At 63.3% G+C, this 55,037-nt stretch carries 59 protein-coding genes (2 of these 59 cut by a window edge); 32 read left to right on the forward strand and 27 right to left on the reverse strand.

Going from position 1 to position 55,037, the window contains the following annotated elements; genetic code table 11:
* The 3 genes in view from J3D46_RS03805 to J3D46_RS03815 are tightly spaced (at most 52 nt apart) and all read right to left on the reverse strand, a layout consistent with a single transcriptional unit that may run on beyond the window.
* Nucleotides 1–750, reverse strand: the 5' portion of a protein-coding gene (locus tag J3D46_RS03805) for a carbohydrate ABC transporter permease (RefSeq protein WP_231342208.1). Its footprint begins 162 nt before the window's first position; only the first 750 of its 912 coding nucleotides appear in the window; the start codon lies at nt 748–750; its stop codon lies off the left edge, out of view.
* Nucleotides 747–1,739, reverse strand: a complete 993-nt coding sequence (locus tag J3D46_RS03810) for a carbohydrate ABC transporter permease (protein ID WP_231342211.1) — start codon at nt 1,737–1,739, stop codon at nt 747–749. The genes J3D46_RS03805 and J3D46_RS03810 overlap by 4 nt, the downstream gene beginning before the upstream one ends.
* A gap of 52 nt (nt 1,740–1,791) precedes the next feature.
* A complete protein-coding gene (locus J3D46_RS03815; RefSeq protein WP_253465142.1) occupies nt 1,792–3,084 on the reverse strand; it encodes an extracellular solute-binding protein in 1,293 nt (430 codons plus the stop codon).
* A 293-nt stretch (nt 3,085–3,377) separates the two neighbouring features.
* Between J3D46_RS03815 and J3D46_RS03820 the strand changes: the two genes are divergently transcribed.
* The 4 genes from J3D46_RS03820 to J3D46_RS03835 all read left to right on the forward strand — a co-directional run bounded on the left by J3D46_RS03820 (nt 3,378) and on the right by J3D46_RS03835 (nt 8,332).
* The gene (locus J3D46_RS03820; RefSeq protein ID WP_253465145.1) at nt 3,378–5,288 is read left to right on the forward strand and encodes an FG-GAP-like repeat-containing protein; all 1,911 of its coding nucleotides are present in this window, start codon (nt 3,378–3,380) and stop codon (nt 5,286–5,288) included.
* 68 nt (nt 5,289–5,356) lie between these two features.
* The gene (locus J3D46_RS03825) at nt 5,357–5,722 is read left to right on the forward strand and encodes a metal-sensitive transcriptional regulator (RefSeq protein ID WP_231342224.1); all 366 of its coding nucleotides are present in this window, start codon (nt 5,357–5,359) and stop codon (nt 5,720–5,722) included.
* A gap of 49 nt (nt 5,723–5,771) precedes the next feature.
* Entirely contained in the window at nt 5,772–6,005 is a 234-nt protein-coding gene (locus J3D46_RS03830; protein WP_231342226.1) for a heavy-metal-associated domain-containing protein, read from the forward strand.
* A gap of 8 nt (nt 6,006–6,013) precedes the next feature.
* The gene (locus J3D46_RS03835) at nt 6,014–8,332 is read left to right on the forward strand and encodes a heavy metal translocating P-type ATPase (RefSeq protein WP_308292016.1); all 2,319 of its coding nucleotides are present in this window, start codon (nt 6,014–6,016) and stop codon (nt 8,330–8,332) included.
* A 26-nt stretch (nt 8,333–8,358) separates the two neighbouring features.
* Here the strand turns inward: J3D46_RS03835 and J3D46_RS03840 are convergent, their stop codons facing one another.
* Nucleotides 8,359–8,631, reverse strand: a complete 273-nt coding sequence (locus J3D46_RS03840) for a DUF2277 domain-containing protein (protein WP_231342225.1) — start codon at nt 8,629–8,631, stop codon at nt 8,359–8,361.
* A 158-nt stretch (nt 8,632–8,789) separates the two neighbouring features.
* On the opposite strand from J3D46_RS03840, the gene J3D46_RS03845 reads away from it, so the two are divergent.
* Nucleotides 8,790–9,053 carry a WXG100 family type VII secretion target gene (locus J3D46_RS03845; protein WP_011776688.1) on the forward strand — a complete coding sequence of 88 codons (264 nt, stop codon included), beginning with the start codon at nt 8,790–8,792 and terminating at the stop codon, nt 9,051–9,053.
* A gap of 60 nt (nt 9,054–9,113) precedes the next feature.
* On the opposite strand, the gene J3D46_RS03850 is transcribed toward J3D46_RS03845, so the two are convergent.
* The gene (locus J3D46_RS03850; RefSeq protein ID WP_231342549.1) at nt 9,114–10,133 is read right to left on the reverse strand and encodes a DMT family transporter; all 1,020 of its coding nucleotides are present in this window, start codon (nt 10,131–10,133) and stop codon (nt 9,114–9,116) included.
* A 71-nt stretch (nt 10,134–10,204) separates the two neighbouring features.
* Here J3D46_RS03850 and J3D46_RS03855 point away from each other — a divergent pair, with 71 nt between their 5' ends.
* The 5 genes from J3D46_RS03855 to J3D46_RS03875 all read left to right on the forward strand — a co-directional run bounded on the left by J3D46_RS03855 (nt 10,205) and on the right by J3D46_RS03875 (nt 16,781).
* Complete coding sequence (locus tag J3D46_RS03855; protein ID WP_253465148.1) at nt 10,205–10,753, forward strand: CGNR zinc finger domain-containing protein; 549 nt, start codon at nt 10,205–10,207, stop codon at nt 10,751–10,753.
* 20 nt (nt 10,754–10,773) lie between these two features.
* Nucleotides 10,774–11,235, forward strand: a complete 462-nt coding sequence (locus tag J3D46_RS03860) for a hypothetical protein (RefSeq protein ID WP_253465151.1) — start codon at nt 10,774–10,776, stop codon at nt 11,233–11,235.
* A gap of 171 nt (nt 11,236–11,406) precedes the next feature.
* Entirely contained in the window at nt 11,407–14,142 is a 2,736-nt protein-coding gene (locus J3D46_RS03865) for a SpaA isopeptide-forming pilin-related protein (RefSeq protein WP_253465154.1), read from the forward strand.
* A 93-nt stretch (nt 14,143–14,235) separates the two neighbouring features.
* Entirely contained in the window at nt 14,236–15,720 is a 1,485-nt protein-coding gene (locus J3D46_RS03870) for a SpaH/EbpB family LPXTG-anchored major pilin (RefSeq protein ID WP_231342563.1), read from the forward strand.
* A 107-nt stretch (nt 15,721–15,827) separates the two neighbouring features.
* Complete coding sequence (locus J3D46_RS03875; RefSeq protein ID WP_231342566.1) at nt 15,828–16,781, forward strand: class C sortase; 954 nt, start codon at nt 15,828–15,830, stop codon at nt 16,779–16,781.
* 100 nt (nt 16,782–16,881) lie between these two features.
* On the opposite strand, the gene J3D46_RS03880 is transcribed toward J3D46_RS03875, so the two are convergent.
* The 3 genes from J3D46_RS03880 to J3D46_RS03890 form a co-directional block, all read right to left on the reverse strand.
* On the reverse strand, nt 16,882–17,232 hold the full coding sequence (locus tag J3D46_RS03880; protein WP_231342567.1) for a hypothetical protein: 351 nt from the start codon (nt 17,230–17,232) through the stop codon (nt 16,882–16,884).
* A gap of 68 nt (nt 17,233–17,300) precedes the next feature.
* On the reverse strand, nt 17,301–17,885 hold the full coding sequence (locus J3D46_RS03885; protein WP_253465157.1) for a DUF308 domain-containing protein: 585 nt from the start codon (nt 17,883–17,885) through the stop codon (nt 17,301–17,303).
* Nucleotides 17,886–17,894: 9 nt separating this feature from the next.
* Nucleotides 17,895–19,235 carry an MATE family efflux transporter gene (locus J3D46_RS03890; RefSeq protein ID WP_253465161.1) on the reverse strand — a complete coding sequence of 447 codons (1,341 nt, stop codon included), beginning with the start codon at nt 19,233–19,235 and terminating at the stop codon, nt 17,895–17,897.
* A 41-nt stretch (nt 19,236–19,276) separates the two neighbouring features.
* Between J3D46_RS03890 and J3D46_RS03895 the strand changes: the two genes are divergently transcribed.
* The 4 genes from J3D46_RS03895 (at nt 19,277) to J3D46_RS03910 (ending at nt 22,245) form a co-directional block, all read left to right on the forward strand.
* Complete coding sequence (locus J3D46_RS03895; RefSeq protein WP_253465164.1) at nt 19,277–19,873, forward strand: antibiotic biosynthesis monooxygenase; 597 nt, start codon at nt 19,277–19,279, stop codon at nt 19,871–19,873.
* Entirely contained in the window at nt 19,870–20,280 is a 411-nt protein-coding gene (locus J3D46_RS03900) for a GNAT family N-acetyltransferase (RefSeq protein WP_253465167.1), read from the forward strand. Before J3D46_RS03895 ends, J3D46_RS03900 begins: the two co-directional genes overlap by 4 nt.
* Before the next feature lie 66 nt (nt 20,281–20,346).
* Entirely contained in the window at nt 20,347–20,781 is a 435-nt protein-coding gene (locus J3D46_RS03905) for a DoxX family protein (RefSeq protein ID WP_231342578.1), read from the forward strand.
* A gap of 264 nt (nt 20,782–21,045) precedes the next feature.
* Nucleotides 21,046–22,245, forward strand: coding sequence for an IS110 family transposase (locus J3D46_RS03910; protein WP_231339521.1), 1,200 nt, complete (start codon nt 21,046–21,048; stop codon nt 22,243–22,245).
* A 145-nt stretch (nt 22,246–22,390) separates the two neighbouring features.
* On the opposite strand, the gene aztD is transcribed toward J3D46_RS03910, so the two are convergent.
* Entirely contained in the window at nt 22,391–23,704 is a 1,314-nt protein-coding gene (gene aztD / locus J3D46_RS03915; protein WP_253465170.1) for a zinc metallochaperone AztD, read from the reverse strand.
* Between the two features lie 118 nt (nt 23,705–23,822).
* On the opposite strand from aztD, the gene J3D46_RS03920 reads away from it, so the two are divergent.
* The 3 genes from J3D46_RS03920 (at nt 23,823) to J3D46_RS03930 (ending at nt 25,764) form a co-directional block, all read left to right on the forward strand.
* Nucleotides 23,823–24,155: a PEP-utilizing enzyme gene (locus tag J3D46_RS03920; protein WP_253465173.1), complete on the forward strand. Its 333-nt coding sequence runs from the start codon at nt 23,823–23,825 to the stop codon at nt 24,153–24,155.
* Nucleotides 24,152–24,715: a hypothetical protein gene (locus J3D46_RS03925; RefSeq protein WP_253465176.1), complete on the forward strand. Its 564-nt coding sequence runs from the start codon at nt 24,152–24,154 to the stop codon at nt 24,713–24,715. Before J3D46_RS03920 ends, J3D46_RS03925 begins: the two co-directional genes overlap by 4 nt.
* A gap of 74 nt (nt 24,716–24,789) precedes the next feature.
* Nucleotides 24,790–25,764 carry an acyl-CoA thioesterase gene (locus tag J3D46_RS03930; RefSeq protein WP_231342589.1) on the forward strand — a complete coding sequence of 325 codons (975 nt, stop codon included), beginning with the start codon at nt 24,790–24,792 and terminating at the stop codon, nt 25,762–25,764.
* Here the strand turns inward: J3D46_RS03930 and J3D46_RS03935 are convergent.
* Nucleotides 25,761–26,789, reverse strand: a complete 1,029-nt coding sequence (locus J3D46_RS03935) for an endonuclease/exonuclease/phosphatase family protein (RefSeq protein ID WP_253465179.1) — start codon at nt 26,787–26,789, stop codon at nt 25,761–25,763. The two genes, J3D46_RS03930 and J3D46_RS03935, sit on opposite strands and share 4 nt — an antisense overlap.
* Before the next feature lie 62 nt (nt 26,790–26,851).
* Here J3D46_RS03935 and J3D46_RS03940 point away from each other — a divergent pair, with 62 nt between their 5' ends.
* A complete protein-coding gene (locus tag J3D46_RS03940; protein ID WP_253465182.1) occupies nt 26,852–27,535 on the forward strand; it encodes a response regulator transcription factor in 684 nt (227 codons plus the stop codon).
* A complete protein-coding gene (locus J3D46_RS03945) occupies nt 27,532–28,875 on the forward strand; it encodes a cell wall metabolism sensor histidine kinase WalK (RefSeq protein WP_253465184.1) in 1,344 nt (447 codons plus the stop codon). The genes J3D46_RS03940 and J3D46_RS03945 overlap by 4 nt, the downstream gene beginning before the upstream one ends.
* A gap of 13 nt (nt 28,876–28,888) precedes the next feature.
* On the opposite strand, the gene J3D46_RS03950 is transcribed toward J3D46_RS03945, so the two are convergent.
* The 4 genes from J3D46_RS03950 to J3D46_RS03965 all read right to left on the reverse strand — a co-directional run bounded on the left by J3D46_RS03950 (nt 28,889) and on the right by J3D46_RS03965 (nt 32,956).
* Nucleotides 28,889–29,545, reverse strand: coding sequence for a GntR family transcriptional regulator (locus J3D46_RS03950; RefSeq protein ID WP_231342601.1), 657 nt, complete (start codon nt 29,543–29,545; stop codon nt 28,889–28,891).
* Between the two features lie 121 nt (nt 29,546–29,666).
* Complete coding sequence (locus J3D46_RS03955) at nt 29,667–30,662, reverse strand: transketolase family protein (RefSeq protein ID WP_253465187.1); 996 nt, start codon at nt 30,660–30,662, stop codon at nt 29,667–29,669.
* Nucleotides 30,659–31,555 (reverse strand): transketolase, encoded by an 897-nt coding sequence (locus tag J3D46_RS03960; RefSeq protein ID WP_253465191.1) that lies wholly within the window; start codon nt 31,553–31,555, stop codon nt 30,659–30,661. The genes J3D46_RS03955 and J3D46_RS03960 overlap by 4 nt, the downstream gene beginning before the upstream one ends.
* A 63-nt stretch (nt 31,556–31,618) precedes the next feature.
* Entirely contained in the window at nt 31,619–32,956 is a 1,338-nt protein-coding gene (locus tag J3D46_RS03965) for an MFS transporter (RefSeq protein WP_231341481.1), read from the reverse strand.
* A 204-nt stretch (nt 32,957–33,160) separates the two neighbouring features.
* Between J3D46_RS03965 and J3D46_RS03970 the strand changes: the two genes are divergently transcribed.
* Genes J3D46_RS03970 through J3D46_RS03985 form a run of 4 tightly spaced genes read left to right on the forward strand, consistent with a single transcriptional unit; the run spans nt 33,161 to nt 37,044 of the window.
* On the forward strand, nt 33,161–34,003 hold the full coding sequence (locus J3D46_RS03970; RefSeq protein ID WP_253465194.1) for a sugar phosphate isomerase/epimerase: 843 nt from the start codon (nt 33,161–33,163) through the stop codon (nt 34,001–34,003).
* 29 nt (nt 34,004–34,032) lie between these two features.
* Nucleotides 34,033–34,806: an SDR family NAD(P)-dependent oxidoreductase gene (locus J3D46_RS03975; protein ID WP_253465197.1), complete on the forward strand. Its 774-nt coding sequence runs from the start codon at nt 34,033–34,035 to the stop codon at nt 34,804–34,806.
* A 33-nt stretch (nt 34,807–34,839) separates the two neighbouring features.
* On the forward strand, nt 34,840–36,576 hold the full coding sequence (locus J3D46_RS03980; RefSeq protein WP_253465200.1) for a dihydroxyacetone kinase family protein: 1,737 nt from the start codon (nt 34,840–34,842) through the stop codon (nt 36,574–36,576).
* Between the two features lie 9 nt (nt 36,577–36,585).
* Nucleotides 36,586–37,044 carry a ribose-5-phosphate isomerase gene (locus J3D46_RS03985; RefSeq protein WP_231341477.1) on the forward strand — a complete coding sequence of 153 codons (459 nt, stop codon included), beginning with the start codon at nt 36,586–36,588 and terminating at the stop codon, nt 37,042–37,044.
* A gap of 74 nt (nt 37,045–37,118) precedes the next feature.
* On the opposite strand, the gene J3D46_RS03990 is transcribed toward J3D46_RS03985, so the two are convergent.
* A complete protein-coding gene (locus J3D46_RS03990) occupies nt 37,119–37,847 on the reverse strand; it encodes a hypothetical protein (RefSeq protein WP_253465203.1) in 729 nt (242 codons plus the stop codon).
* A 95-nt stretch (nt 37,848–37,942) separates the two neighbouring features.
* Nucleotides 37,943–39,331, reverse strand: a complete 1,389-nt coding sequence (gene dnaB, locus J3D46_RS03995) for a replicative DNA helicase (RefSeq protein WP_026541078.1) — start codon at nt 39,329–39,331, stop codon at nt 37,943–37,945.
* 597 nt (nt 39,332–39,928) lie between these two features.
* Here dnaB and J3D46_RS04000 point away from each other — a divergent pair.
* Both J3D46_RS04000 and J3D46_RS04005 read left to right on the forward strand, forming a co-directional pair.
* Complete coding sequence (locus J3D46_RS04000) at nt 39,929–40,402, forward strand: hypothetical protein (RefSeq protein WP_159700659.1); 474 nt, start codon at nt 39,929–39,931, stop codon at nt 40,400–40,402.
* 7 nt (nt 40,403–40,409) lie between these two features.
* Nucleotides 40,410–40,985, forward strand: a complete 576-nt coding sequence (locus J3D46_RS04005; protein ID WP_231341475.1) for a hypothetical protein — start codon at nt 40,410–40,412, stop codon at nt 40,983–40,985.
* 5 nt (nt 40,986–40,990) lie between these two features.
* Here J3D46_RS04005 and J3D46_RS04010 read toward each other — a convergent pair whose 3' ends face one another.
* Nucleotides 40,991–41,347, reverse strand: a complete 357-nt coding sequence (locus J3D46_RS04010) for a zf-TFIIB domain-containing protein (protein ID WP_231341474.1) — start codon at nt 41,345–41,347, stop codon at nt 40,991–40,993.
* 88 nt (nt 41,348–41,435) lie between these two features.
* On the opposite strand from J3D46_RS04010, the gene J3D46_RS04015 reads away from it, so the two are divergent.
* Nucleotides 41,436–41,933 carry a MepB family protein gene (locus J3D46_RS04015; protein WP_253465205.1) on the forward strand — a complete coding sequence of 166 codons (498 nt, stop codon included), beginning with the start codon at nt 41,436–41,438 and terminating at the stop codon, nt 41,931–41,933.
* Here the strand turns inward: J3D46_RS04015 and J3D46_RS04020 are convergent.
* The 4 genes from J3D46_RS04020 to J3D46_RS04035 form a co-directional block, all read right to left on the reverse strand.
* Nucleotides 41,919–42,545, reverse strand: a complete 627-nt coding sequence (locus J3D46_RS04020; RefSeq protein ID WP_231341484.1) for an FMN reductase — start codon at nt 42,543–42,545, stop codon at nt 41,919–41,921. The genes J3D46_RS04015 and J3D46_RS04020 overlap by 15 nt on opposite strands.
* 91 nt (nt 42,546–42,636) lie before the next feature.
* Complete coding sequence (locus J3D46_RS04025; protein ID WP_253465207.1) at nt 42,637–43,593, reverse strand: alpha/beta hydrolase; 957 nt, start codon at nt 43,591–43,593, stop codon at nt 42,637–42,639.
* A 60-nt stretch (nt 43,594–43,653) separates the two neighbouring features.
* Nucleotides 43,654–44,736 carry an alpha/beta hydrolase gene (locus tag J3D46_RS04030; RefSeq protein ID WP_253465209.1) on the reverse strand — a complete coding sequence of 361 codons (1,083 nt, stop codon included), beginning with the start codon at nt 44,734–44,736 and terminating at the stop codon, nt 43,654–43,656.
* A 66-nt stretch (nt 44,737–44,802) separates the two neighbouring features.
* Nucleotides 44,803–45,315: a GNAT family N-acetyltransferase gene (locus J3D46_RS04035; RefSeq protein WP_253465211.1), complete on the reverse strand. Its 513-nt coding sequence runs from the start codon at nt 45,313–45,315 to the stop codon at nt 44,803–44,805.
* 202 nt (nt 45,316–45,517) lie between these two features.
* Here J3D46_RS04035 and J3D46_RS04040 point away from each other — a divergent pair, with 202 nt between their 5' ends.
* Together J3D46_RS04040 and J3D46_RS04045 are read left to right on the forward strand one after the other, a co-directional pair.
* Nucleotides 45,518–46,768, forward strand: a complete 1,251-nt coding sequence (locus J3D46_RS04040) for a CaiB/BaiF CoA-transferase family protein (RefSeq protein ID WP_253465213.1) — start codon at nt 45,518–45,520, stop codon at nt 46,766–46,768.
* Nucleotides 46,765–47,745 carry a hydroxymethylglutaryl-CoA lyase gene (locus tag J3D46_RS04045; protein ID WP_253465215.1) on the forward strand — a complete coding sequence of 327 codons (981 nt, stop codon included), beginning with the start codon at nt 46,765–46,767 and terminating at the stop codon, nt 47,743–47,745. The genes J3D46_RS04040 and J3D46_RS04045 overlap by 4 nt, the downstream gene beginning before the upstream one ends.
* Nucleotides 47,746–47,889: 144 nt before the next feature.
* Here J3D46_RS04045 and J3D46_RS04050 read toward each other — a convergent pair whose 3' ends face one another.
* Both J3D46_RS04050 and J3D46_RS04055 read right to left on the reverse strand, forming a co-directional pair.
* Entirely contained in the window at nt 47,890–48,336 is a 447-nt protein-coding gene (locus tag J3D46_RS04050) for an SRPBCC family protein (RefSeq protein WP_231341467.1), read from the reverse strand.
* A gap of 85 nt (nt 48,337–48,421) precedes the next feature.
* Nucleotides 48,422–48,715: a DUF4287 domain-containing protein gene (locus tag J3D46_RS04055; protein WP_231341466.1), complete on the reverse strand. Its 294-nt coding sequence runs from the start codon at nt 48,713–48,715 to the stop codon at nt 48,422–48,424.
* A 150-nt stretch (nt 48,716–48,865) separates the two neighbouring features.
* On the opposite strand from J3D46_RS04055, the gene J3D46_RS04060 reads away from it, so the two are divergent.
* Nucleotides 48,866–49,696 carry a hypothetical protein gene (locus J3D46_RS04060; RefSeq protein WP_253469138.1) on the forward strand — a complete coding sequence of 277 codons (831 nt, stop codon included), beginning with the start codon at nt 48,866–48,868 and terminating at the stop codon, nt 49,694–49,696.
* Between the two features lie 7 nt (nt 49,697–49,703).
* On the opposite strand, the gene J3D46_RS04065 is transcribed toward J3D46_RS04060, so the two are convergent.
* On the reverse strand, nt 49,704–50,603 hold the full coding sequence (locus J3D46_RS04065; protein WP_308292037.1) for a diacylglycerol kinase family protein: 900 nt from the start codon (nt 50,601–50,603) through the stop codon (nt 49,704–49,706).
* A gap of 194 nt (nt 50,604–50,797) precedes the next feature.
* Between J3D46_RS04065 and J3D46_RS04070 the strand changes: the two genes are divergently transcribed.
* A complete protein-coding gene (locus J3D46_RS04070; protein WP_231341463.1) occupies nt 50,798–51,007 on the forward strand; it encodes a hypothetical protein in 210 nt (69 codons plus the stop codon).
* 11 nt (nt 51,008–51,018) lie between these two features.
* Here the strand turns inward: J3D46_RS04070 and J3D46_RS04075 are convergent, their stop codons facing one another.
* The 3 genes from J3D46_RS04075 to J3D46_RS04085 are packed head-to-tail and all read right to left on the reverse strand — an operon-like array spanning nt 51,019 to nt 52,953.
* Nucleotides 51,019–51,768: a class I SAM-dependent methyltransferase gene (locus J3D46_RS04075; RefSeq protein WP_231341462.1), complete on the reverse strand. Its 750-nt coding sequence runs from the start codon at nt 51,766–51,768 to the stop codon at nt 51,019–51,021.
* Nucleotides 51,768–52,142 carry an iron chaperone gene (locus tag J3D46_RS04080; RefSeq protein WP_231341461.1) on the reverse strand — a complete coding sequence of 125 codons (375 nt, stop codon included), beginning with the start codon at nt 52,140–52,142 and terminating at the stop codon, nt 51,768–51,770. Before J3D46_RS04080 ends, J3D46_RS04075 begins: the two co-directional genes overlap by 1 nt.
* Before the next feature lie 19 nt (nt 52,143–52,161).
* Nucleotides 52,162–52,953, reverse strand: coding sequence for an IclR family transcriptional regulator (locus tag J3D46_RS04085; protein WP_231341460.1), 792 nt, complete (start codon nt 52,951–52,953; stop codon nt 52,162–52,164).
* A gap of 58 nt (nt 52,954–53,011) precedes the next feature.
* On the opposite strand from J3D46_RS04085, the gene J3D46_RS04090 reads away from it, so the two are divergent.
* Together J3D46_RS04090 and J3D46_RS04095 are read left to right on the forward strand one after the other, a co-directional pair.
* On the forward strand, nt 53,012–53,689 hold the full coding sequence (locus J3D46_RS04090) for an ABC transporter ATP-binding protein (protein ID WP_231341459.1): 678 nt from the start codon (nt 53,012–53,014) through the stop codon (nt 53,687–53,689).
* Nucleotides 53,676–55,037, forward strand: partial view of a DUF6297 family protein gene (locus J3D46_RS04095; protein ID WP_231341458.1) — the 5' portion only. The gene runs 186 nt beyond the window's last position; only the first 1,362 of its 1,548 coding nucleotides appear in the window; it begins with the start codon at nt 53,676–53,678; its stop codon lies beyond the right edge, outside the window. Before J3D46_RS04090 ends, J3D46_RS04095 begins: the two co-directional genes overlap by 14 nt.

The following is a 55,037-nucleotide window of genomic DNA, read 5'->3' on the forward strand; positions in this document are numbered from 1 at the left end:
GTTCTCCTGGGCGGAAATGATGAAGGTCTTAGCGAACAGGAAGTCGTTCCACGTGGAAATGAACGAGAACACCGAACATGCCACCACGCCCGGCGCCACCAGGGGGAACAGGATGGAGCGGACAAACCGGAAGCTGCTGGCACCGTCCAAACGGGCGGCCTCCTCAACTTCCAGAGGAACCGCCGCCACAAATCCACGAAGCATCCAGATGGCGAACGGAATGCTGAAACCAACATGCACCAGGACCAGCGATCCCAGTTGGTTCAGGCCCACCAACGGGATGGCCTCGCCGGCGTTCCGGAGGAGGAAGAACAGCGGAATGGTCAGGGCTTCAACTGGAACCATCTGCGAGACCAGGATGATGATCAGCAGCTTGGTACGCATTTTGAAGTTGTATCGGGTCAACGCGACGGCCGCGAGGAACGCGAGGATGGTGGACAGCACCACAACCACCAACGCCACGATCACGCTGTTCAGGAAGTACTGGCCGAAGTTGTTCACACCCAGGACGCGCCCGAACGAGTCCAGCGACGGTTCAAGCGTGTACGGCGCGGCGTCACCGGCGTCGAGCGCTGTTTTCGGTTTCAGCGCGGACAGCACCATCCAGAACAGCGGGAAGGCAACGATCAGCGCGATGACAATTGCCGCGGCATCGGCGCCAAAACGGCGCTTGCCCTGCTTGCGCAGCTTCTGCGGGGCCTCAGCCTTGGCGGTTCGGCGCGGGACTGATGAAACGTCGACGGCGGTCATAGGGCTTCGCCTGTTCTCTTGAGGATCCGGAGGTAGACCAGCGTGATGACCATGAGCAGCGCCGTCATGATCACGCCCAGCGCGGAACCGAGGCCATAAAGGCTCGCTGCGAAGGCCTGCTGGTAGCCATAGACGTTGAGCACCAGGTTCTGGCCGGCAATGCCACCGCCGTTGGTCATGATGTAGATCTGCGAGAAGATCTTGAAGTTCCAAATGATCGACTGGATGGTCACCACGATCACGATGGGCCGGAGCATTGGAAGCATGATGCTGCGGGCAATCCGGGGCATGGAGGCGCCATCAATCCTCGCGGCTTCAATGACCTCGGTGGGTATCGCCTGGATGCCTGCGTACACCGTGACCAGGACGAACGGGAACGAGCACCACACCACTTCACTGGCGACGAGCCCGAATGCCGACCACTTGTCGTAGGTCCAGGAGTATCCCTCGAACTGCGTCAGCCCGATGGCCACCAGTGTCTTGTTGACCAAGCCCAAGGTGGGCTCGAACAGGAACAGCCACACCGCACTGCCCGTGACTGCCGGGGTGGCCCACGCGCCGAGCGAGACCACGAACAGCATCGAGCGGACCCACGGGCGCAGCCTGGTTGCCAGCACCGCCAGCGAGCTGCCCACCAGCAAGGTGAACACCACGCAGGCGGTGGCGAAGACCACCGTGTTGCCAAGGACAGTCCAGAACTGCGGATCGGCGAACAGCTTCTGGTAGTTCTCCAAACCGACGAAGTTCAGGGGCGCCTTGCCGCTGACCTGCGCCTGGCGGTAGTCGTACAGCGAGACGTTGATCAGCTGGAAGATCGGGTAGCCGAGCAGGGCGATCAGGACGATGAAAGCCGGGGCAAGGTAGAGCCAGGGCTCCAGTCCGCGCTTCCCGTTGGAGAAGCGCCGGGACTTGCGCGCCGCCGTCGTCGGCCCCTTAACTGGTGTGCCGCCTTGGGGCGCCTCGGGCAGAACCGGGGTGAGCGCTGTCATGATGCGCCTTCAGTTGGTGAGGGGGTGCAGCTTGGTGAGGGGGTGCAGCGCATTACTTGGACCCGAATGCCGTGTTCATGGCCGTTGCGGCCTCGGTGGTAGCGGCGTCGACGTCGGCCTTGCCCGTAACCACCTTCTGGTACATGCCCGTGAAGACACCCTGGGCGTCAATGGTGGACCAGTTTTCCGTGACCGGGACAAACTTGGTTCCGGCACCGAGGGTGTTGATGAACGGTTCAACCTGTTTGTTGTTCTCTGCCACAGACTTCTGGACATCGCTGAACGTGGGGAGGTTGCCCATGGAGTCGAACATCTTCTGCTGGTACTTCTTGCTGGCCAGGAGCTTCACGAAGTCAGCAGCCAGGGTGCGACGTTCGCTGCTGTTGAAGACGCCAAGGTTGTTGCCGCCGGCGAAGGCGGGAGCGATGGAACCAGCGGTCTTGCCGGGAACCGGAACGACGGCGAACTTGTCCTTGATGGCGCTGGCGGCAACGGCCTTGTAGTTGAAGTCACCGCCGATGGTCATGGCCGACTTGCCGGCGATGAACTGCTGGACGCTGGCATTTCCGCCGAACTCCGCGCAGGTCTGGGCGGGGCAAATATCGTCCTTGAGCAGCCGCGTGTACGCCGCGACGCCTTCGCGTGACTCGGTGGAGTCCAAACCGGAAACGAACGTGTCACCTTCCTTCGTGGCGATCTCGCCGCCGTTGGCCCACAGGTACGGCATGGCGGAGAACTGCGCAGCGCCACCAACGGAGATACCCAGCAGGTCCGGGTTTGCGGCCCGGACGGCGCGGGCGACGGTTTCTACTTCGTCCAGTGTCTTGGGAACCTCAAGGCCCAGCTGCTGCAGGAGGTCCGTGCGGTAGTAGAGGGCACGAACGCCGACGAACCACGGAACTCCGTAGTTCTTGCCGTCGATTTCGGTGGTATCCAGGATCTTCCCGTCCAGGTCCTTTGCTTCGTCCCAGGACTTGATGTCCTCGGTGACGTCGGCCAGGCCACCGGATGCCACGTAGCTGGCCAGGTCGGTGTTGCCGAACTCAGCCACATCCGGTGCGCTGGAAGGATCGTTGAACGCGGCCTTGAATCGTTCGGCACGGCTGTCTACCGGAATGTACTGAACGTCGATCTTGGCACCACTGTGTGCCGCTTCGAATTCAGTAACGGCTTCCTTGACCACTGCGGACTTGGGATCCTGGTTGACCTCGGAGAAGAGCCAGACGCGGACCGTGCCGGTCTGCTCGTCCGAACTGGAGGCTGCGTTGTTCGAGGTGGGCGGAGCGCAGGCGGTCAATGCGAGCGCTGCGATGGCTATTGCCGCGGCGGAGCGTGCGAGTTTCAAGTGTCCTCCATGGAGAAAAGTTGGGTTCCGCGGGATTTCCCCCTCCGCGGCTATGAAACCAAACACTATGAACGGGCAGGTGTGGGCGGAAGCACATTTGCCAAAAGGTTTGCATTGCAAAACAAGAATCCAGTTTTTGGGCATTTTGGTCTATACCAAGACGCATTCTCCTGCGTGCGGACGGGCATGTTTGCGGATGATGACCGCGGCAAACTCTCGCCCTTTTCGAGGCCCGGCGGTAGAGTGCGGCCTATGGCGCGGGGGAGCGTCCTGGCATTCTTGGGGGGATTTCAGTGGGAACTGTTGTCAGTGATTCAGGGCTGCATGCGTTCAGCTCTATCGGCCGGGTGTGGTCCCGGCGGGGCACCATGGTTGCAGCCGCCGGAGTAGCGGCGCTCCTGCTTGCCGGGATCCCGGCTGTTCCTGCCGAGGCGGATGTCATCACGGACACCCTTGGGGTGGGGCCAAATGGTCATGACGTGGCAGTTAACGCCCTCACGAACACTGTGTACGTGGCCACGGAGGACGGGCTGACCATCGTGAACGGCACAACGCATGCCATCACCAAGGTAAATACAGGCGGAACAGCGGACGCCGTGGCAGTCAACGAAGCCACGAACAAGATCTACGTTGGCAACAGGGTAACCAGTCCGGGCGGAAGTGTGGCTGTGGTTGATGGCGCCACGCTTGCCGTGACCATGGTCCCGGCCGGGGCGCAAACCGAAGCCATCGTAGTCAATCAAAAGACGAACAAAATCTACGTTGGTACTCGCTCCGGGCTGTACGTGATCAACGGAACGAACAACCAAACCACACAAATCACTACGAGTCCGTCGAGTGACCTCTCCATCAATCAGGCAACCAACAAGATTTACGCGTTGAGCGGCGGGGTGATGGTCATCGACGGACCCACGAACGCCGTCAGCCGCCTCGATGCCGGCCACGACGTTGCCGCGCCTGTCCACCTGGCCATCAATGCGGCCACCAACCAGGTCTATGTAGCCCTCAAGGTAAGAAACTACATGGAGCTCAATGTCATTGACGGGGCTACCCACGATGTTGGAGGGCTGTTCTCCAGCTACGACACCAGCCCCACCGAACTCACCGTCGACGAAACGCGAAACAAGGTCTATCTGGGCCGTTCGCTCGGGGGCGGACTCGGACCCGCAACGGGAATAGTGTCCATCTTCAACGGCGGAAGTGGGGGACGCGTCGATATCAGGACGGGCCTGCTTCCTTCCGAAATCGCCGTCAACCGAACCACCAACAAGCTGTATGTTTCCACGGAAAACGGCGGCACCACCGTCATCGATGCTGCCAGTTTCGCCGCGACCACCTTGAACACCGGGGGCGCGGCGGATGTGGCCATCAACGAGTCGACGAACAAGATCTACATCACGGAACCACCCGGCTCACTGAACGTCATCGACGGCAACAGCCCGACGCCTCTGAAGAATGACTTCAGCGGCGACAGGAAGACTGACCTCCTCGCCCGCGACGGGTCAGGCGTGTTGTGGCTGTACCCCGGAAACGGCACTGGCGGCTGGCTCCCCCGCGCTCAGGTGGGATCCGCCTGGAACTCCATGACCGCCGTCGTCAGCCCGGGCGACTTCAACGGTGACAAGAAACCGGACATTCTTGCCCGGGATGGTGCGGGGCATTTGTGGATGTATCCGGGGAACGGTGCGGGGAATTGGCTGCCACGGGTACACGTGGGTTCAGGCTGGGGCATCATCTCCGCAATCGTCACTCCCGGCGATTTCAATGGCGACGGAACAGCCGACATCCTCGCCCGTGATACCTCAGGGACCCTTTGGCTGTACCCCGGCAACGGGCGCGGGGACTGGCTGCCACGAACCAACCTCGGGGCCGGCTGGAATTCGCTGACGGCAATAGTCGGTTCGGGCGATTTCAACAGTGACGGCACTCCCGATGTCCTCGCCCGTGACGGCTCCGGAGTCCTCTGGTTTTATGGCGGGAACGGCTCCGGAGGCTGGCGGTGGGACCGCCAGCAAGTCGGCGAGGGATGGAACAGCATGACGGCCATCCTCGCCCCGGGGGACTTCAATGGTGACGGGCGGCCGGACATAGTTGCCCGCGACAGCACCGGCGCCCTTTTCCTCTACCCGGGTGCGAGTGGAAGCGGCTGGCTGCCCACAGTCCGGATCGGAACAGGCTGGAACGCCATGTCCGCCATCCTCTGACGCCATCGCCTGAAGATACCCCTAGGGGGTACTTGTATTCATACCCCCTTGGGGTATATGTTGGGTTCATGAGCAAGGTAGACCTGAATCACCCGAGCGCGGACGTCCCCGTCATCGAAGTGGACCTGGATGATGCCCCACAGCATGGGTACACCAGCAATAAGGACGCGTACCTGAAGCGGTTGAAACGCATTGAGGGCCAAGTCCGCGGCATTGCGCGCATGGTGGACGAGGACAAATACTGCATCGACATCCTGACCCAGGTCGCCGCTGCCACCAAGGCCTTGCATGCGGTCAGCCTTGGGCTTGTTGAGGAGCACATCGGCCACTGCGTCGTGGGTGCAGCATCCGAGCCCGATCCGGAAGCCCGCGCCCAGCAGATCGATGCCAAAGTCAAGGAGGCCACCGATGCCATCGGGCGCCTGCTGCGGTAATCCCGCCACCAACCACCACACCATCCAACCCACCACCAGGGAGCACGCCATGAGCCAGACCATCCAGACCAATGTCAACGTTTCCGGCATGACCTGCGGCCACTGCGTCTCCAGCGTCAGCGAAGAACTCGAAGCGCTCAGCGGCGTCCAGGACGTCGCTGTGGACCTCAACCCCGGCGGCCTGTCCACCGTGACCATCACATCAACCAAAGAGCTCTCGCCCTCGGAAATTGGCGAAGCCGTGGCAGAAGCCGGCTACCTGGTGGTAGCCAACCAGGCGTAGGAGTCCCCGTGAGTAGCCAGGACACTTTCAACCAGCCCGCACACCGGGTTATCGAACTCGACATCGAGGGCATGACCTGCGCCTCGTGCGTCAATCGAGTGGAACGTAAACTGGGCAAGCTCGACGGCGTAGAGGCAAGCGTGAACCTGCCCCTTGAATCAGCCCACGTGACCGTCCCTGCCACAGTGACGGACCAGCAAATCGTGGACACCGTCAACGCGACGGGCTACAAAGCGACAGTCCGCCACGCCCCGGCGCCGCACGCCCGGGAACACACTGAGCACGCGCACCACGGCAACGAGGCTCCCGAAGCAGGGCACTCTGCCCACGTTAATCACATGGATCATGGCCCCTCCGCCTCGACGCTCAGGCCCCGGCTGATGACCGCAGCGCTGTTGACCGTGCCGGTGTTCGCGATCTCGATGATTCCCGCGCTCCAGTTTGCCAACTGGGGATGGGTCGTCGGCGCCTTGGCCCTTCCCGTGGTGAGCTGGGCAGCTTGGCCGTTCCACAGGGCCGCGGCCATCAACGCGAGGCACTTCGCCTCCACTATGGACACACTCGTCTCCATCGGCGTCATCGCCGCCTACCTCTACTCGGCCTGGCAGTTGTTCGCGGATCCCCGCATGACCGAACACCCCGGCATGGAAAGCATGTCCGGAGGGGGCCTGTACTTCGAGGTCGCGGCGGTGGTCACCACCTTCCTGCTCCTTGGGCGCTACCTCGAGGCGAATGCAAAGGCCAAGGCAGGCAATGCGCTCAAGGCGCTGCTGAACCTGGGAGCCAAGGACGCAACGATTTTGTTGGACGGCGCGGAGCAGAAGATCCCCGCGGATCAGCTCCTGGTGGACGACCTCATCGTGGTTCGCCCGGGCGAGAAAATCGCAACCGATGGCGTGGTCACCGACGGTGCATCCGCCGTCGATGCCTCGCTGGTTACGGGCGAGTCAGTGCCGGTCGAGGTCGGACCGGGCAGCTTGGTAACAGGCGCTACGATCAACACGTCCGGACGCCTGCTGGTGCGTGCAACACGCGTCGGGTCCGACACGACCCTCGCCCAGATGGGTCGCTTGGTCAGTCAAGCCCAGACCGGCAAGGCCCCGATCGCCCGGCTCGCGGACAGGATCAGTTCTGTCTTCGTACCGATCGTGCTGGTTATCGCTGTGGTCACCTTCGTTCTGTGGCTGTTCTTCTCGGGCGACCTCAACGCAGCCTTCACGGCAGCAGTCGCTGTCCTGGTGATCGCGTGCCCCTGCGCTTTGGGCCTGGCCACTCCTGTCGGGCTGCTGACCGGAACGGGCCGGGGAGCCCAGCTGGGCATTCTGATCAAGGGCCCCCAGGTTCTTGAGGACACCCGCCATGTGGACACCATCCTGCTGGACAAGACAGGCACCGTGACCAGCGGCAAGCTCGCCGTGGACCACACTGTGGCACTGAACGGCCATTCTTCCGCCACCGTCCTGACATTGGCGGGTGCGGTTGAGTCCGCCTCGGAGCACCCGATCGCCCACGCGATTGCCGCTGCCGCGAAGGACGCAATGCACGACGCCGGCAGCCTGCCTCACGTTGAAGGTTTCAGTTCCGCCCCGGGCGGCGGCGTGCTCGGAACAGTGACGATGGACGGCTCCCCTAGAAGTGTGGTGGTTGGCCGTTCCGGCTGGCTCGAAGAGAACGGAATTTCCCTCGGGTCCGACCACCGGGATGCCTTGGCGGCAGAGGAAAACGGCGGCGCCACAGCGATCTGGGTTGCAGTCGACGGCCAGCCTGCCGGCATTGTGAGCCTCAGCGACACCATCAAGCCCGGCTCGGCAGCCGCAATTCAGAAGCTGAAGGACCTGGGCATCCGCCCCATCCTCTTGACCGGCGACAACGCTGCCGTGGCCGCCCAGGTGGCTGCCGCCGTCGGGATCCCACCGGAAGACGTGTTCGCCGGAGTACTCCCGGAAGGCAAAGTTGAAGCCGTCCGGAAGCTGCAGGCGTCCGGCGCCACGGTGGCCATGGCCGGTGATGGCGTCAACGACGCCGCGGCCTTGGCGCAGTCGGATCTTGGTATCGCGATGGGTTCGGGCACGGATGTTGCCATCGAGGCATCCGACCTGACGGTGATGGGCAGCGACCTTGGTCAGCTGGTGCAGGCGATCGAGCTGTCCCGCAAGACCCTGTCCACCATCAAGACCAACCTGTTCTGGGCGTTCTTCTACAACGCGATCGGTATCCCGGTGGCAGCACTCGGATTCCTGAACCCGATGGTCGCCGGCGCAGCAATGGCAGCGAGCTCGGTGCTGGTAGTCGCGAACTCGTTGAGGCTTCGGTCCTTCGGAAAGTAGGCCCGGAAAGCGAACAGGGGCCCGGGCTAGGCCGTCCCGAAACGGACGGCCGACCGGGCCTTTGCCTTGGCCGCTTCCTCGTCACGGTTCTTCGCCGGAGCGTGGCTCACCAGGGAGTCCAGGAGATGCTGCGTAATGTGGGCGATCTCGTGGACTGCCTCGGCAAAGGCTTCCTCGTTGGCTTTGGAAGGCTTGGTGGAACCGCTGATTTTGCGCACGTATTGCAGTGCTGCGGCCTCCACTTCGGCGTTCGTGGCATGCGGTTCGAAGTTATGCAGGGTCCTGATATTGCGGCACATAAACCCATGCTAACCATGGGCAGTGCTGCATGGGGAGGGGTGCCCATCGACGGGTTTGCGATTCCCGGGATAGGTTTTAGCTATTGGATCTTCCGGATGAGCCGGAGGCCGCTGGGGATGCCGAAGAGCTCGGGTCCGAACAAATGAAGGAGAATCTCATGGCTATTTGGGGTGCAGATGTTGATCAGCTTCGTCAGCTCGGTAACAAGCTGAAGGCAGGTGCCGAGAACATCGAGCAGCAGCGTTCACAGCTCAAGGGCGCACTTGACGGCACCGACTGGAAGGGTCCGGACGCTGACAAGTTCCGCGGCGAGTGGGACAGCCAGCACGCTTCCAACCTGAAGAAGGTTGCCGACGCCCTTCGCGAAGCCGGCGATCGCGCTCAGAAGAACGCTGAGCAGCAGCAGCAGGCTTCCAACTAAGACAGTTGGGAAAGGCCCCGGACGCAACAGCGTCCGGGGCCTTTCGCTTTTAAGTTCCGCCTAGTTCCGTGACGCCTTGGTGACGGAGCCCGTGGGGACGGGTTCGACGTCGTTGACGTGATCCAACGCCCGGGCAGTCCGGCGGCCGCCGCGCAATTCGTCGATGCGCACCAGGACCACACCGCCAACAATCAGAAGGCCACCCAACAACTGGATCGGCCCAGGGAGTTCACCCAAGAGCAGCCACGCCCAGACGACGGCGAAGAGCACTTCAGTCAGGGAGACGAACGACGCCACCTTGGAACCCAGGCTGCGGGCGGCCATGATTCCGGAGACGTAAGCCAGGACGGTGGCCAGGACGATGAGCCCCACGGCGGACACCCACCAAGGAGTGGTCCATGGCCCGAGGGTCGTGTCCGCGGTGCTGAACGTCATGGGCAGCAAGCCCAGCAGGCCGACCAGCCACATCACCAGCGCGCCCACCAGGAGTCCGCCCGATGCGAGCACCAGCGGCGGAAGAGTGTCATTCTCCTTGGCGGTGATGAAGAAGTAGATCACCAGGCAGACGGCGGCGGCCATGCCCCAGAGGACTCCGATGAAGTCCACTTTCACGGCGCCGGTCAGGTCGAGAACCAGCACCAGGCCGCCCAATGAAAGCAGGGCGCCCGCAGAGGTAAGGGCTCGCGGCCTGCGTCGACTGGCAATCCACAGCCACAGCACGATCATCACCGGAGCCAGGTACTCCAGCAACAGCGCGACGCCCACGGACAAACGCGCAACGGCATTGAAGTAGAAGAGCTGGCACCCTGCGACGCCAATAAGGCCGAACAGCAGGATGGTCAGCCAGTTGTCCTTGAGCTGGTGCCAACGGCCGCGGAGAACCACGACGGCGGGAATCACCAGGATCAGCGCGGCACCTGTGAGGCGCACGGCGACTGCGGCCCCGGGTGACCAGCCGGTTTCCAGCATTGACTTGGCGAACGAGCCGGACGTGCCAAAGACAGCAGAAGAAAAGAGTGCGATGCCGAGTCCTGATGCCAGGAAACCTTTTGCATCAGCCTTCGTCGTTGGAGCTGACACAGCAGCCTCCTGTCAGGAGTAAAGTGGGCTTATGGTCATGACAGTACTCCCGAATCATGTAAGGAGTCAAAGTGCTTTTTGCGCCTGACACCGAGGTTGCACTCCGCAGCGTCGTCAATTTGATCAACACGGCTGCCAACGGGGAGGAATCACTCGCCACAGCGAAGGACCTCGACGCCTTCCTGGACGCTGAAGAGTTCACGGGCTCGCGGGTCAACTCCCCTGCCGAACTGAGCAGCATCAAGCGTCTTCGCAGCGAACTGGCAGCACTCTGGAGCGCCGACGAGGACACGGCGGCCAAGTCCGTCAACACGTTGCTCGCCGACGCCAAAGCCCTTCCCCAACTCGTGAAGCATGACCATTGGGACTGGCACCTCCACGCCACCACCCCGGAAGCGCCCCTGGCTGACCGGATGGGCACCGAAGCTGCAATGGCCATCATCGACGTCATCCGCAGCAAGGAAATGGAGCGCATGCGCGTGTGCGCGGCAGATGACTGCGACGCCGTCGTGCTGGACCTCAGCCGCAACCGATCCAAGCTCTACTGCGACACCGGAAACTGCGCCAACCGAGCCCACGTCGCCGCATACCGCGCAAGGAAGGCCGCAGAAGGCGAGTAAGGCCGGGCATAATGGCGGCCATGGGGGAAACCAACCCGGCGGCACACGTCGGCCATGCCACAGCGAAGCTTGGCGTCGCATCGATGGCACAACTGGCCATCACCTATCCTTTTGTGGGCGCGGCGTGGATTGCGGCCATGCTGGCATCACCCATGATTGGCACAGCCTCAGGCGTCCTGCTCGCCATGATCCATCTTCCAATCTTTGCCATCGCCCTGGGTGTACTACTGGGCTTACCCCTGCGGCTCCATGCCCGGACCGCCCAATGGTGGATGGGAAACGGCCGCCTCTATGTCATGATCGCAGCCGCCGCGGCCGGCCTCATGATTTCCGGCTACACCCGGCGGGTCCGCCTGACAGGGGTGATTGAAGGGGTGCCCTACGACGAACTCACCCCTGACATAGGGCTGGTCCTCTGCGGCTGCTTCGTCCTCACCTTCCTGCTCGTCAACGCTTCGCTCCCGCTCCGCTGGTCTAAATAAGCAGACGGCGTCACCCTCCACCACTCTTGACATCTCGAATTGTTGGTGATGCAGATCACTTTCGTTTTGCGTCACGATCCCTGAAATGCCCCTACCTACACCTCAGGAAAGAAAAAAGCGGCAGCCCTCAGGAAGGTCTGATCCGCCCGGGTATCAGGGAAAAGGAACTTCATGCGGAAGCAGTTGGGGCACATGCGTGCTCATGTTCGAGGCAGGTTGGGTGAGAGGGCAGGGCATTCGGTGTTCGCCCTCATGGCCTCCGTGCTTCTGGTCCTGGTCGGAATGACGGCCTACGGAGTAGTCGGATCGCCAGCTACCGTATCCGCAGCCCCGGGTTCACCCGGCGTCACGCAACCGGGCATCCAAATCTACAGCGAAGACTTCTCGAACCAGAGCGCTGCCACGGCCCCGGTCCCTCTTGGCATCTACACGGGCGGTGCTGCGGCGCAGACTGAGCGCTACACCGCTGGCGCTGCCTGGTCTCCAGGTTCAGGGGCCTGCAACGGCTGGATCCTCAGGCAAGGGACTCCGGTGCCCGCTAACGGCGGTGGCATCTCCAACAACGATCAATGCCTGCGAAACGGGGCGTTTACCCATCTCGGCAACATGGCCTTCGCCATGGGCAAATACCAGGGCATGACCGACGCGCAGGCCCGGCAAAACCAGATCCTTAGCGAATACACCAACGACCCCAGCTCAAACCAAGCCGCCGGCCTGCAGCTCCAGACCACCAAGAACAGCATCCCGACCATCGCCGGCCATTACTACGCCGTCTCGGGCATCTTCGGTGAGGCGAACTGCTTCTCCAACCATGCGAGCCAGGAATTCGCCATCCTGGTCAACGGAGTAGCCAACGTTGTTGGCACCAGCCTGGACCCTTGCGCGGACGCCAGCCGCCAAGTCATCGTGGTTGACAACACCAACTTCAGCGTGGCCAAGCTCCAGTCCGCAGCCATCCAGGTCCCACTGACCGGAACGACGCCCACGCTCGGCATCCGCGTCCGTAACCTGACTGCGACCGGCACCGGCAACGACGTCGGTTTCGACCTTCCCCAGCTGGTGGACGTCACGCCCCAGTTGGACAAAGCGTTCTCCCCCGCTTCGATCTTCCAGGGCCAGAACACAACGCTCACCTACACGGTCACCAACACTTCTGACCTGATGGCCAAAAACGGGTGGCACTTTGTCGACAATCTCCCCGCCGGCCTGACCGCCAGTGGCCCCCTCGGTGGAACCTGCGTTCGCACAGCGGGTACCGTATCGGCCGGGACCGTTGATGTCACCGGAAACCTCGCTCAAGGCAGCGCTTCCTGCACCATCACAGTGACGGTCACCAGCAACACCCCCGGCGTCTACAACAACTCCGGATGTGTGGCCAATACCGGCGCAGCAATCCCGGATTGCGTCAACAACTTCCCCACCATCACCGGCTTGTACTCTCCCGGCACGGCACCGTTGACCGTTCGCCCGCTTGTGGACCTGTCCATCACCAAGGACGACAACCTGGACTCGTACACCCCGGGCCAATCCATCACCTACACGGTGGTTGTCCACAACGACGGACCAAGCGATGCCGTCAACGCGACGTTCACTGACCCCCTGCCCGCTTCCATCCAGGGCGCTACGTGGACGTGTGCCGTCACGGCACCGGGAACAGCAACGCTGTCCCCTACCGGCCCCACAGCCTGCAACGCGCCCAGCGGCTCAGGCAGCGTCTCCGGCACAGTCCGGATCAACACCGGTGGAACGCTGACTTACACCATCACTGGAACCGTCGCTCCGAATACCTCCGGAACGATCTCCAACACAGCCACCATCGTGCCTGCAGCTGAGACCGCCGTGCCCAACATGCCTGGCGGCGGACCGATCCCGATTCCAGGATCAACCACCATGGTTCCCACCGTGGACCCTGCCTGCCCGCCGGCCCCCGGCATCGGTTGTTCCGCAACTGTCACCACACCCGATGTTCCAGGGTGGACCATCACCAAGACCGCCACAGTGGATGGGGTTGCCTCCAACGGCCAGACCGTCAAGCCGGGCGACACCATCACCTACACCGTGACGGCCTCCAGCAACCGCGGCCAGATCGACGGCATCGTCCTGACTGATGACCTGTCCGACGTCTTGGATCAGGCAGCGTTCGTCCCCGGCTCCGCCGTCCTGACAATCGGTACCGCTACCCCCATCCCGGTGGCCGGGCCTGTGGCACCGTCAACCACGCTGACAACCCCTGCCTTTAGCCTCAGCACCGGCCAGACGGCCACGCTCAGCTACGAGGTCACCGTCAATGAGGGTGCCTGGAGTGCCCAGCTGGTCAACGTCGTCACCGGCGAAGGCAGCGTCGCACCCCTGCGCTGCGCAGCCAACACCACCCCACTGGCGCCAGAGTGCGCAACCACGCACCTGACACCAGCCAAGATCCTCATCGAAAAGGTTGGCGAATCGTCCGACTCCACGTGGGTTCCCATGGCTGGCTCCACCTGGGCCATCCACAACGATGCCAGCGGCGCACCGGGGGCTGTTATCAGCAGCTACACGGTCTCCCCCATCACGTCGCAAACCGGCCAGTTCCAGCTCGAAGGCATCGATCCGGGCGTTTACTGGCTCGAAGAAACCACTGCTCCGGAAGGCTTCAACCTGCTGGCTGAGGCCGTGCAGTTCACCATCGCACCCAATGGCGCTGTGACACTCGGCCAAGGAAGCGGCGCAGGCGTCGTCACCGCCAGCGACGACGATGCCAACGGAATCTTCCTGGTAACGGTTCGCGACGTCCCGGCACTGAAACTTCCGGAATCCGGCGGCGTCGGCTGGTGGCCGTTCACCGCGGGCGGAGCAGCACTGCTTCTGACCGCGCTGATCCTGGCCCGTAGCACCATGCGCAGCACACGAAGCCACCTGCCTGCCTAACCCATTAGCCCCGGTCCCGCCGACCCCGGCAGGACCGTATCTCCAAAGTGTTCGTTCCCGAGCATCGCAACACCACCAAGAAAGAGGAAAATAGTGAGTAATCACAGCTCCCGGCGTGTTTGGAAGACCGCCGCCGCCACCATTGCCGGGGCGGTGCTGGCAATGTCCTTCTCCGTAGCTCCGGCGTCGGCCGCACCATTGGTTGATGGCGACCAAACCGGCTCCATCACCGTTCACAAGTTCGAGCGCCCGGCTACTCCGACCGGCCTGCCCAACAACGGCACCGCCGTCGACACCACGGGCCTTACGCCCCTGGCGGGCATCGAGTTCACCGTCCAGCAGGTCAACGATCTCGACTTGTCCACCAACGCAGGGTGGGACGCCGCGCACAACCTGAGCAGCGTCTTCTCCCCCGCCGATCCCAGTGGCTCCATCACGGGCGCCGGGTTCACCCTCGGTGCCGGACAGGCACAGACCACCGACGCCGCGGGCACCGCAACGTTCGGCAGCCTTCCCGTCGGCCTGTACCTGGTAACGGAAACCAACTACCCCTCCGGCGTGACTCCGGCGGCTCCGTTCCTGGTATCCGTACCGTTGACGGACCCGGACAACAAGGACAACTGGATCTACGACGTCCACGTCTACCCCAAGAACTCCATCACGGGTGCAGAAAAGACCGTCACGGATGCTCCTGACGTCAAGCTCGGCGACCAGATCGACTTCACCATCACCGGCGACATCCCGAACGAAGAAGTCATTGATGGCTACAAGATCGTGGACGCCCTGGATGACAAGCTGACCTACGTTGGCGCCTCGGCTACCCTGACCAACGGCACCGCAATCGCCGAAGGTACGGACTACACCGTGGAATTCGATGCCGCCAACAACACGGCTTCCATCGTCTTCACCCCCGCTGGCCTCCTGCTGCTGGCCGCTAACAACGACGCCCGCGTTCAGGTTGTTGTGAACACCACCGTCAACACGATCGGTGAGATCGAGAACGAAGCACTGGTATACCCGAACCTGGGTAGCTTCACCGCCGTTCCGGGCGAGCCCGGCGGCCCCATCGTTACTCCCCCGGTTGTTACCAAGTGGGGCGAAATGACCCTTGAAAAGGTCAACGAGAACGGCGAAGCCCTTGCAGGCGCTTCCTTCTCCGTCTACGCCACCCAGGCCGACGCACAGGCCGGAACCAACCCGATCGTCCTCAACGGCCAGAGCACCTTCACGGTTGCTGCAGACGGAACCCTGACCATCTCCGGTCTGCGTTACTCGGATTGGGCCAACGGCGCTGCAGTTGCACCCGGTTCCGCCGACTACCGCACGTACTACCTGGTTGAAACCACCGCACCGGCGGGCTACGAGCTGCTTGCCGAGCCGATCTCCTTCCTGATCAACTCAGCATCCACTGCGGTTGGAATCGACCTTGAGGTCAAGAACATCCCGTCCAACAGCGGCTTCGAACTGCCGCTGACCGGTGGCGCGGGAACCGGCGTTCTCTACGCAGCCGGCGCACTGCTGGTTGCCGGTGCCGGACTCCTGCTGGTCCGTTCACGCCGGAGCACCACCAACAGCTAGTACCTGAGGACCCACCAGGGTTCCCAGCATGAACACCGGAGTGGGGAAGAACGCCAACACGCGCTCTTCCCCACTTTGCTTCCCAAAAGCACACCCCCAGGATTCTGATGACACAGCCCCAAACGCCCTTGCGGCAAGCCCACCGAAAATTCCGCGACGCGTGGAGCCTCCAACGTATCTTCATCGTTGTGGCCGCAATCCTTGGCGTCGGAGTGTTGCTCTACCCCACCGCGGCAGCCTGGTTCTCGGACCGCATCCACGCGACCGAGATCAGCGGCTACGTCAATACTGTTGAGAGCCTCTCCCCCTCCGCGCAGAAGGCGCTACTGGACGAGGCCCGGCAGTTCAACCAGGAACTGCCCTCCGGCCCGCTGCGGGACCCCTATTCGCTGAACGAAAAGGGCGAGCAAACAGTGGTCGGCGCCGGCTCTGAGACCTACAAAAAGATGCTCGACGTCGGCCCGGGCGGCATGATGGGACGCATCAGCATCCCCTCCATCAAGTCGGATCTGCCCATCTTCCACGGCACGGACGAGGAGACGCTGTCCAAAGGAGCAGGGCATCTCTTCGGCTCCGGTCTTCCGGTAGGCGGCGTAGGAACCCATAGCGTCATCACGGCACACTCAGGCTTCGTCAACGCAAAACTCTTCGACGATCTGGACCAAGTGGCTGAAGGTGACGTCTTCTCAGTCACGGTGCTCGGTGAAACCATCTACTACAAGGTGGACCAGATCAAAACTGTTCTTCCTGAAGAAACCGATGATCTCCGCAAAGTCCAGGACAAGGACTACCTCACACTCGTGACATGCACTCCCACCGGCGTCAACTCCCACCGGTTGCTGGTCCGCGGCGAACGCACGGATCCCCCCTCCGGCGATGCCGCACAGACACTCCCCAGCCAAGCACTGGATCCCGGGTTCCCCTGGTGGGCCGTGGGCTTCATTGGCACCGCCGTCATCATTGTGGTGGTCACCCGTCCGCGCAAGTCCGCGCCGGCGGAGACCCCGGATGAACCTGACGAAGAGCCAGCCGACGACCTCGCCGACACTTTGTTGAGCTAGGACTTGGTGGGCTGGGCCGAACCTCATGGCTCAGCCACGCACCAACCAAGCCCGCCCATAAAAAAGCGCTCCCCCACCGACGTGAGGGAGCGCTGGTGGGTTAACGGCCGGCGTCGGGGGTTTCAGTCTCTTCGTCGGCATCCGGTGCGGCAGAACCGCCGTGGCCGGGACGCTTGGAGCTGAGGTTGATGCCGGAGCCCTGGCCGAGGTGGTCGGCGTTTTCCTTGTGGCTCATGGAAAGCATGGCGGCCACCACGAGGCTGACGATGAACGCGATGCCGGCGCCCGTGAAGGCGAGGTCGAACCGCGGGGCGCGTGCGCTGCCGCCGGAGGCAAAGATGAGCACGGCAACGAAAGCCAGCACTGCAAAGAACGCGGAGAACATGAGGGGTCCCTTGACCGAGGTCCGCATCTTGCGCGGTTCTCCTGGGGTCTGGTCTGCCACGGTCATTCCTCCAATGATGGCGGTTCTTGTCCGCCGGTCAGCAAAAGTTCTACAACGAGTAGAACGTCCAGCTACTAGTTTACGGCCTCGGGCGAAGCGCCGGGCGCAGCGGTCTGGGCGGCTCCCTCGGAACCTGCGCGGGCATCGTGCCGCAGCGTCAGCCCGGACAGGATCCACAGCACGCCGGAAATGATGGCGCCACCACCGGCAACACCCAACAGCGCGTGGGCTCCGAGGGAAGTGAAGAACGGCAGCATGACGGCCGCGCCCACGGAGACGATGCCGGAAACAAGCCAGTCTCGGGCCAGGGAGTCCCGCTTTCGGAGGCCATGGACGAGCTCCAGGAGGCCCAGCACCAGCAAGGCCAACATCGCGGAGAGAGCCACGCCCGCGTCAGATTGGGTGATAAGAGCGCCGATGCCTCCGAGCGCAACAACCACGGGCACTGCAACCGGTAAAGCTCGGGACATCCACACCGCCCCGGCAGTGGCGAGCATATACAGGCCAACAGCCCAGGCCAGAACATGGACCGACGGCGAAGCCCAGAAGATGGTGATCGCACCGAACAGCAATGCGACCGTCGCGCGGATCAGCACGGGTTTCCAGAGTCCGGCGGCTGAAGCAGTAGGAGTCTGGGCAGGAATCGCTGGAAGAGTCACCCGTCCAGTTTAGTGGGAACCCAGCACCATCCACCGATCGGTCCGTGCGCGTAGCCCCAAAGTCACGCCACGGGCCAGCATGTAGCCCAGCGCGAACGCGGCCCACAACCAGAAGAGCCCGGCCTCGCCGTCGGGCCTGATCTGGTGGATAGCCACCAACAGCGGCAAATAGACCACCAGGTTTACGACGCCGGCGATCGCCAGATACCGTGCGTCACCGGCGCCAATGAGGACTCCGTCGAGGACGAAGACATAGCCGGCCAGGGGTTGTCCCACGGCGAGGACCCAGAGGGCGATGGTAAGGGCTGATCGGACGCCCTCGTCGGAGGTGAACAGGTACCCGGCCCACGGTGCCGCCACGGCCAGGAGCACGCCGGTGATCACGCCGAATCCGAGGCCCCAGCGGACCATGGTGCGGGTCAGCTCGCGGACACGCTGGGCATTTCCGGCGCCGAGTTCCTTGCCGACCAGTGCTTGCGCCGCGATCGCCAGGGCATCCAGCGCAAACGCGAGGAACGAGAAGATGGTCATGGCCAACTGGTGCGCCGCCAGGTTCACGGCGCCCTGGGCAGTGACCACCAGGACGGTCGCGAGGATGGCCAAGCGCAGGCTCAGCGTGCGCAGCATGAGCCACGAACCCACCTTGGTCATCGCGCGGATGCCATGCCAGTCGGGCCTCAGGGACACTCCGTGCTGCCTCGCGTTCCGGCTGACCATCACCAGGTAAACGGCGGCCATGGCCCACTGCGCGAGGCTGGTACCAATCGCCGAGCCAGCCACCGAAAGATCCAGCCCGTAGACCAGGAACCAGTTGATCGCGATGTTCAACGCAAACCCGGCCGTTGCCACGAGCAAAGGCGTCCGAGTGTCCTGGAGCCCGCGGAGAACGCCGGTGCCCGCGAAAATGAGGAGCATTGCGGCCAGGCCGGGCATGGACCACCGCAGGTAATCGACGGCAAATTCGCGGACGTCCCCGGTTGCGCCCATGAAGTCAACCAACGGCTCGGCCGCCACGAAACCGACCACAGCGAGCACCAGCCCCAGCAGCAGCGCCAGCCACACGCCGTCGCGCCCTGCCGCCAAAGCCTTCCCCAACTTACCGTCGCCGATTGCACGGGCCACTGCCGGCGTCGTCGAATATGCCAGGAAGACCATGAGCCCCACGGCGGTGTGCAGAATGGTGGAAGCGAGCCCGACACCGGCGAGCTGGTCAACGCCCAGATGCCCCACAATGGCGGAGTCCGCCAGGAGGAACAGCGGTTCTGCGATCAGCGCGCCGAAGGCGGGAACGGCCAGGCGCAGGATCTCGCGGGCGTTTGAGCGGGGTGTGGTGGTTGTGGTTTGAGGCACTAAACAAGCCTAGTCCGGCGCGGGCCGGGTACATTTGGCCCGTGTCACATGAGCATCCCGTCACCGTTTCCGTCGCCCGCACCATCCTGCCCGGCTATACCCGCCAGGCCAACGCCTGGGCCCATGCCGGCCAGGAGCTCGCCCGCGAATGGCCTGGTTACCTTGGATCGGGATGGGTGCGCAATGGGGCCGATTCAGCTGAATGGCACATGTTGTACCGATTCGCTGACGCCGACTCGCTGCAGGAGTGGGAAGACTCCGAGGAGCGGCGCTGGTGGATCGACAGCGCCAGGGACATGATGGAAACCACCCGCGTGGAGCGCCACACCGGTATTGAGGGATGGTTCTCCCGGCCTGGCGACGTCTCAGTGGTCGTCCCCGAAACCGTGGTGCCGCCCCGCTGGAAGCAGGCCATCAGCATCTTCCTCCCGTTCTTCCCGCTCAGCCTGCTGGCCAACTTCCTGCTGCATCCCCTGACTCAGGACTGGCCATTGGTGTTCTCGGTACTCCTCAACATCGTCATCCTGACGCCGTTGATGACGTACATCTTCCTGCCGATCACCACCAGGCTCCTGCAGCCGTGGCTTCAGAAGCCGGCCAGGAAGCGCCGGATGCAGGCGAAAGGGGCCAAACCATGACTTACATCCTCTCCACGGACAAGAACCGCGTGGACCGCGATTGGCTCTGGACCGAGCTCTCCACCAACGTTTACTGGGCAAAATGGCGCACGCGGGCCGACGTCGAAGCGCAGTTGGAGAACGCTTGGCGGATTGTTGGCGCTTACGACGCCCGGACCGGCGCCATGGTGGGTTACGCGCGGGCGTTTTCCGACGGCGTTGCCCTCGCCTACCTGGCCGATGTGTACGTGCACGAATCCACGCGGGGCCAGTCGCTGGGCAAGGCGATAGTGCGCGAAATGATCGACGCCGGGCCAGGAGCCGGGTTCCGGTGGATGCTTCACACCGGTGATGCCCATGGGCTGTATAGGCAGTTCGGCTTCACTGAGCCTGACGCGCGCTACTTGGAGCGAGCCGAAGTCCGCTAGCCGTGTTTTGGTCATAAAAGGCCATCATTAGTTGACACTTCAACTTATCTTCGGGAGGGTTGATTTATGAACAAGTCCAGCTTGACCACCACAGCCCTGACCATCCTGCGCGTTATCGCAGGATTTCTCTTCGCCGCGCACGGTTGGCAGAAGTTCAACGAATTCACCATCGCCGGCACGCAGGCGTCCTTCACGCAGATGGGCGTCCCCGGCGCTTCCGCAGTCGCCCCGATCGTCGCAACGCTTGAGCTCGTAGGCGGCATCGCGCTGATCATCGGATTCCTGACCCGTGTATTCGCAGCCCTCCTGGCCGTCAACATGCTCGGCGCACTGTTCCTGGTGCACGCCCCGGCAGGCATCTTCGTTGGCAATGGCGGGTACGAACTGGTGCTGCTGTTTGCTGGCGCCGCTTTGGCCCTGGCATTGGCTGGCGCCGGCAAGATCTCCGCGGACGCCGCCCTGTTCGGCCGCTCCGGCTCGAAGCTCCGCGTCCTCGCGTAAGCGGCCACCACCCCGGACGCTCGTTACCTTTTTCGTAGCCTGTTTCCTGGTGCAGGATATGGGTGTGCTGGCCTGCTGATCCCGGCATGATTGTGACGCTCTGTCAGTCGATGATCTTGAGAGTGTTGTCACCGGGGTTGGTAGGTGCCGGGAGACCGCTGATAGGGGCAGGACAGTTCGGGAACGTCGTGCGTAACGTGGGTGCCGGGTCCTGACACCGATGGTGGGCCAGTGGAGGTAGTTGACTACGACTGGAGGTGCCAGATGATCACGAACCACGACGGTGTCGAGGTGTTTATTGGGCTGGATGTTGGCAAGGGCGTCCATCATGCCGTTGCCGTGGATCGGGCCGGCAGGAAATTACTGGACCGGGCGCTGCCCAACGATGAAGCCAAAATCCGGGAAATCATCGCCGAACTTGTGGACGCCGGACGTGTGTTGCTGGTCGTTGACCAGCCAGCGACTATCGGCGCGTTGCCGGTAGCGGTTGCCCAGGCCGCCGGGGTGCTGGTCGGCTACCTGCCGGGGCTGGCGATGCGCCGGATCGCGGATCTTCACCCCGGAGAGGCGAAGACCGATGCCCGGGACGCGTTCATCATCGCCGAGGCCGCCAGGACCATGCCGCATGCCCTGCGCTCGGTTCAGTTGGTCGATGAGCAGCTCGCTGAGCTGAGCATGCTTTGCGGGTTCGACGAGGATCTGGCCAAGCAGGCCACGGCGACTTCGAACCGGATCCGTGGGCTGCTCACCCAGATCCACCCAGCTCTGGAAAGGGTGCTGGGACCCTACATGGACCACCCGGCGGTGCATGACCTGCTGCGGACCTGGCCTACCCCTGAAGCGCTCCGTCACGCGGGCCGGCGCCGGATCGGGACCCGGCTGAGCAAACTCGCGCCGCGGATGGGTGAACGTCTTGCCGATGACATCATCGAGGCCTTGGGCCGGCAAACAGTCACTGTCGTAGGAACGAACGCCGCGACCATCGTGCTGCCCCAGCTCGCGGCCATGCTCGCCGGGCTCCACGAAAGCCGCGCCACGGTCCTCACCCAGGTCGAAGCTCTCGTGGAGGCCCACCCTCTTCACCCGGTCCTGATGTCTCTGCCGGCCGTGGGCATCAGGACCGCCGCACGAATCCTCACCGAAGTCGCCGGGAAAGAGTTCCCCACCGCCGGGCACCTGGCCTCTTACGCCGGGCTGGCCCCCGTCACCTGGCGATCCGGGTCCTCCATCCGCGGCGACCATTCCTCAAGAAAAGGCAACAAAGTCCTCAAACGAACCCTGTTCCTCTCCGCATTCGCTGCGCTCCACGACCCACCGTCCCGGGCATACTACGAACGCAAACGAGCCGAAGGAAAACGCCACAACCAAGCACTCATCGCCCTCGCACGACGACGCTGCGACACCCTCTACGCCATGCTCCGCGACGGCACCCTCTACCAACCCCCAACACCCAAAACCGCTTGACGAAAAACATAGGGACACTCTCACCTAACGGCCCCTAACTGCCGGCGCTCTCTCACTTCCTTCAGAAGAGTGAGAGAGCGCCGGCGTTTAAATGGCCGGAGGTGAGAGAGCGCCGGTGTTTAAGCGGCGTGTCGTGAGAGAGCGTCTAGCCCGTCACGCCGGTGAGTTCGTTCGGGACGTGCTCAAGCTGCGCCGACTTCGCTACCTTGCCGGTCACCAAGTCCACCGCATGGATGGTGCGCGTCGCAGGTTCGGTGACGAACGCCGTCGAGCCTTGGACAAAGAGCGTGGGGCGCGGATCCTGCCACGTGGCGGACTCTTCCCACCCAGCAACTACCGGGATCGTGGATGTAACAGCGCCGGTGAGTGGGTCGATCACACGCAGGCCCCCGTCAGTCCCAAGCACCAGTGCTTCACCTGCAGGCCCGCGGCCCAATGAACGGAATGAGTAGCTGGTGCCGATGTCCACGAGTTGCATGGTGGCGGTCTGGGTGTTGACGAGCGAGATCCGCGTGGGTCGCTCCGGCTTGGCCGCTTTGTCCACCTTGTAGTCGCCGAGGATGACAGGCGATTTTTCCGAACCTGCCTGGTTGCCCAGCCGGCCGTACGCATCGGGGCTGGCCACCTTGGTGATGGCACCGTCCTTGTAGACCAGCATGCCGTTCTCGCATCCAACCACCACGGCTTCACCTGCGGCAACGGCCTCGCCATGCACCCCTGGGCAGTCCTCATTGCGCAGGATTTCCTTGCGGTCCTGCCCCTTTCCCGCCGAGAGCACGGCAATTCCGGTTCGGCTTTCCTCGTTGCCGAGGGTCACCAGCAACTTGCCGTCTTCCAGCTCGACGGCCACTCCGTGATGGGCTTCAGGCGTCGTATACACGTCAGTGGCGGGCAGCTTTCCATCCTCCACAGCAGCGGCCAGGGCAGACGTTTCGAAGCTCTGCACCTTGCCCGATCCGTCGTTGAACAGCACCGTCTTGTCCGCGTGAAGCACCACATGGCCAGCCTTGTCTGCCTCAAACGCCAATTCAGTCAGCTTGGGGTCGGCTACGTAGTGGTGGCTGTGGTCACCGTGCGGCTCGGTCCAGGCGCCTGCGTCGAACAGGCGGAAGGCATCCCCGGTGGACACGAATACATGCCGCCCGTCGCCGGCTGGATTCAGGCGGTTGAATCCGGACATTTCCGCAGTTCCCACCTGCTCAAGCGACGCAGCATCCAAAACCGACATGCCGGCGTCGTGAGTGTAGACAAGCCGCGGCGTGGCCGCCCCGGCCTCCTTGGCAGTGGGTGCCGATGTAGCCGAAGGTGACGAATCAACTGTGCTTCCCGCGGAACCGCCGGGGTCGGCGCAAGCGGTCAGCAGCAGGGCAGAGAGCCCGACGGCGGCAATCGGCAGGGCGTGAAGGCGTCGTCTGAGCGTGGTCGGGGCAGGGGTCATGGGGGTGAGGTGATGAGACATGGGTTAAATGATATTGATTCTCATTTAGACTGCAAATCGACCTGCTCAGGCACCCCTCCACTGCTACTCTCAACAAGATGCCCACAAATACTTTTTCGCTGCGAACCGGAAGCTTGCGATGACCACCATCCTCACCGGCGTCGGCGCCAGTACCGGGATTGTCCAGGGACCGGCCCGGCTCATTCACGGACCCGACGAATTCGGCCTCTTCCAGTCCGGAGATGTGCTGGTTTGCCGCACCACCGATCCCGCGTGGACGCCCCTCTTCGGAATGGCATCAGCTGTGGTCACGCAAACCGGCGGCATGCTGTCCCACGCCGCGATTGTGGCCCGGGAGTACGGGATTCCCGCCGTGCTCGGAGTCCGTGACGCACTGGAAATGCTCGTCGACGGAAGCCGGCTCACGGTAGATGGTGCGCAGGGAACCGTCACGGCGGCGGACAACAAATGACGCTTCTCACCCTGCACGCCGTACGCCTTCTCGGGTTCGCGGACACAGGGGCTGTAGCGGCGCGCTTCGCCCGGTCCCGCACGGTGGTGGAGTCCGAACTCATCGACGCCGGCGTGGATGGCTTCGTTTCGTACAGCACCTTCGCCGGGACCAGTGGTTGGTCGCTGTCGAGTCTCGGGCGGGCCGAAAATGAACGATTGCTTGCCCTGGAACTCGACCATGCGGAGGCGCGTGGGACAGTTGTGGCCGTGCACGAGGAATTCGCGGAATTCAACACCGGCGTTGTCGGCGCCTGCAGCGCTATCCAGTTGCAGTCTCCCGCTACGGAAGATGCCATGGATGTCTTGATCGGCGCCTTGGCAGCGTGGCGTCCCATGGAAGGGCAGCTGACCGGTTTACTGCCCCGGTTCGACGGCTACGCCGAGCGCCTGCTGGGGGCACTGAGGCATGCTCCGGAGGGCACGGCCTGGCTCACGGCCACGGACCGCGATTCCTTTCATCGGATCTGGTTCGAGCTGCACGAGGATCTCATCGCGACCCTCGGGATACCACGCGCCTGACGCATCTGGTCGCTGCGACGGCCAGCACTGACTTAGTCACGTAACAGAAACCTGCCGACAGTAAACTTCGAAACATGAGCGATGATGCCGCCAATTCAGTGACCCTCCGCTTCCTTGCGGCCCCCATGGACATCGGACACAGCGGGTCAGTCGACGCCGGCACTGTCCTTGAGTGGGTGGACAAGGCGGCGTATGCGGCAGCGGTGGGGTGGGCCAAGTCGTATTGCGTCACTGCCTATGTGGGCAACATCCACTTCACGGATCCCGTGAACAGCGGCGACATGGTGGAGGTAACGTCCACCATCGTCTATACCGGCCGCTCCTCCATGCACATCCACACAGTGGTCAGCTCCCGCGATCCCAAGGGTGGTCCGGAGACGATGCACAGCCAGTGCATGGTGATCTTCGTAGCGGTGGGGCCGGACGGTAAACCTATCCCCGTCCCCCAGTTTGAGCCGTCCACGCCTGAAGAGATCGAGCAGCGCGACCACGCGCTGGCACGCATTGAGGTCCGCGAACAGATCGTCAACGCGATGAACGCGCAGGAATATACCGACGCCGGGACCGCCGAGCGCGTCGTCCTGCGGTTCATGGCGTCCCCCACTGATGTGAACTGGGGCGGCAAGGTCCACGGCGGCATCGTGATGAAGTGGATTGATGAGGCCGCGTACGTTTGCGCTTCCCGGTACTGCGGCAAGGACACCGTGGCAGTGTTCTCGGGCGGCGTGCGCTTCTACCGGCCGCTGCTTATCGGCCACGTCGTAGAAGTGGAAGCACGCCTCGTCTACACCGGCGCCAAGGGCATGCACATCGCTGTCCACGTCCGCTCCGGCGATCCGAAGACCCGCGAAATGAACCTGACCACGTACTGCCTCACGGTCATGGTGGCGCGCGACGAAACGGGAACCTCGGTGCCCATTCCTGCTTGGGAACCGGTGTCCGACGAGGACAAGAAGCTGCACGCCCACGCCCGCGAATTGTTGGAAATCCGTGGCCGGGCACCGGGAAACCGCCTGCCGGATCATCTGCTGAACGCGGCTGGCCACTAAAGGGAACTGGCGTTAAGACTCACCGTCGGTCGGACTGCCCCCGGCTGCAGCCATGCCATCGCTGCGAGATGGTCGGTGCCCGGCGTTGTGATGACTGACGCTCCAGACAGTGTGAACCCGCGGAACAGAATGTGGTCCGGCCGGGTGGCGGGCAGGCTGGCCGGCCAGGTGAAGCCGAAGCCGGTCCGGGCGTCGTCGAGCGTTGCCAGGAGTGGGGCGAAGGCGCGGTCGGTATTGGCCGCATTAAAGTCTCCCACCACCAATATCCGTTGCGATGGATCCGCCTCCAGAATCCTGCTGAGCTTGGCAAGCCCTCTGTTCCTGTTGCCTACTTCGCCGGGCCGGACCGAGGGCAGATGTACGGCGTAGAGCTGGACGGGCCCCTCGGGCGCTTCCACCTCCATGCTCATGGCGCGGGACCAGCCGAGGCCCAAAGCAAGGGGCCTGCCTTGGCTCAGCGGAAACCGGCTCCAGACCCCCACCGTCCCCGCAACCTGCCGGTACGCGAACGTCCCATCCATCAGCGGAGCTATTCGTTCCAGTGTCGGGCCGGTGAGCTCCTGCAGGACCACGACGTCGGCGCCGGACGTGATCAGCTTCTCCACGGCCTCGGAGGCATGCGGATTTCCTGCGCGGAGGTTCTGCGTGACGATGCTCCATCCGCTGGGTTCGCCGGACGTCGCTGCGGCGGAAGACGGGGCGGCGCCCGTCGCCATGACTGGCAAAAAGACCACACACCAGGAAATCAGGGCGGCCGCCGCTGGAATGGAGCCCGCCCAGGCTCTTGAGAGCAACGCCACGATCAAAAGGGCAGCAATGACCATCCCGAACCACGGCAGGAAGCTCTCGATGGCGAGAGCCATCCCGCGAGCCTCCGGAACCAGTCCGTGGCCGAAGAGCAGTGCCATCAGTACTCCCGCGAAGAGGCCCACAACCCAGTCCCTGACCCGCGGACGATGCCGCCGGGCCTCAAACAGCCCGCGCTGCGTGGCAGTTGCGTAGGTGGTTCCGGTGTCCTTATCCATAGCCCCATGGTTCAGAAAGGAACTTAAAGGATTCTGAAGCCCCGCAAACTATGCTGGTGGCCATGACGGAGCCCATAACAGTCCTGGTCGTCGACGACGATCCGGACATCAGGAGCTCCCTGCAGTCCCTGCTCGAAGCGGCCGGATACCAGGTTGAATCGGCAGCTGACGGCCGGGAAGCTCTCGAAAGGGTGGCCGCAACATCCCCGGACCTGGTGGTGGCGGACGTTTTGATGCCGCTGATGGACGGACTCGGGCTCTGCCGAATGCTCCGAACCGCCGGCAACACCGTTCCCATCCTCCTGCTCACGGCCCGCAGCGATGTGGCTGACTGCGTTGCGGGGTTGGACGCCGGAGCGGATGACTACCTTTCCAAGCCGTTTGAACCCGATGAGTTGCTGGCACGATTGCGGGCCATGGCACGCCGGACAAGCCAGCTTCCGGCCAGCCCCATGGGGTACCACAATGTGGAACTGGTCCCCGAGGCCCACGCCGTGAGGCAAAACGGACGCTGGATTGACCTGAGCAGCACCGAATACGCCATCCTTTGCGTGCTCGCGGAAAACCCGGAGCAAGCACTCAGTCGAGGCCAGATCAGCGACGCCGTGTGGGGATACGCAATGACTCCAGCCTCCAATTCACTGGAGGTCTACATCAGCTACCTGCGTCGAAAACTCGAAGCCGGGGGTGAGGCGCGGATCATCCAGACGGTTCGGGGCGTCGGATACAGGCTGGCCGCATCGTGACGCTGCGCCTGCGGATGACACTGGTCATCGCAGCGGCCATCACCCTCACCGTTTCACTGTTTGCAGTACTGGTGTACGTCTTCGTGGGTCATGAACTACGTAAGAACGAGGATCTTTCCCTGAGGCGCGAGTCGGATCGCATCATCCAGCTGATCCAGACCGATCCCAACTGGCAAGGGTTTTCACAGTGCACCTGGGTCCGTTCGCCGGCCTGTGCACAACTGGTCTCGCCAACTCCCAGCGAAGACCCGGACTCCGGCGCCGGGCCGGCCTTGCCCATCACCGCCCAGATGCGGGAGGTGGCATCCGGCAAGAGCGCGGCTTTCTTTACGGAAGCGGCCATCGGCGACGATCCCATCCGCGTGTACGTCAGGCCCCTGCCGAACCAACGGGCTTTGGTGGTGGGGGTCAGGGATGACAGGGTGTTGGCCACCTTTGAGCGTCTCGGCTGGCTGCTCGCGGCGACGGTGCTGGGCGCCCTGGTGGTGGCTGCCGGCACTGCCTACGTAGCCGCAAGGCGCGGACTTCGCCCGGTGGATCGGCTCACAGCGGTAGCCGAGAGTATTGCCCAAACCCGCAATACCGACATCAGGATTCCCCGAAGCAAAACCACCGAAATCAACAGGCTCGGCAGCGCGTTCAATACGATGCTGAGTGAATTGGAAGAATCCCGCCGCCAGCAGGAACAGCTGATTGCCGACGCCTCCCACGAACTGCGCACTCCCCTGACGTCGCTGCGAACCAACGCAGCCATGCTCAGGAATCCCGAACTGTCGCAGGGCAGCAAAGAACGCATCACCGGGGCCTTGGAGCATGAGCTGATAGCGATGCAGTCCCTCATCGAGGACCTGATCGACCTGGCTCGACACGATGAGGCCCCTTCCTTCATCGAGGAAATGGACCTCAACGAACTTGTTCTCTTCTGCATGGACAATGCCGAACGCCGGTACCCCGGGGTCGCGTGGTCCTTGGAAGGACCCGGCGGGCCTCTCCTGGTGACAGGGGAACGTGTCAGGCTGGCCCGCGCCATCGCGAACTTGCTGGACAATGCCGGCAAATTCACGCCGTCGCCGGGCCATGTCCGGGTAGCCCTGGGCGCTTCTCAGGGCGCGGTCACCCTCGATGTGCGGGACACGGGACCGGGCATTCCGTCGGAGGATCTGGACCATGTCTTTGACCGGTTCTACCGTTCCACCAGCGCGCGGAGCGTCGCCGGATCCGGTGTGGGACTCGCCGTGGTTCAGCACGTAGCCACCGCCCATCACGGCACGGCAAAAGCGCATCCGAGCCCAAGCGGGGCACACTTCAGCCTGACGCTGCCGCTGGCCGAGGGCAACTAACACCCCGGGCCAGCTAGCCGACCAAGTTCTCCGCCGCGCCATCCATGTGCGCGATGATCGTCTCGCGCGCCTTGGCCGCATTCCCGGTCTCAATGGCAGCGACAATGTCGTGATGCCTCCCGACACTCATGTTCCGCGTGGCGCGTTCCAACCCGGCGAACATGATGGACATCCGGATGGAGCCCTCCAGGGATTCCCACGAATGCAGCAGGGTTTCGTTTCCGGACAGGCGGCAGAGCGTGCGGTGGAACTCAAGGTCGGATTCGATCCGTTCCTCCAGGGATGACTTCGAGGCCTTCTCCATAGCGTCGACGGCGGCACGCAGCTCTGCGAGCGCGGCTTCCTTGTCCGGCATGTCACTGAGTGTCCGGGCCGCCAACGATTCCAGGACACCGCGGACGGAGAAGATGTCGCGGATTTCCTTGACGTCCAGGTGCCGCACGGACATCCTGCCCCGTGCTCCAGCGGAGATCAGGCCTTCCTGTTCCAGCTGGCGCAGGGCTTCGCGGAGCGTGCCGCGACTGATCTGCAGCATCTCGGAAAGCTCGGTTTCAACGAGGTGCCGCCCAGGCTCAAGCTCACCGCTGGTGATGGCGGTCCGCAGTGCTGCGAGCGCCTGTTCGCGCAAGCTCTTCTTCTCAAGTCCCAGGAGGGATGCGGTGGCGGCCATGGTGTGTCCTCGGTTCTATGGGCGACTGCTGACAGTCCGTTGTTAACTGTCGATACTACGGGCAGGAGTGCGGGACGGGCAGTCATGTCCGTCCCGCACTCCTGCCGGAAAGCAAAAAAGTTCAGCCGAGTTCCGCCAGCACCTTCGCCACAATTCGGTCCACGGACAGCCCGTACCGTTCGTGCAGCGTCGGCAGCGCTCCGGCGTCGAGGAATTGGTCCGGAAGTGCAATGGGAACCACGCGCTTGCCGAGACCGGCGGTGACGACGGCGGACGCAACAGTTTCGAACAGGCCGCCAACTACGGTGTGGTTCTCCAGCGTCACGGCCAGTCGGTCGGTGTTCAGCTCCGCGAGTACGGTGGCCGAGTCGAACGGCTTGATGGTGGGAGTGTGCACGACGGCGACATCCACGTTGTGGGCGGCCAGTGCCTCCGCGGCCTGCAAAGCACGCATGGTCATCAGGCCGGAGGACACGAACACCACATCGTTGCCGCCGCGCAGGACCTTGGCCTTGCCGAGTTCGAACTTATAGTCGTATTCGTCCAGGACCGTGGGCACATTGCCTCGGAGCAGGCGCAGATAAGTGGGACCTTCCGAGGCAGCAAGCTGGGGAACGGCCTGTTCGATGTCCACGGAGTCACAAGGGTCCACGATGGTCAGGTTGGGCATGCCGCGGAAGATCGCCATATCCTCGGTGGCCTGGTGGCTTGGTCCGTAACCGGTGGTCAGGCCTGGGAGGCCGCCGATGATGTTGACGTTCAGGTTCGGCTCGGCGATGTCCAGGCACAGGAAGTCGTACGCACGTCGGGCCGCGAACACTGAGTACGTTGACGCGAAGGGAATCAGCCCGGTTTCGGCCATGCCTGCTGCGGCGCCGAAGAGGAGCTGCTCGGCCATGCCCATCTGGAAGAACCGGTCCGGGAACGCCTTGGCGAAGATGTGCATGTCCGTGTATTTGCCCAGATCCGCGGTCAGGCCAACAATGCGGGAATCGGCTTCAGCAGCCTTGACCAGCGCATGGCCGAACGGGGCAGGGGTGGTCTTCTGTCCGGGGTCGGCGAAGGACGCGATCATGGCGGACGTCTTGAGCTTCGGCTTGGTGGTCACGGTGCTCATGCTGAAGCCGTCCCTTCGTATCCTGCGGTCAGCTGTTCGCGGCAGATCTGCCACTCGTTTTCTTCGATGCGCATGAAGTGCGCCTTTTCGCGGGTTTCAAGCAGCGGCACGCCGCGCCCCACCTTGGTGTCGCAGAGGATGACCGACGGCCGCCCGACGGGCGCCGCAACTGCGGCGATGTTGTCGAACGCTGCCAGCAACGCACCGACGTCGTTCCCGTCCACGCGCTGGGTGTACCAACCGAACGATTCCCACTTCTCGGTGACGGGCTCGGTGCGGAGTACGGTGTCGGTGGCGCCGTCAGCCTGGAGGGCGTTGATGTCCACCATGGCCGTCAGGTTTCCGAGCTGGTGGTGGTGCGCTCCCATGGCGGCCTCCCAGGTGGAGCCTTCATCCAGTTCGCCGTCGGAGAGGAAGTTGATCACGCGGGATGCGGCGCCCTGCAAGCGCAGCCCCAAAGCCATGCCGACGGCGATCGTCAGGCCGTGCCCCAGCGAACCGCCGGAAATTTCCATGCCGGGGGTGTACGTGGACATTCCGGACATGGGCAGGCGGGAATCGTCGGAACCGTACGTTTCAAGCTCGGCCACCGGAACGATCCCGGCTTCGGCCAGCGCTGCGTAGTGGCCGATTGCGTAGTGGCCGGTGGAGAGCAGGAACCGGTCGCGGCCTTCCCAGTGCGGGTCTTCGGCACGGTATGTGAGCTGGTCGGCGTAGACGGCGGACAGCATGTCGGCGGCGCCCAGCGCTTGGCCAACGTAGCCCTGGCCTTGGACCTCGCCCATGGTCAGGGCGTGGTGGCGGATGCGGTAGGCGGCGGCGCGGATGCGGTCCACGCGCTCGGGTTTGGGGGCTGCCACGACCGGAGCCGTTTCAACTGATGAGAGAGTCACTGGTTTCCTTCCGGAGTCGGGCGCGCACCGATGGGGAGAACGCGTCCGACGTCGAGGGGTGCTTTAGGCGTTTACCGTCTGGGGAGTTTTACTGGCGGCTTCTTCGGCGAGTTCACGCTCACGCTTGCCCCAGGTTTCTTTGGTGATCAGTGCTGCCCACAGGCCGATGGCTGCGTAGATGCTGAACAACAGGGCCGGTCCAATCCAGCCCATGCTGACGAACAGCAGGGTGGTGATGAAAGGCGTGAACCCGGAGACCATGGCGGAGATCTGGTAGGACAACGATGCACCGGAGGAGCGGGTCTTGGCTTGGAAGAGTTCCGGGAACCAGGCGCCCTGGGCGCCGGCCAGGGAGTTCTGGCAGACAGCGTAGGCGATGACGATCGTAGCGATGATCAGCAGGAAGAAGCCGGTGTTGACCAGCATGAACATCGGGATTCCGAAGACCACCGCGAAGGCAGTGGACCAGATGTAGACAGGACGGCGGCCAACCTTATCCGTCAGCTTTCCCCAGTAGTAGGTGGCGAAGATACCGATGCCGGCCGCGATGCAGAGAGCCACCAGGGTTTCCGTCTTGTCCGCCAGGTTATTGGTGTGCAGGTAGGAAATCATGTAAGTCACGGACACGGCGTAACCGGCAGTTTCAGCGATGCGGAGGCCGATGCCCCGGACAATGTTGCGCCAGTCGGTCTTGATGACCTCCACGATGGGGGACTTCACGATGTCGCCCTTGGCCTTGACGTCCTCAAACACCGGGGACTCGGGAACCTTGGAACGGATGATCAAGCCAACAGCCACCAGGACGATGCTGGCGAGGAACGGCACACGCCAGGCCCATTCGCTGCCGAGGCCAACACTGCTGAGGAAGACGAGGTTGGCGAGCAGGAGTCCAACGGGGAAGCCGGCCTGCACGATGCCCGTGAACTGACCCTTCTTCCGCCATGGTGCATGCTCGTAGCTCATCAGGATGGCACCGCCCCATTCAGCACCGAAGGCCAGGCCCTGGATGATGCGGACCAGAACCAGGAGCGCAGGCGCAAGAAGCCCCACCTGCGAGTACGTGGGCAGGAGGCCGATGGCGAAGGTTGCCAGGCCCATGAGGATGAGCGAGGCAACGAGCACCGGCTTACGGCCGAGCTTGTCGCCGAGGTGGCCGCCGATGATGCCACCCAGCGGACGGGCAGCGAAGCCGACGCCGAGGGTCGCGAAGGAGGCCAGGGTGCCAGTCACCGGGTCGGCGCCCGGGAAGAACGCTGTACCGAAGTACAGTGCAGCGGCGGTGCCGAAACCGATGAAATCGTAGGTTTCGATGACTGCGCCGACGCCGGAACCGACGGCGACGCGCTTTGCTTCCTTGGTTCCATGAACCGGACCACGCATGGTCAGAGCTTCATTGCTCATGTGTGTCTTTCCCTTTCAAAAGTGCGGCGCTTGTTCGGCAGCCCCACTGTCGACAGTCAACATAATACGTCAACTGTGACCGACGACACCAGCAATGTCAACAGTCAACCGCAAAGGTTGACTGTTGACAGTTAACGCAGCTAACGTGGTGTCCATCACTAAGGTCCCTCTCCGGCGAGGGCCCCAACTTGAGGATCAACGACGATGTTTCATCAACGACTGGGCTGCTCGTCCATCAGCTTCCGCCACCAGGATCTGGCCACCGCCCTGCACACCATGCGCGGCCTCGGCTTCGAGGAAATCGACCTCGGTGCGCTCCCGGGCGTCTGCGATCATGTGCCCTACGTCCTGGACGCCGAGGCAGTGGAGGCGGTTGCCGCCGTCGTCACTAGCTCGGGACTGCGCGTCCGATCGGTCAACGGCGACATCGGAGACCTGAACGCAACGCTCGACGCCGGTGCTCAAGTGGCGCGCGAACGGCACCTGGAAATGCTGCTCACCCTTGCGGCCAAGACCGGCGCGAAAGCCCTGGTCCTCCCGTGTGGGGCGATCGACCACGAACCAGTGAGCACGCTTGAATGCGACATGGACGCCGTGGCAGCGCAACTCATCCATGCCTCTGTTCGCGCGGCGGAGTTCGGGGTGGAGCTGTGGACGGAATCCCTGCACTTCTACCGCTTGTGCTGGAACACCGAACGCGCGCAGCTGCTCGCTGACCACCTGGCCGGGTCCGACGTCGGAATCGTCATGGACTTCAGCCACATCGTCGCCTCCGGCGGCGACCCCGTGGACTTTGTGGACCGCTTCGCTGACCGGATCAAGCACGTCCACCTTCGCGACGCCATGCCGGCCACGGAAACCGAACCGGGAAACATCAACCTCAGCATCGGCAACGGCAAGGCCAACTTCGCTGCTGGTCTCGCAGCACTGAGGGACGTTGGCTACACCGGTCACTTCTCCCTCGAACTCGAAACCCGGGATGTCACGCACGACGAACGCCCGGCCGCCGCCGCCAAAGCGGCCAGCTACATCACAGACCTCATCTAAACCGCGTTACCTCATATTCAAGGAGCACCATGACCACCATCCAGCGCACCGCCGTCCTCACCGGAGCTACCTCCGATCGCGGCATCGGCCTGACCACTGCCCGTCGCTACGCCAGCCAGGGCTGGGGCATCGTCATTTTGGACCTCGACGGCGAGAAGTCCGCCAAGGTTGCCGCCGAGATCGCCAACGAGTTCAACGTTCCGGCCTTCGGCTACGAAATCGACGTCGCCGATGAAGCGTCCGTGACCACCGCCCAGGCCGCCGTCGCCGCAGAAGTTGCCGCAGGGAACCTCCCGCCCGTCGGCGCTTTGGCCAACATCGCCGGCATCACTTCCCCCGTTCCGTTCCTGGAAACCACGCTTGAGCTGTGGCACAAGGTCATGGACGTCAACGCCACCGGCACCTACCTCGTCACCAAGGCGTTCCTGCCGGACATGATCGCCAACGGCTGGGGCCGCATCGTGAACATGTCCTCGGTCTCCGCCCAGCGCGGCGGCGGCGTGTTCGGCAAGGTTCCCTACTCCGCAGCCAAGGCAGCCATCCTCGGCTTCACCAAGGCACTCGCCCGCGAAATCGGCGAGACCGGCGTGACCGTCAACGCCATTACCCCCGGCGCCGTGGACACCAACATCCGCGTGGGCAGCACCGACGAGCAGGAAGCCGCCATCAACGCCGGCATCCCCCTGGGTCGCAACGCCACCACCGAAGAAGTGGCCGCCGTCATCACGTTCCTCTCCTCCGAGGACTCCGCCTACCTCACCGGCACCACCATCGATATCAACGGCGGCAGCCACATCCACTAATTCGAGCTGCTCGAAAGAATCCCAGGACCCACCATGACCAGAATCTTCAACGATCCCGCCGACTTTGCCGACGAAGCCCTTGCCGGTTTCTGTGACGCCCACTCGGACCTTGTCCGCCACGTGGAAGGTGGCGCAGTCCGCCGCGGCCGCCCGGCAATGCCCAAGGTCGCCGTCATCACCGGCGGCGGCTCAGGACACTACCCGGCCTTCGCCGGCATCATCGGGCCGGGCTTCGCTGACGGTGCCGTGGTGGGCAACATCTTCACCTCGCCGTCAGCGCAACAGGCCTTCTCGGTGGCCAAGGCTGCCAATTCGGGAGCCGGCGTCGTCTTCACCTACGGCAACTACGCCGGGGATGTCATGAACTTCGGCATGGCCAGCGAGCTCTTGAACGCCGAGGGCATCCCGACGGAAAACGTGCTGGTCACCGACGATATCGCCAGCGCCTCCCCCGATGAAATCGACAAGCGCCGTGGTATTGCCGGTGACTTCGCGGTCTTCAAGGTCATGGGAGCTGCCGCCGAGGCCGGGCTCGACCTGGATTCCGTGGTTCGTTTGGGGCGCAAGGCCAACAGCCTCACCAAGACCATCGGCACGGCGTTCAGCGGCTGTACCTTCCCCGGCGCCGACCAGCCGTTGTTCCGCCTTCCCGAGGGACAGATGGGTCTGGGCCTGGGCATTCACGGCGAGCCTGGACTGTTCGATACCGAGCTGCCATCCGCCGTCGAACTTGGCCAGGAACTGGTGCAGCGCGTGTTGGCCGAAACGCCCGCGGACAGCTCTACCCGCCTCGCCGTGATCCTCAACGGTCTGGGTTCCACCAAGCACGAGGAATTGTTCGTCCTCTGGCGCACTGTGGCTCCACTGCTCCGCGAGGCCGGCTACACCCTGGTCATGCCCGAGGTGGGCGAGCTGGTGACCAGCCTGGACATGGCCGGCGCTTCACTGACGCTGACCTGGCTGGACGAAGAGCTGGAGCAGTACTGGACCGCGCCGGCTCTGACACCGGCGTACCGTCGGGGTGCTGTGGGCTTTGATGTTGCTTCCGCTGGCGCGGAAGAAGCGGAGCTGGATACCGCCGCTGCGGCCGACTACTCCTCCACAGACGAGTCCCGCGCCTACGCCGCACAGTGCCTCAAGGCGCTGGACACCACCTCGGCCTTGCTGCGCGTCTCTGAGGCCATGCTGGGCGACATGGATGCAATCGCCGGCGACGGTGATCACGGCCGTGGAATGGTTCGTGGGTCCGCCGCGGCCGACCAGGCCGCAGCCGTCGCCTTTGAACGCGGCGCAGGAGCGGGCTCACTGCTGATCGCCGCTGGCGACGCGTGGGCAGACAAGGCCGGCGGAACCTCCGGCGTCCTGTGGGGTGCCGGGCTACGCGCCTTTGGCGAACGGTTGGGAGACGCAGAGACCCCGACGCCGGACGTCCTCGCCGAGTCTGTCCGCGCCTTCGCGGACCGCATCGCGAGCCTCGGCAAGGCCGAAATCGGCGATAAAACAATGATGGATGCGCTGCTGCCGTTCGCCTCCTCACTGGAGGAACGCGTCGCTGCGGGCACCCATGCGGAGCAGGCGTGGGCAGCCGCGGCAGCGGACGCCACCCGGGCCGCTGCCTCCACCGCGGAACTTCGCCCCCTGAAGGGACGCGCCAGGCCCTTGGCCGAGAAGAGCATCGGTACGCCGGATCCCGGGGCGACGTCGCTCGCCATGGTGTTTGCCGCCGTCGGGCCTCACTTCACTGCCGTTCCCGTTGCAGCAACCACCTAGGAGAATCTCATGCGCATCATTGTGGGCGCCGACGAAGCCGGCGTTGAATACAAAGACCGAATCCTGGCCGACCTTGAGGCTGATTCACGGATCACTGAAGTGATCGACATCGGAGTGAACCGCGCCGACGAGGACTTCACCAGGCCCTACCCATATGTGGGCATCGCCGCCGGTGAGATGATCCGCGACGGCAAGGCCGACCGCGCCATCCTGTTCTGCGGTACGGGGATCGGCGTGGCCATCGCAGCGAACAAGGTTCCCGGCATCAGGGCCACAGCTGCCCATGACTCGTTCTCCGTTGAGCGCTCCATCCTGTCCAACGACTGCCAGGTCCTCACCATGGGCCAGCGTGTTGTGGGCGTGGAGTTGGCCCGCAGGCTGGCCAAGGAGTGGATCGGCTACGCGTTCGATCCGTCGTCCGGTTCGGCGGCGAAGGTGAAAGTGCTGAGCGACTTCGAGGGCTGCTGAAACCCTCTTGCTGGCGCGAAAAAGGCCGCACAGGCGGGTAAGGCTCCTACCTGTGCGGCCTGTCGATGCTAGAACTACTTGATCAGCGCGGCTGCCTGGTCCATCAGGGCGCCGGCTGCTTCCGGCCCGCCGGCCACACCCTCACTGGCGGACGCCGTGGCGGAGATCAGGACACCATCTTTAACCGCATGGGCAATAAAGATTGCGCCGACTCTTCCGTCCGGGAGGGCCATGACGGTCTTGAAACCCACTGTTCCGGGTACGTTGCCCACGCCTTCGACCTTCTGAGTAGAGGTGGTGAGCGTTTCCCCTTCAGCGGAGTACGACACCTTCTTGCACTCCTCCGCCTGGGATTTGCTCTTCTCCACATCGTCGTGGAGACGCGCAGCATCGACGCCGGAGGTCATTGACACACTGCTGATAAAACCGTTGGCTTTGGTCCGGGTTGTGCCGGCCGCCGTGGAACCGTCGATGGTGCGCGGCGCCCCCAGCAAGAAAGGATCCTTGCAGGCCGCTGGTTCGATGGTGGCTCCTGCGAAACCCTTAACCACCGAGGCATACTGCGCCAACAGCTCGTCGCCGGAGAGTACGGCGGGGCTGGTGCCATCCGCCAGTTTGACCTGCCCAACGAGGCTTATGAGCTCTTCCTTGGTGTACTGCTTCTCGGGCGTCGGCGTCGAAGTGGACGCCCCGCTGGATTGCGACGACGCTGGTTCTGGAGATGCCGTAGCCCCACCGCACGCAGTCAATGCCACAACCATCAATGCCGTTGCCCCGATTCCGGGCAGCAAATGCTTCTTCATGTATTTCCCCAATAACTTTAGAAATGCCCGCGCACGCGGGGCAGGGACCACACTACCGCCAAGGGGTGCCTGCGCGGGAACCGGGACCGGGCGGCCTAGAAGCCGCCGCCGCCAGCACCCGAATCGCCTGCCATATTGGCAAACCGCGAGTAGTGGCCCTGGAACGCGACAACGATGTCCTTGGTGGGGCCGTTACGGTGCTTGGCGATCAGGATGTCAGCTTCACCGGCACGCGGCGACTCTTTGTCGTAGACGTCTTCACGGTGGAGCAGGATGACCATGTCGGCGTCCTGCTCGATGGAGCCTGATTCACGAAGGTCGGACACCATGGGGCGCTTGTCCTGGCGCTGCTCGGAACCACGGTTCAGCTGTGACAGCGCGATGACGGGAACCTGGAGTTCCTTGGCGAGCAGCTTGAGGGCACGCGAGAACTCGGAAACTTCCTGCTGGCGGGACTCCACCTTTTTGCCGGAGCTCATGAGCTGGAGGTAGTCGAGGATCACGAGCTTGAGGTCGTGCTGCTGCTTCAGGCGGCGGCACTTGGCCCGGATCTCCATGAGCGACATGTTGGGGCTGTCATCGATGAACAGCGGAGCATCGTTCATGCGACCCATCGTGGTGGCGATCTTGGACCATTGCTCGTCCTTGATGGTGCCCTTGCGGAGGTCCTGCAAGCCAATGGTGGCTTCTGCTGAGAGAAGACGCATGGCGATCTCGTTCCGGCCCATTTCCAAGGAGAACATGACCGTGGCCAGGTTGTTCTTGATGGCTGCGGAACGGGCGAAGTCCAGCGCGAACGTGGACTTACCCACGGCCGGACGGGCGGCGATAACAATCATCTGGCCGGGGTGGAGGCCGTGCGTCAGTTCGTCCAGCTCGTAGAAACCGGTGGGAACACCGGTCATGCCTTCGCCACGGTGGCCCGACGCCTCGATCTCGTCCACGGTGGATTCCATGACGTCCTTCAACGCCACGTAGTCCTCTGCCGTGCGCTTTTCAGCCACCGCGTAGACCTCAGCCTGCGCCTGGTTGACCAGGTCTTCCACTTCGCCGTCCTGGCCGTAGCCCATCTGGACGATCTTGGTGCCTGCATTAACGAGGCGGCGCAGCACTGCCCGCTCGGCGACGATCTCGGCGTAGTAGCCGGCGTTGGCCGCGGTAGGGACGGTCTGGATGAGCTCGTGAAGGTAGGCGGGACCGCCGATCCTGTTGATCTCGCCGCGCTTGGTCAGTTCATCCGAGACGGTGACGGCGTCCGCGGGTTCGCCACGACCGTAGAGGTCAATGATGGATTCGTAGATGGTCTCGTGGGCGGGACGGTAGAAGTCATGCCCGCGGACGATTTCGACGACATCGGCGATCGCGTCCTTGGACAGCATCATGCCGCCAAGTACCGACTGTTCAGCGGGGATGTCCTGGGGAGGTTTCCGGCTCGAGTCCGAAGCGCGTGTGCCCTCGATTGAGTCCAAGTGCGTAACTGACAAAGCCGTCCTCCATTTTGTGTTCCGCTGCAGGGGTTAACTCCCTGGCGGACCGTAAAGCGCAGTGTGTGGCTTACGGAGTCCGCCTAGTGTCTCTGACGATGTCAGGGAGGGCAGACAAAATAACAGTCCGTATCCACAAGTTATCCACAGCTCATTTTCCGGGTCCGCTACCAGCGGCGGTTTTCGCGGGCTCCGGGAAACACAACAGGGGATATTCGCATCCGAAATGGACACTCCAGACACGTTACAGCAGGCGCCGGACACCCCCTGTGGAAAAGCTGTGGAATACCAGCCCCACGTTGTGCACAGACTGTGCGTTACCCTGTGGATAGAGAAATTCTTTTGGCGGCAACTAGGCCCTGACCTGCGGAAACACACTTCACAAGCTGTGGACTAAAGAAAGATTCCCGGGAAATTCATCCACAGCCGCAACCCTGCAACGGGCCTCGACACGAGTCGGAAGCACCCCAAACATGCCGCAAATGTGATGCATCTAACAAAGAGTGCCTTAATTTGACACTAACCTCTCAGAAGCCTATGCCGGAAGTGGAATGTGCTGTGGATAACCAACTTCTGGCATAAGCTCTAGGCATGGGGATCAACTTTGGTGACGTGCTGACGATTGCCCTTCCACTGCTCGTCCTCGTTGGCCTGCTGTGGGCGCTCACGGCGGCCTTCAAACCACGCGATACCGGCGTCTCGGACGCCGAGAGATATCAGCGCGAACTCGCGGCCCGTTCTGCTGCGCACCAAGCTTCCCAGGTGCAGGAGGCGCTGGCCCTGCGCGCCCGGATCGAAGCCACCACCAAGCCGAGCCAGAACGAGGCCAGCCACAGGGAGCAGGCGGAGAACACCAGGACAGCAATCGCGGCTCAAGCTGCACGGTCCCACGCGGCCGGCCAAACGGGTCATCAGCCGGCTGTACTTCCCAATGGGCAACTGAACCCACAGCTTGCTTTCGAGCTGCAAAACCTGGTCCGCAGTGGGAAGAAGATCGAAGCCATCAAGGTCCTGCGCCAAGCCACCCACTCAGACCTGCTCACCGCCAAGAACTACGTAGATCGGCTCTGAAAACGCCATGGATTCCATCCTTATCCCGCTCCTGATCCTCATTGCGGTCATTGCGGGCGTGCTACTGCTGATGCGCTCCTTCTCCAAGCGCTCTGCTGAAACCAAAGCCGGCGTCACAGCCGCGAATGCGCCGAAGGATCCCGTGGAGTTGGCCAGGGAATCGGCGGCCAAGCTCAACCAGGAACAACACCGCCAGCTCTACTCCCTTATCGCGCGGGGACAGGGCATGGCAGCGATCAAGCTTTACCTTCAAGCCACCGGTGAAGGCCTGCGCGCGTCACGTGACGCCGTGGGTGCCCTGGCTGCACATCCCCAACCGTTCACGCCGGAGGCGCCCGGCAAGGATCTGCTGGCGGACGATGATGACGAACCGGAACGCTTCCCCTACCGGTACCGGGCCATCGTCAGCAAGGGCGAGGTGACGCGGGAAGTGAGCAGCAACATGCTCAATGACGAGATCTACGGACGAATCCGGACCCTCGCCAAGAGCGGTGACGTTGAGGGCGCAGCCGTTGCCTTGACGCGCCACTCAGACATCACCATCAAGCAGGCCCGCGAGTTCATCGAACTGTTGGACGACTAGGAAACCTAGAAGTCGAACAAGTCGCCCAGGAAGCCTTCCTTCTTCTTGCGCTTGCGGCCGTACCCGTCGCGATCGTTGCCTTCACGACGGTCGTAATCCCGCCGGTCATAGTCGCGCCTGTCCCTGTCGTCATAACGGGGCTGCTGCGGACGGGACTCGAACGGGTTGTAGAGGGGCGGCGGCGCGATCGGAGGCTGTGACGGCGCAGCCGCGGGACGGACGGGGGCGGGGACGGTTTCGGCCGCGACGCGATCGATGATCTTGTCCAACTCACCGCGATCCAGCCAAACACCCCTGCATTGCGGGCAGTAGTCGATCTCTACGCCGCTTCGCTCGCTCATCACCAGGTCAATGGAATCCACAGGACACTTCATGTTTGCCCCAACGATCGGCCCCGGCAAATAGTTCGGAGTGACCAACGGCCGGGATTCATACAGCGGCAGGACCCGCATGCATACTGAACGGATGATCCACCCGGACGTTGCCGAAGCGCAGCAGCTCATGCACATGCTTGGAAGAGAGTGCTCCCTCCCCGTTCCCGAGGAGGACAACGCCGAGTACGGTGCCGCAACCGCCACCAGCGGCACGGCACTGATCCGCTTCCGGGTTGGCAAGCTCACGCCCACCAAGGTGGGGCTCTTCGTTGCGGTGTGGCGGCGTTCGGCTGCCGGCGGTACGGAACCCTTCCCGGCGGACGGCCCTTCCGCCGACCCGGGAGACACCTTGGTGGTCTCAGCCCGGGAAGCGGAAAACTCCGGTCACTTTGTCTTTCCCCTGTCCGCGTTGGTCGATCACGGAATTGGTTCCGTCGACGGCATCGGCGGTAAGCGTGGATTCCGGGTCTATCCCCCGTGGTCCTTGACGTCGAACCGTCAGGCAAGGAAGACCCAGGGGTGGCAGAGCGAGTATTTCCATGCTTCCGTTGAAGACGGACTACCTGCCCGCTGAGATCCCGGCCAGCAACTGCTCGAACGGCAGTGACTCAAGCGCGTCGGTCTTCCGGTTCGGCTGGGGCCCACTGAGCAACTGCACCAGTTCACCCGCCGCACGGTCCACGCGCGCCGAGAGGGGCGAGCCGCCGTCGTCGGTGTTTCCCCAGTCCTGGGGGCCCGCGAAGACGCCGGTGGCCGTAATCCTGGTGCGCAGGTAGGTGAACAAGGGGCGCATGGCGTAATCGAGGACCATCTGGTGACGATCGGTGCCGCCGGTGGCGCCCAGCAGGACGGCCTTACCGTCCAGCGATTTCGGGTCCAGCACGTCAATGAACGACTTGAAGAGTCCGCTGTAGGAGGCGCTGAAGACGGGGCTGACGGCGATGATGGCATCGGAATCGTCGACGCCGGCAATCACCTCGGCGAGGCGGGGCGCGGCATAGCCGGTGACGAAGTTGTTGGCGATATCCACGGCGAGGTCCCGCAGTTCAACGACGTCGATCTTCGCGTCGTACCCTGCCGCCCGCAGCTGCCGCTCGGTCGAAGCGGCCAGCTGATCGGCCAGCAGGCGGCTCGACGAGGGGACACCGAGTCCGGCGGAAAGGACGGTGATGCGGCGGGTTTCCATGGCATTCTCCTGTTGCTCGTTCATCCAGCTTACATGCATTTGCATCTAAATCAATGAACAGGGGCGTGCCCGCAAGTATTCCCGGAAGCCCTTAGCTCCCCTCCAGCTGCGTCAGGAACGACACCGTTGCGGCGGCAATCTGCGCCTGGGCGACGTCGCGACCCACGGTGGCTTCGCCGTCGCCGGGCTGTGGTCCATAGCTTCCGAAGAATGCGTGGTTTCCGCCCTGAATCTCCACAAAGGTGGCGTCCAAGGGCAGCAGCTCGCGGGAGGCGTCGATCTTCTCCGGCGTGCTGAGGCCGTCTTCCGAGCCCGAAATGGACATGACCTTCAGCCCTGCGCGGTCACGCATGGAATCCAGGGGGTAGGAGGCGTACAGCAGCAGGCCATCGACATCCTGGTTGCCCACAGCGAACGAACTTGCACTGACGCCGCCCAGCGAGTGCCCGCCAACCGCCCACGAGGAGATCTCCGGATGGGCGGCCATGGCGCCACGTGCCTGGTTTCCGTCCAGCAAGCTCAGATTCAGGGGCGTTTTGAGGATCACCACCAGGAAACCGGCATCCACCGCCGGCCGCAGGATGTCCGCGTAGGCCCGCGCCTCGACCCGGGCGCCGGGGTAGAACACGAGACCCCGGCTGGCCTGCCCGCCTTCGGGAGTCATGACAATCGCCGTCGTCTCTTCAACCACCGAAGCCTTGGAAGATGGTCCGGCCGTAGCACCTTGCTGGTAAGCGAAGGGATTCAGCCACACCAGCATGGCCACCAGCGCCAGCACGGCTACGCGCCCGGCCCATGCGCCAATGGACCGCAGCACCGAACGCTTCCGGAATGTGCGGCGGCCACGCCACAGCAGGACGCCCCAGAGCAGTCCGACGACGACGGCAGTCACCAACAGTGCGGGCAGCAACGGGTGTCCGCGCAGGACGGCGGGGTTCCCGAGCAACATCCATGGGGGAGCTAGGACCAACGCCCCAATGCATAGTGCGGATGCCCAGAAGAGGGCGGGCTGGCGCGTGGCGGGGGGTGCCTCAACGGACGAAGTCATACCCCAATAATAGTTCCATCATGGAGATACTTTGAACAATTGATTTGGGCAGCCCCGTGACTACCGTCGCGGTGCGTGGACGGACAGGAAGGCGAACGTTTTGTCACGCGCCTCCCGCGCCTCGTCAAAGTTCAAGTGGAACTGGTACTCATGCGGCAGCTCAGGCTCATGGTTCGCAGGCCAGAACAGCTCCGTCACAGGAACGCCGGCGTCCTTGAGGCGGTTGCTGTACGGAACGGACTGGAGCCAGGTGAGCCCGTCGCCGTTGCCGCCGCTGATGAATGTCGGCGGGAAGTCGTCGGTGACGAAGTCGATGGTGGACATGGTGGCTCCGGCATAGGTAGCGGACCAGTCCTTGGTGCCCGTGTAGGCCCACAGGGACGTCTTGAAGCCCCAGGCGACGATGCCACTCAGGTCCGCCATGGCCCGGAGATCGTACACGCCGCAATGCAGAATGGTGGCCGCGAGATCCGACTTCTGGAGAGCGGGCTGGATTCCCATCAGGTTGGCGTACTCAGGGTTCACGGTGAGCGTGGCCATCTGGCTCGCGAGCTGGGCACCTGCAGAGTCGCCTGCCAGGACGATGCGACTGGTGTCCACGTTGAGTTCGGCAGCATGAGACTTTATGTACGCCAGGGCCTCGTTGATGTCCCGCACGGCTGTGGGATACGTGGCCTCGGGAGCGATCGGATAGCTCATGCCGATGGTGGTGTATCCCTCGGCAGCAAGTATCTGCAGGTACGGATTCACATCGCGTTGCGCCCCGGAAATCCATGCGCCCCCGTGAATCCACACCACTGTTGGAAGCGGGGCGGTGGTCCCTTCGGGGCTGAAAACATCGAAGGTGGACCCGGGCTTGTAGACCACGCCCGCCTGGGTTTGCAGTGGCGCATCGGGAACGTAGGGCGTCATTTCGTCGATGGTCGCCTGGGCCCCGCGCTCAAAAACGCTGCGGATCAGCATCGCCGAAGGCCATGGAGTAGCGGAAAGGGCAAGAAGGACAACCAGCACCAACAGGATCGCCAGGTCCAGCTTCTTCAGCCGTGAAGACCGTTTGCGGGTCGAACGCGAACGGCCATTCAAACCCGAGCCCACCGATCGGTCCCGTTTCTCGCTGGCTTGGATCGATTCCAACGGCCCCATCACACACACTCCCCCAGTCGGCGCATCCTTGGACCCATGCTAAGGCCGCCAAAGCGTTTCCCGAGGTCAGTCCCGCGGTCGCGCCGCCATCAGCAGGACCCCTTCGCCGCCGTCGAACGTTACGGTGTGAAAGCCAGCGCCCCGCGCGACCTCCCGGAATCCCCACCTCCGATGCAGGGCCAATGAGGCCGCATTGCGGGCGTTGACCACATACCAGGCTTCTTCAGCCTGCTCCCAAATCCAGCCCAGCCGGACGGCAGTCAACTCCGCCGCGAGCCCCCTTCGTCGGAAATCCGGCCTTACGGTGACGCCACCCAAGTAGTGACCGGCCAGCGCGAGACCGTCCGGGTAGTCCCAAAAATGCGTCTTGGCCCAACCCACGACGCCGGACCCGCCTTCCGCGTTCGCGTCATCGTGCGCTTCGGCCACCACGACGAGGCGGGCGGGGTCAGCGACCGCTGCACTGATACCCGCGGCGAACCGCTCAGCGTCAGCGGATGAAGTGCGCCCGGCTTCCAAATCCGCGGCGAGGATGCCCGCCACGTCGGAAGAGTCGGCGGGACGGATAGTGAAGTCCATCGGTTCAGTCTAATTTGCCAAAAATGCTTGCATTATGGGTTCAAACTCATAATATGGGATCGGGGATATGGCTTGCCTCACGGTGCGCATCAGATTCAGCCTTCACAGTGGACGGCCCAACGAAGGCCTCGATCCGGTACTACTGGCCCTCGCTTCTGACCGGCCCCGCCAACCGCCTACCCACCACGCACGAAAGAAGACCATGACACACCAAACAATCGCCCCTCTGGACGGCGTCCGGGTCCTGGAACTCGGTAACTACATCGCCGCACCCACAGCCGGCAGGCTGCTGGCCGACTTCGGCGCGGAGGTCATCAAGGTGGAGCGGCCCGGCACGGGCGATGAACTGCGCAACTGGCGCCTGCACAAGGGCAACACGTCCATGCTGTACCGCACGCTGAACCGCAACAAGAAGTCCGTGGTCCTGGACCTCCGCACCGACGCGGGAAAGCAGGCCGTCCTGGCGCTCGTAGCCAAGTGCGACATCCTGCTGGAGAACTTTCGGCCCGGAACCCTGGAGAAATGGGGCCTCGGCCCCGAGGTCCTCAACGCGGCGAACCCGGACCTCATCGTCACCCGCATCTCTGCCTTCGGGCAGACGGGGCCGCTGTCCGAGCGGCCCGGTTTTGCCGCCGTCGCCGAAGCTTACGGAGGGTTCCGCAACCTGGTGGGCGACCCGGACCGTGCGCCGGTTCGGGTGGGCGTCTCCATAGGAGACTCGATCGCGGGCCTGTACGCCGCCTTCGGCTCCATGATGAGCCTGTACCAGCGTGAAGCACGACGCCGGGACTCGGCTGGCGCTGTTCCGCTCACCGAACGCATCATCGACGTCGCACTGAACGAGGCCATGTTCTCCATGATGGAATCACTGATCCCGGACTACCAGGCGTACGGCGTGGACCGCCAGCGCGTGGGTGGCCGGATGGAAGGCATCGCCCCATCGAACGCCTATGTGTGCAAGGACGGCGCGAGCATTGTGGTGGCCGGCAACGGTGACTCCATTTATCAGCGGTACATGCTGACCATCGGCCGCCCGGACCTTGCCGAGGACCCTTTCCTGCAAACGAATGCCGGACGGTGGGCGAAGCGTGATGAACTGGACCAGGCCATCGGCGAGTGGGCAGCCACCCTTTCAGGTGCTGAGGCCCTCGCAGCCCTCGACACCGCCGGCGTCCCGGCCGGACCCATCTACACCGCTGCCGACATCAGCACGGACAGCCAGTACGCTGCCCGCAACATGATCCAGAAGTTCGACGTTTCCACAGGCGAGGAAATCCTCCCGGGAGTGGGCTTCCCCGGCATTGTTCCCGTGATCGGGGACCAGTCCCTGCCCATCCGGAACCTCGGCCCGGACCTGGGCGAAAACACACAAGAAATCCTTGGCGGGCTCCTGAACATGGATGCAGCACAGATCACTGCGGCATCAGGCCGTGAGGAGGCACTCCGACCATGAACCGCTTTGACAGCCCGCTGGCCACAATCCTTGGCGACACCATCCTGAGGGAAGTCACCCTGCGTGACGGGCTCCAGCTCACCGGCAAGCTCCTGCCCACCGAACAGAAGATCGAGACGGTTCGCGAACTGCTGCGCCTGGGCGTGCCCGCCATCGAGCTCGGCTCCATGGCACGCGCCGACCTCGTCCCCACCATGGCCAATACGCTGGAAGTGGTCCAGGCCCTCACCCCGGAGGAACTGGAAAAGTGCTGGATATGGGTGGCAACGCCCGGTCACGTTGCCAAGGCATCCGCCGCCGGAGCGCGGAACTTCCAGTACTGCTTGTCAGCCTCGGATTCGCACAACAAGGCCAACATAGGGCGGACCACTGATGAGAGCCTGGCCGCTTTGCCCGAGGCCGTGGAGTACGCACGTGCGGTGGATGGCCAAATCCAGCTTTGTATCGCTACGTCCTTCACCTGCCCCTTCGAGGGTTACGTTCCTGAGGAACGCATCCTCGCCATCGCCAACGACCCCCGGGCTGAAGGCACCACGGACATCGTCATCTGCGACACCCTGGGGCAAGCCGTTCCCGCGCAGGTGGCCCGGCTGATCACCCGCGTGCGGGACGAGTCCCCTGCGCGCCGGATCGTCTACCACGGCCACGACACCTGGGGTTTGGGCGTGGCGAACACACTCGCCGCGATCCAGGCCGGTGCTGCAATGGTTGACGGTGCCCTCGGGGGCCTGGGAGGCTGCCCGTTCGCTCCCGGCGCCAGCGGCAACACCTCCAGCGAAGACATCCTCTTTGCAACACGTCCCGGGTGGCTCACTCCTGGCGTCTTCGGGGAGCTTGTGGTGTTGTCCGAGAAATTGCTGGCCGAGCTGGGCGAGCCGAACCGCTCCAAGGCCGCGCAAGGAACCCGGTCCCGGGCCGAGGCCTTCGATTGGGTCATTCCTTCTGCCGTTCAGCCGACCTCCCCCGGGGGCAACTGAACAGGGGGACCCATTTCCTGGTCACCACGGCCATCCCGGAACCCGGGCTTCAGCTGCTGTCCGACGGCGGGGAAGGAACTTTCGACGCTCTGCCGCCACGGTTCCCTTGTTGGAGGAGCGCTTGGGGCGCCTTGCCACGTCTCATTAGGCCCTGCCTGCTCCGCCCGCCGCCATAAGTTCCAAGCGTCGCAGGGTCTCGCGGTTACGGCCGGCGATGAGGGGATCCCGCAGGGCCTTGGGCACTGCCTTGCCAGGACCTCGGACTGCGTCTTCGGCGATGGTGACCCTGCATTGGAGGCCTCCGAGGTCCTCCAGCGTGATCACAACCTTGGCTTCGCCCAGGGGCCAACCCCTCGCCAGGAGTTCCAATGTCCGGCCTGCTTCCATGCCCGTAACGCGGGTGCTGTCGTCGATGAGGAAGGGCCAGGATCCTACGGAATGGTGCAAGGTGGAGCCGACCTGCGGCCACTGTTCGTCGACGGCTCGGATCCTCGAGGCGCCAACAACCCAACCTGAGTAGAGCCACCCGTTGGAGATGACCTTCCAAACGTCGGCGGAGGGGGAAGGGAACAACTGCGTCACGGTGGACATGTGGATCCTCTCTGCGCAGATGTGGCCGCGGCAATGACGTTAAGCTAAGCATGCTTATTGTTTGCCCGCCAGAGGCCGCTCCCCCTTACGGGTTTGGCTTGCTGGCCTTGCCGTCCAGCCAGAGCATGTCCGACTCGTCCCGGTGAGCTCCGTCGGATCCAACGTGCTTGCTGTCGATCTTTGGGCCGTTCTTGATGACATGCACCAGCGCCATTCCATGGCCGCGGCCAAGGTCATAGTCGGCCTTGAGCCATTCAAGAATCGCTCCCGCTTTGACGGAGGGGTCCTTGAAGCCCTTGGTGTCCGCAATGTCGACCAGCTGCCGCGGGGTGAGCCCAGTCTTGTCTTCAATGGCATCGAGGTAAGCCTGAAACGACATCAGTGTCGCCTTTCGTTGTCAGTTTCGCGAACGGAGTACGTGCGGATATCGTACCCGCGACCAAGGAATCAGCACCCCTCGCCCTACACTGATCGCATGGTGTGCCGAGGGTGGCGTTCATTTGCTGTGGGTATGGCCGTGGCTGTGGCTATGCCCCTCTTGGCCGCGTGCGACTCCCGCGATTCCGGGTCGCAGCCCACCAGAGGAAGCGCCGCCCCCATTACCGTTGAGATCAACCAGTCCAGGGACCAATACGGCAAGATGGCCATCCTGATACAGCTCACCAACACCACGGACACGCCCCTCACGGTTACCGGAGCACAGGTGGATTCGTCCTTGTTCGACGGCGGCATCTTCTGGCAGCCATCGAAAGACGGACTTGAATTGCCGCCCCAGCAGCCCAAAAGCATTCCCGCAGAATTGCCGGCAGCCGCTTGCGGAGCGCCGGCAGATGCTTCCGCCACAATCAAGGCAAAGCTCAATTACTCCGAATCAAGCAAAGAGCCCGTAGAGGAGACCGCCGACGCGACCGATCCTTACGGCGTCCTGGCCAGAAACGCCAGCGAGCTGTGCCTCGCTGCAGAAGCCGCCGCCGTCGCCACCATGGTGTTGGACCCCGGACTTGAGGTGGCAGCGGACGGCAGCACCGCCGTCGTGCGTCTCGTCGTCACTCCGGCCGGCGCCACGCAGAGCCTCACGATTGAGTCCATCGACGGGACCACCCTCCTGGCGGAGACACCCTCTGATCCCTGGCCCCGGAACGTCACCATCGCATCCGGGGACGCCGTCCGCGAACTGGCCTTGCGCATCCGGCCTGCACGCTGCGATCCACACGCCGTCGCCGAGGACAAGGTGGGCACGCTCCTGCCGTTGAGGGTCAAAGTGGGGGAACGGCAGGGCTTGGTGAAAATTGCGGCGTCACCTGAGCTGCGCGGCCGCATTTACGACTTCGTCACTGCCGCCTGCGTCCCAGCAGGTTAAGACGGGCTTAGCCGAGGGTAGCCAAAGCTTGGGGAGCGCACTCCACCGTGACCTTGACGTCGGCCTCCACGGTCTTCACTTCGCCGTCCATTTGGTACGGCAACGGCTTAAGCGTGGTGAATTCGTAGCTGCTCACACTCGGCTGATCACCCAACCCCTGCGTCGTGGCCTTGAGGGCAGTCAACAGAACACGCCATTTGGGCATGTGCGGGAAGACGATGACTTCAAACTTCCCATCGGACGGGTGCTGCTCTGCTTCACTCAACGTGGCGTACTTGGCCATCTCATTGATATTGGCGAAGACAAGGCTGTCGAATTTGCGGCGCTTCCCGTCAGATTGGCGAATGGCGAAGGGCTGGAACTCGGAGAAGGTCTTGATGACGGTGACCATCTCCTTCAAGGCCCCCTTGCTCCCCTTTTCCAGTTCAGTTGCTACAACGGGGGTGAGTCCGAATCCTATATACGAATGCGCATATTCGAAGGGTTCATTCTCCTTTTGGCCGGTATGGATACGGAGAAGGTCAATGTTGTGAACGTGGCCCTCTGCAATGGCCTCTTCCAAGGGTTTGGTGCCGATAATCCGGCTGTGGTCGTTGGCATTTCCCGCGGCCAGTACTGCCGCTACGGCCCTCGGGTTTTCGGCTTGCATCACACCATTGACCACCTCGTTGTAGCCGCCATCGCCGCTCACCGAGACCACAAGGACATCGCCGCCCTTGGCAGCGGCATCCCGCGCCAGATCGACGGCGTGGCCGGCATGTTCCGTTGGTTGAAGGGTGATTTCGGGCTGGTACGTGAGGAGTTCCTTCAACCGGTCCTGCAACTGCTGCGCCAGCTCAGGCGCATCACCTGTGCTGTTGGGGTTGAAGATAATGACGATCGACTCAAAGGTCCGGGCAGAATCCACGCTGTGCTCCTGATTCATTGCGAGGTCCCTTTTCAGGCGGTAGTTTCCCTCGGAGGTTCCCATAGTATTCGCAATGCGATGGGGGTTTCGGATGAACACTGAACGTGAAAACATGAAAACGGGTTTCCGGAAGCGGAAATCAACGTCAATCAGCCTGACGCAGTCCGATGCTGCGTCAGCAGTGGGGAAGGCCAATGGAAGACTCACGCCAGACGGCACGAACGCTGATCCTGGAACACGAGATCACCGTGGACGATTTGTGGGCTTGGTATTGGGCCAACGGTGGGAACGCCCGGCCTTGGGACTTCGACGCCTACCTCTTTGGAATCGAAGAGCGCGATCCTTTCGACCTGAAAATTCTCACGTGGGCCATGGAAGACCTCGACGCCCGCTCGTTGCTCTGATTACTTCCGACCTATCGCCGCGCCTCCATCAGGTGCCGGGTCGAGTGGGCGATGAAGGGGTTTCCCGCCCGCATCTGCCCATCCAGCTCCCTGAGCTTGCCCAGGTAGCGTTCTGCTGAGAAGTCGGGGACCCACCACACACATTTGCGCAGGATCCACACCACTGCGCCCACATCGAAGAACTCCATCCGGCACCGGGCTGTGCGGAGGTCCGTGACAGTGAGCCCAGCTGCTTCGGCGGCCGCTGCCTCGGCCACGGAGTCACGGCCCTTCCTCTGTTCAGGCAGCGGACCGAGGAAGTGCTCAATCAGTTCGAAGGCCGACGCCGGGCCAACGTGCTGGGCGAAATAGTGGCCACCAGGTATCAGCACCCTGCGGATTTCCTCCCAGTCGGGGCTGACAGGGTGCCGCGCACTCACAAGCTCGAAGGACTCGTCGGGGAAGGGCAAGCCCGAACCGTCAGTTGTCTCAACAATGTCCACCCCGCGGGGGCCAAGCCGGTCCCGGGCCCGCTGGGCGTTGGGTGGCCATCCCTCGGTTGCAGCCATGCGTTCGGGGAACCTCGCGGCCTCCGAGAGCACCTCCCCACCGCCGGTGTCCAGATCAAGGGCACTCCGGACGGTGGCAAGACGGCCCGCCAGAAGCGTCGCGAATCCCCACGGCGGCCGTTCTTCGGTAGCGCGCCCGTCCAACCAGCTGAATCCCCAGCCGTTGACGTCGGCTTCAACAGCCTCCTGGACCAAGGTCTCAAAATCGCGCATCAGTGTCCCTCCTTCTTTTCGGCCGCAAGCTTTTCGGCCGCAAGCCGGGCAGCAACCCTCGCGATCAGAACGTAAGGGATCGGCTTGGCCAGTGGAAACTTCAAGGTTCCTTTTCCTAAGACGAACTGTTCCATCTCTGCGTTCAGGTTTTCGTCCTCACGTGGAATCGGATACACCGAGATGTGGTGCGCCCATGCGGCGAAGTACACCACGTAGTGCCCGTCGATGGTGATGGTGGGTATGTCGTAGCTGATCATTTCCCCGGCACCGGGCACAGCAGCGTGAATGCACCTGCGGATCTCTTCGAGGATCGGCTGAGTGTCTTCGTGCTGGGCAGATATATAGGCGTCCACTGTTGGATATTTCGCGGCCATCGTCATTTCTCCCTACGGTTCAGCTCTCGCCGGGGAACCGGCCGCCGATCAGCCTGGTCATGTGTTCAGCGGTAGCGAGCAAGGGCTCAACCCAGGCCTCGCACGTCTCCAACGGCATGCGAAGGGTTGGTCCGCTGATGGTCACGGCGCCCACCAAGCCAGCGGCCGAATCGAAGACCGGGGCGGACAGGCCTGAAGCGCCGTCTTCCCGCTCACCCACCGTGATCGCGAATCCATCGGCGTGGGTCTTCTTGACCGCGGCTTCCAGTTCTTCGGAGCTGGTGATGGTGAAGTCCGTGATTGATTCCAGGGGGTCGCGGAGGACAGCTTCCAACAGCTCAGGAGACCAAGCCAACAAGACCCGGCCTGCCGAACCTGCGTGGAGCGGGACGATCTTGCCCAGGTGCATCTCCCGGCGTAGCGCGTGATGCGTGTCAGCCATAGCCACGCACACCCTGTAGTGCTGCTCGGCTTTGAAGAAGCATGCAGTCTCGCCGGTGGTGTCCCGCAGCGTCTTGAGCAGCGGACTCAGGATGTCCACCACTTCCATCCCCCGGGTTGCAGGCGCCGCCCAGTACGCCATTCTCATGCCGATCCTGTAGGCGTCGCCCTCCCGGTCAAGGAAGCCTTGCGTTGTCAGATTCGTGACCAGCCGCTGCACCGTTGAGGTGGGCATTCCGGTGAACTCGCGGATATCGGCCAACTGCAACACTGGGTTCGACAAGGAAAAGGCGTCCAAAATGGACGTGATCTTGCCCAGAACGAGCAATGGGTTGCCGTTGGCCCTCGCGGAAGCATCGGATGCTGACATAGGACTCACGCTAAACGCTGCAAGGGAGTCGCGCCAATCCCGCCGGTAGGGTTGCAGCATGGGGACAGTTCTGGAGGCCGAGGGCCTGCTTGTGGGGTATGCCGGGGCTCCGGTGTGCGGTGAAGTTTCTGCGTCCGTGGACGCTGGCGAAGTCTTGGGAGTCGTAGGCGTCAACGGCGCCGGGAAGTCCACGGTAGCCCGGACCATCGCGGGACGGCAGGCTTCCCTGGCGGGGGACGTGAAAGTCCATGGGCTCCTCATAGATCCCGACGCCATACCCTTCCGCCGGCAGGTATCCGCGGTCTTCGACGACGACCTCTTCTTCCCTTCGCTCACTGTCCGGGAGCACCTGCTCCTTGTTGCCCGCGGGCATTCCCTCGATGATCCTGAAGCACGGGTGGAGGACGAGCTGGAATTCTTCGGGCTGCTGGGCAGGTCCCATGCCATCCCGGATGCTCTCTCTTCCGGTCAACGGCGCAGGCTGTTGCTCGCCGCTGGACTCATCCGCCCGTCGTCGCTCCTGATCCTTGACGAGCCCGAACAACGGCTCGATCCCCGGATGCGGGTGGCGCTCGGCGAACGCATAGCGGCGCATGCCAAAGAAGGTGGCGCAGTAGTCCTGGTGACCCACGATCCGCAGTTGCTGCTCGCCACGGCCTCCACGTGTTTGGTCATTGACGAGGAAGTCCAGGAATTCGATCCTGAGCAGGGGGCCTCGATCATTGCCGGGTCCTGACACAGTCACCCTTTCCCCGTCCACGCAGGGCCGGGAACTTGCCGCCGCAATTGTCCGCTTCACCCACCGGTCCTCCCGACGCTACAAGCGCAGCCGGACCTCATGGGGCGAACGCTTCGTCGATGCCTACAGCTGGGGCCTGGGAATCGGCGTTTCCCTGACCATCGCTGCCTCGTTTGTCCTGGCGTTGCGCAACGAGATTGCTGACCGGGCTTCCACCGCAAACGGCATCATCCGGACGCAGTGGCTCGTCCTGCCGGAAGAGGTGCTGTGGACGTCCGTGACCTTCGCGGCCCTCCTGGTCATCGGCAACCTGGCCCGCAAGCTCGGTCCGATGACCGTGAACGGAGCCGAGGGCAGCTGGTGGCTGACGCTACCGATCGACCGCCGGCCCATGGTCCTGCCGCCGTTCCTCCGCAAAGTCGTACTCACTGCGGCTGGTTCGGCAATCATCTACTTGCCCTTCAGCATGGTGACCTTCGTTGACCGCGCTCCCAGGGAGCACCTGCTCGCTTCGTTGTCTTTCGGCGCTGCCGGGGCCATTGCGCTGGTTCTGGCAGCCCTGCAACAGCTTCGTTTGCTGTCACCGCGGATTGGCAAAGCAACGACGGCGGCGGTCCTGCTTGGGTGCTCGATCCTTCCCGCGCTGGCATCGTCCCCGTGGCCAACAGCGTTGGTCGGCGCGGCCGCCGTCGGACTCCTGTCGCTTGTCGTGCCGCGTGCCGGGCAGGTGCGGGGCGAAGAACTGGTCCGGGGCGGAGCCGTGGCCGGTCACGCCGGAGCGTCCCTGTTCATGATGGACTCCAACGAGGTGCTGCGCGCATTGAGCGGAGGCCGTCAAAGCGTCGACGGCGGCAGGGCAGCCAGGTTCTACGCCCGGCCCGCCGGCGGACCGCTGAGGGCCCTGATCCGCGCCGATGTAGTTGCCTTCCTCCGACTCAATCCCCCGCTGATGCCACCAATCCTGTGGCTTGCTGCCTGCATCGCCATGTTGCTCGTGGAAGGCGGGCTGCCGGAATTCGCCCAATTGGCGGTCATCGTGATCGCAGGGTGTGCCACGGCTTCCGGTATGGGAAGTGTGGCCCGCAAGACTGCCCTGGTTCCGGAACTCGACGCACTCCTGCCATTGCACCCGGCACTGGTAAGGACCAGCCGGACGCTCATGCCATGCGCTGCGATGGCACTCTGGATGGCGATCCTGAGCGGGCTGCTGGTTCTGCTCGGTGCTGCGGATCCCTGGCTCATCGGTGTCGGCGCCCTTGCAGGTGTTGGCATGGGCGCAGGCACGCTCCGCGCGGCCACCAGAACACCGCCGGACTGGACGGCTCCCCCGGTTGAAACTCCGTTC

Source organism: Paenarthrobacter sp. A20 (genome assembly GCF_024168825.1).
Lineage (GTDB): Bacteria > Actinomycetota > Actinomycetes > Actinomycetales > Micrococcaceae > Arthrobacter.

What these genes read in the sequence shown, in the direction of transcription:
- J3D46_RS03810 (WP_231342211.1), bottom strand. Translation starts at nt 1,739, where the DNA reads ATGACAGCGCTCACCCCGGTTCTGCCCGAGGCGCCCCAAGGCGGCACA.
- J3D46_RS03825 (WP_231342224.1), top strand. Translation starts at nt 5,357, where the DNA reads ATGAGCAAGGTAGACCTGAATCACCCGAGCGCGGACGTCCCCGTCATC.
- J3D46_RS03830 (WP_231342226.1), top strand. Translation starts at nt 5,772, where the DNA reads ATGAGCCAGACCATCCAGACCAATGTCAACGTTTCCGGCATGACCTGC.
- J3D46_RS03840 (WP_231342225.1), bottom strand. Translation starts at nt 8,631, where the DNA reads ATGTGCCGCAATATCAGGACCCTGCATAACTTCGAACCGCATGCCACG.
- J3D46_RS03845 (WP_011776688.1), top strand. Translation starts at nt 8,790, where the DNA reads ATGGCTATTTGGGGTGCAGATGTTGATCAGCTTCGTCAGCTCGGTAAC.
- J3D46_RS03860 (WP_253465151.1), top strand. Translation starts at nt 10,774, where the DNA reads ATGGGGGAAACCAACCCGGCGGCACACGTCGGCCATGCCACAGCGAAG.
- J3D46_RS03865 (WP_253465154.1), top strand. Translation starts at nt 11,407, where the DNA reads ATGCGGAAGCAGTTGGGGCACATGCGTGCTCATGTTCGAGGCAGGTTG.
- J3D46_RS03875 (WP_231342566.1), top strand. Translation starts at nt 15,828, where the DNA reads ATGACACAGCCCCAAACGCCCTTGCGGCAAGCCCACCGAAAATTCCGC.
- J3D46_RS03880 (WP_231342567.1), bottom strand. Translation starts at nt 17,232, where the DNA reads ATGACCGTGGCAGACCAGACCCCAGGAGAACCGCGCAAGATGCGGACC.
- J3D46_RS03900 (WP_253465167.1), top strand. Translation starts at nt 19,870, where the DNA reads ATGACTTACATCCTCTCCACGGACAAGAACCGCGTGGACCGCGATTGG.
- J3D46_RS03905 (WP_231342578.1), top strand. Translation starts at nt 20,347, where the DNA reads ATGAACAAGTCCAGCTTGACCACCACAGCCCTGACCATCCTGCGCGTT.
- J3D46_RS03910 (WP_231339521.1), top strand. Translation starts at nt 21,046, where the DNA reads ATGATCACGAACCACGACGGTGTCGAGGTGTTTATTGGGCTGGATGTT.
- aztD (WP_253465170.1), bottom strand. Translation starts at nt 23,704, where the DNA reads ATGTCTCATCACCTCACCCCCATGACCCCTGCCCCGACCACGCTCAGA.
- J3D46_RS03920 (WP_253465173.1), top strand. Translation starts at nt 23,823, where the DNA reads ATGACCACCATCCTCACCGGCGTCGGCGCCAGTACCGGGATTGTCCAG.
- J3D46_RS03925 (WP_253465176.1), top strand. Translation starts at nt 24,152, where the DNA reads ATGACGCTTCTCACCCTGCACGCCGTACGCCTTCTCGGGTTCGCGGAC.
- J3D46_RS03930 (WP_231342589.1), top strand. Translation starts at nt 24,790, where the DNA reads ATGAGCGATGATGCCGCCAATTCAGTGACCCTCCGCTTCCTTGCGGCC.
- J3D46_RS03935 (WP_253465179.1), bottom strand. Translation starts at nt 26,789, where the DNA reads ATGGATAAGGACACCGGAACCACCTACGCAACTGCCACGCAGCGCGGG.
- J3D46_RS03940 (WP_253465182.1), top strand. Translation starts at nt 26,852, where the DNA reads ATGACGGAGCCCATAACAGTCCTGGTCGTCGACGACGATCCGGACATC.
- J3D46_RS03950 (WP_231342601.1), bottom strand. Translation starts at nt 29,545, where the DNA reads ATGGCCGCCACCGCATCCCTCCTGGGACTTGAGAAGAAGAGCTTGCGC.
- J3D46_RS03955 (WP_253465187.1), bottom strand. Translation starts at nt 30,662, where the DNA reads ATGAGCACCGTGACCACCAAGCCGAAGCTCAAGACGTCCGCCATGATC.
- J3D46_RS03965 (WP_231341481.1), bottom strand. Translation starts at nt 32,956, where the DNA reads ATGAGCAATGAAGCTCTGACCATGCGTGGTCCGGTTCATGGAACCAAG.
- J3D46_RS03970 (WP_253465194.1), top strand. Translation starts at nt 33,161, where the DNA reads ATGTTTCATCAACGACTGGGCTGCTCGTCCATCAGCTTCCGCCACCAG.
- J3D46_RS03975 (WP_253465197.1), top strand. Translation starts at nt 34,033, where the DNA reads ATGACCACCATCCAGCGCACCGCCGTCCTCACCGGAGCTACCTCCGAT.
- J3D46_RS03980 (WP_253465200.1), top strand. Translation starts at nt 34,840, where the DNA reads ATGACCAGAATCTTCAACGATCCCGCCGACTTTGCCGACGAAGCCCTT.
- J3D46_RS03985 (WP_231341477.1), top strand. Translation starts at nt 36,586, where the DNA reads ATGCGCATCATTGTGGGCGCCGACGAAGCCGGCGTTGAATACAAAGAC.
- J3D46_RS03990 (WP_253465203.1), bottom strand. Translation starts at nt 37,847, where the DNA reads ATGAAGAAGCATTTGCTGCCCGGAATCGGGGCAACGGCATTGATGGTT.
- J3D46_RS04005 (WP_231341475.1), top strand. Translation starts at nt 40,410, where the DNA reads ATGGATTCCATCCTTATCCCGCTCCTGATCCTCATTGCGGTCATTGCG.
- J3D46_RS04015 (WP_253465205.1), top strand. Translation starts at nt 41,436, where the DNA reads ATGCATACTGAACGGATGATCCACCCGGACGTTGCCGAAGCGCAGCAG.
- J3D46_RS04020 (WP_231341484.1), bottom strand. Translation starts at nt 42,545, where the DNA reads ATGGAAACCCGCCGCATCACCGTCCTTTCCGCCGGACTCGGTGTCCCC.
- J3D46_RS04025 (WP_253465207.1), bottom strand. Translation starts at nt 43,593, where the DNA reads ATGACTTCGTCCGTTGAGGCACCCCCCGCCACGCGCCAGCCCGCCCTC.
- J3D46_RS04030 (WP_253465209.1), bottom strand. Translation starts at nt 44,736, where the DNA reads ATGGGGCCGTTGGAATCGATCCAAGCCAGCGAGAAACGGGACCGATCG.
- J3D46_RS04035 (WP_253465211.1), bottom strand. Translation starts at nt 45,315, where the DNA reads ATGGACTTCACTATCCGTCCCGCCGACTCTTCCGACGTGGCGGGCATC.
- J3D46_RS04040 (WP_253465213.1), top strand. Translation starts at nt 45,518, where the DNA reads ATGACACACCAAACAATCGCCCCTCTGGACGGCGTCCGGGTCCTGGAA.
- J3D46_RS04045 (WP_253465215.1), top strand. Translation starts at nt 46,765, where the DNA reads ATGAACCGCTTTGACAGCCCGCTGGCCACAATCCTTGGCGACACCATC.
- J3D46_RS04050 (WP_231341467.1), bottom strand. Translation starts at nt 48,336, where the DNA reads ATGTCCACCGTGACGCAGTTGTTCCCTTCCCCCTCCGCCGACGTTTGG.
- J3D46_RS04055 (WP_231341466.1), bottom strand. Translation starts at nt 48,715, where the DNA reads ATGTCGTTTCAGGCTTACCTCGATGCCATTGAAGACAAGACTGGGCTC.
- J3D46_RS04060 (WP_253469138.1), top strand. Translation starts at nt 48,866, where the DNA reads ATGCCCCTCTTGGCCGCGTGCGACTCCCGCGATTCCGGGTCGCAGCCC.
- J3D46_RS04070 (WP_231341463.1), top strand. Translation starts at nt 50,798, where the DNA reads ATGGAAGACTCACGCCAGACGGCACGAACGCTGATCCTGGAACACGAG.
- J3D46_RS04075 (WP_231341462.1), bottom strand. Translation starts at nt 51,768, where the DNA reads ATGCGCGATTTTGAGACCTTGGTCCAGGAGGCTGTTGAAGCCGACGTC.
- J3D46_RS04080 (WP_231341461.1), bottom strand. Translation starts at nt 52,142, where the DNA reads ATGGCCGCGAAATATCCAACAGTGGACGCCTATATATCTGCCCAGCAC.
- J3D46_RS04085 (WP_231341460.1), bottom strand. Translation starts at nt 52,953, where the DNA reads ATGTCAGCATCCGATGCTTCCGCGAGGGCCAACGGCAACCCATTGCTC.
- J3D46_RS04090 (WP_231341459.1), top strand. Translation starts at nt 53,012, where the DNA reads ATGGGGACAGTTCTGGAGGCCGAGGGCCTGCTTGTGGGGTATGCCGGG.